Below are 55,507 nucleotides of genomic sequence, written 5' to 3'. Positions count from 1 at the left end.
GGGTGGTGGCGCTGGAGAAGCCGACGGACCGCGAGAGCGGCCAGTGGTACTTCCAGCGCTACGTCCCACACCTGCCGACGGCCGGCGAGATCGTGCTGTTCGACCGCTCCTGGTACAACCGGGCAGGTGTGGAGCGGGTGATGGGCTTCTGCGGCGACGACGAGTACCGCCGCTTCATGCGTCAGGCGCCGCTGTTCGAGCGGATGTTGGTCGATGACGGCGTGGACCTGGTGAAGTTCTGGTTCTCGGTCTCCCAGAGCGAACAGCGCACCCGCTTCACGATCCGCCAGGTGGACCCGGTCCGTCAGTGGAAGCTCAGCCCGATGGACCTCGCGTCCCTCGACCGCTGGGACGACTACACCGCCGCGAAGGTCGCCATGTTCCGTGAGACGGACACCGACCACGCCCCCTGGACGGTGGTGAAGTCCAACGACAAGAAACGCGCCCGGGTCGAGGCCATGCGCAGCGTGCTGGCCCGCTTCGACTACTCCGACAAGGACGAGGAGGTCGTCGGCCGCCCGGACCCGCGGATCGTGGGGGCGGCGGCGGGATTGTTGGAGGCGGGGGAGGACTGAGACCGCGTCCTGCGACTGACTGAGCCCTACGACCATGTCCTACGGCTTCTTCCACAGGGCGGCGACCGTCTGAGGGAGGCCTCGTCGGGGACGTCGGTGATCGCCGGGCAACACCGAAGGGGCCCGGCCGGAGAACCGGCCGGGCCCCTTCGGGGAGCCCGTGGACCCGCGATGGTGCACCGATCGCCGGTCACGGAGGGCTCGTGGAACTGGCGGGCCGTCAGGCCTTCTTGGTCTCCCAGAAGATCTTGTCGATCTGGGCGATGTAGTCGAGTGCCTTCTGGCCGGTGGCCGGGTCGGTCGAGGCCTTGGCGGCCGAGAGGGCCTTCAGGGCGTCGTTGACCAGCTGGTGCAGCTCCGGGTACTTCTCGAAGTGCGGGGGCTTGAAGTAGTCGCTCCAGAGCACCGAGACATGGTGCTTCGCGAGCTCGGCGCGCTGCTCCTTGATGACGGTGGCGCGAGCCTGGAAGTGCGGGTCGTCGTTGGCGGCCATCTTCTCCTGCACGGCCTTCACCGACTCCGCCTCGATGCGGGCCTGGGCCGGGTCGTACACACCGCAGGGCAGGTCGCAGTGTGCGCTGACCTTGACCTTGGGGGCAAACAGGCGGGAAAGCATGGAGCATTCCTTCCTCGTGATCGTCTTCTCAGGTGCGACATTACTCCCTGGGGGAGGCGTTTTCGCGAGTGCCCCCATGGGCTTAGGACAAAAGTCCGGGGTCAGACTGAGACTGGTGGAGGAACGGACCGGGGAGGTGCCGGGGATGCCGGAGCTGTCGCAGGACGTCGAGCGCGGACGGGCGCTGCTGCCCTTCGGGGTGGCGGAGGTGACCGGGCCGTCGATGGTGCCCACGCTGCATCACGGGGACCGGCTCGTGGTGCAGTACGGTGCCCGGATCCGGCCGGGGGACGTCGTCGTACTGCGCCATCCCTTCCAGCAGGACCTGCTCGTCGTCAAGCGGGCCGCCGAGCGGCGCGAGGGCGGCTGGTGGGTGCTCGGGGACAACGCCTACGCCGGTGGCGACAGCACGGACTACGGGACCGTCCCCGAGGACCTGGTCCTGGGCAAGGTGCGGTTCCGGTACCGGCCGCTGCGGGCGGATCAGCGCTGGCCGTTCGCCGCCGTCCGCTGGGCGCTGTCGGCCGCCAGGCCCGTGCTGTCCGACCGGTCGGCCTCCAGGCGCTTGCGGGCACGGTAGGCGGCCACGTTGGCCCGGGTGGCGCAGCGGTCGGAGCAGTAGCGGCGGGAGCGGTTCGTGGACGTGTCGAGGTAGGCGTTGCGGCACGGCTGTGCCTCGCACAGGCCCAGGCGGTCCACGCCGTACTCGGTGAGATGGAACGCCAGGCCCATCGCCGCGATGGCCGCGTAGCCGGCCGTGGCGTTCGACGGGTGGTCCGCCAGGTGCATGTGCCACAGCGGGCGGCCGTCCTCGTCCCGGTGGTCGTGGCCGGAGATCTGCGGGCTCACCGGGAATTCGAGGAGGAGCGAGTTCAGCAGGTCCACCGCCAGCGTCTCGTCGCCCTTGTCCGCGGCCTCGAACACCGCCCGCAGCCGGGCCCGGACCGAGCGGAAACGGGTGACGTCGGCGTCCGTGGCGCGCCGGGCCGCCGAGGCGTTGGCGCCGAACAGCTCGCGGACCGCCTCCACCGAGGTCAGGGAGTCCTTGCCCCGCGCCGGCTCCTCGGTGTTGACGAGACGCACGGCATAGTCCGAGTAATAGGCCAGTTCCACTTGTAGTCCTTACCGGGGCGCTCTATGGTCGTGAGTGCGGTCGGGTAACAGCTGATCGCGCTTCCAGGGTATTACGTATGCGATCGAAGAGGGGGCTTCCATGACCACGAGTACCGGAACCGACTGGCAGGCCTGGCAGGAGAGCTGGGACCGGCAGCAGGAGTGGTACATGCCGGACCGCGAGGACCGCTTCCGGATCATGCTCGACATGGTCGAGGCACTCGTCGGCACCGCACCCCGGGTGCTCGACCTCGCCTGCGGCACCGGCACCATCACCGCCCGCCTGCTCGCCCGCTTCCCCGACGCCACCAGCACCGGCGTCGACCTCGACCCGGCCCTCCTCACCATCGCGCGGGGCACCTTCGAGGGCGACGGCCGGGTGACCTTCGTCGCGGCCGACCTCAAGGACCCGGAGTGGCCCGCGCGGCTGCCGTACGACTCGTACGACGCCGTCCTGACCGCCACGGCCCTGCACTGGCTGCACAGCGAACCCCTCGCGGCCCTCTACGGTCAGGTCGCGGAACTCGTCCGCGACGGCGGTGTCTTCATGAACGCGGACCACATGATCGACGAGACGACACCCCGGATCAACGCGGCCGAGCGCGCGCAGCGCCACGCGGGCATGGAACAGGCCAAGCGGGACGGCGCCGTCGACTGGGCCGAGTGGTGGCAGCTCGCCGCCCAGGACCCGGTACTCGCCGAACCCACCGCCCGCCGCTACGAGATCTACGGCGAGCACGCGGACGGCGACATGCCCTCGCCGGGCTGGCATGCGCGGACGTTGCGGTCGGCGGGGTTCGGCGAGGCCCGGCCGGTGTGGTGCTCGCCGTCGGACACGCTGCTGCTGGCGTTGAAGTGACCGTGGCTGAATGGAAGGGGCGGTACGGAAGTTCCGTACCGCCCCTTTCCTCGTCGTACAGCTACAGCACCTTGCTCAGGAACGACTGCGTCCGCTCGTGCTGCGGGTTCGTCAGGACCTCGCGTGGGTGGCCGGATTCGACCACCACGCCGCCGTCCATGAAGACCAGGCTGTCGCCGACCTCGCGGGCGAAGCCCATCTCGTGGGTGACGACGATCATCGTCATGCCGGACTCGGCGAGGTCGCGCATGACGTCGAGCACGTCGCCGACCAGCTCGGGGTCGAGGGCCGAGGTCGGCTCGTCGAAGAGCATCAGCTTCGGGTCCATGGCGAGCGCCCGGGCGATGGCGACGCGCTGCTGCTGGCCGCCGGAGAGCTGCGAGGGGTAGCTGCCGGCCTTGTCGGCCAGGCCCACGCGGTCGAGCAGCTGCTCGCCCCGCTCCCTCGCCTCCCCCTTGTTCTGGCCCTTGACCTGGACCGGCGCCTCGATGACGTTCTCCAGCGCGGTCATGTGCGGGAACAGGTTGAAGCGCTGGAAGACCATGCCGATGTCCCGGCGCTTCAGAGCGACCTCGCTGTCCTTGAGCTCGTACAGCTTGTCGCCCTTCTGGCGGTAGCCGACGAGTTCGCCATCGACGTAGAGGCGCCCGGCGTTGATCTTCTCCAGGTGGTTGATGCAGCGCAGGAAGGTCGACTTGCCGGAGCCGGAGGGGCCGATGAGGCAGAACACCTCGCCCGACTTCACCTCCAGGTCGATGCCCTGGAGGACCTGGAGCGCACCGAAGCTCTTGTGGACGCCCTCGGACTTGACCATGGGGACGGTCGTGTCGGTCATGCCGTGACCTTCCTGCTCGAGAAGGTCGTCAGGTGCGCCCTGACCTTCTGCCACGGGGTGGGCGGCAGGGCACGGCTCGACCCGCGCGCGTAGTACCGCTCGATGTAGTACTGGCCGACGCTCAGCACCGACGTCATGATCAGGTACCAGGCCGCGGCGAGGAAGTACATCTCCACCGGGGCGCCGGAGTTCTGGCCGATGTCCTGGGCGTATCTGAAGAGCTCCGGATACTGGACGGCCGCCACGAGCGAGGTCGTCTTGAGCATGTTGATGACTTCGTTGCCGGTCGGCGGGACGATGACGCGCATCGCCTGCGGGATGACGATCCGGCGCAGCGTCTTGCCGTGGCTCATGCCCAGCGCGTGCGAGGCCTCGGTCTGGCCCTCGTCGACGGCGAGCAGGCCGGCGCGGCAGATCTCGGCCATGTACGCCGCCTCGTTGAGACCGAGGCCGAGCAGCGCCGTCAGCAGCGGCGTCATGAAGTCGGACCAGTAGTTCTTGTAGATCGGCCCCAGGTTGACGTACTCGAAGACCAGGCCCAGGTTGAACCAGAGGAACAGCTGGACCAGGACCGGGGTGCCGCGGAAGAACCAGATGTAGAACCAGGCGATCGACGAGGTCACCGGGTTCGTCGACAGCCGCATCACCGCGAGGACGATGCCGCCGACGATGCCGATCAGCATCGACAGGACCGTCAGCAGGAGGGTCTTGTAGACACCGGTCAGGATCCGGTGGTCGAAGAAGTAGGCGGGGACCGCATGCCAGTTGATCTTGCCCTGGCCGAACGCGTAGATGATCGCGACCAGGATGGCGATCGCGACGACGGCGGTGACATAGCGCCCGTAGTGCCGGACCGGAATGGCCTTGATCGCCTCCGGACCGGCCGGGGGCGTGTTCTTCGCCCCCGCCGTCCTGTCGATGTCAGAAGTCACGGGTGTTGCCTCTCAGTGCCCGCTCGGAATACGGCGGATCACTTGCCGCCGTTGATCGCGGACGTCTTGACGGCGCCGTCCTGAGCGCCCCACTTCTCCAGGATCTTCTCGTACTCGCCGCTCTTGATGATCGCGTTCATGGCGGCCTGCAGCGCGTCGCGCAGCTGGGTGTCCTCCTTGGAGACCGCGATGCCGTACGGCGCCGCCTCGACCTGGTCGCCGACGATCTGGAAGTCCTTGCCGCCACCGGAGGTCTTCACCGCGTACGCCGCCACCGGGAAGTCGGAGGAGGCCGCGTCCGCGCCGCCGGAGCGCAGGCGGGTCTGGGACTGCTGGTCGTCGTCGAAGGCCTCGATGGTGAGCTTCTTGCCGCTCGGACACTTCTTCGCCTCGGACTTCGCGAGGTCCTCGGAGACGGTGCCGCGCTCGACCGCGATCTTCTTGCCGCACAGGTCCGACCAGCCCGTGATGCCCTTGGTGTCACCCTTGCGGGTGTAGATCGAGACACCAGCGGTCAGGTAGTCGACGAAGTCGACGCCCTCGCCGACCTTCTTGCCGGTGTCGGGGTCGACGCCCTCCTGCCGGTTCTTGTTGTCCGTCATCGCGGACATGGCGATGTCGTAGCGGTTGGAGCGCAGACCGGTGAGCAGGGCGTCGAAGGTGCCGTTCTCGAACTGGAACTTCACGCCGAGCTGCTTGCCCATCGCGGCGGCGAGGTCCGGGTCGAGGCCGACGACGTTGCCCGAGTTGTCCTTGAACTCGACCGGCGCGTACGCGATGTCCGAGCCGACCTTGATGGCGCCCGCGTCACGGATCGCCTTGGGCAGCTTGTCGGCCAGCGGTGCCGAACTGGTCGAGGCGCTGCTGCTGCCGTTGTCCTTGTTCTTGGTCTGATCACCGCAGCCGGTGAGAATCAGGGCGCCTGCGACCGCGATCGCACCGACCGCGGCCAGACGGGTGTGCGCGGCGGTCGTACGACGGGTGGAGCCTGCGGTCATTTTGGGTTCCTCCGGCGGATGGGTGGAGTTGCCGATGGGTCGACGAGAACACACACCTTCGGGTGTCGCGACCTCGCGGGTTTACGGCATCTTGCCATTTGGACGGAGCCGTTCAGGGGCCCGGTGATGTCAAAATCGGATAACGGGCGATCCCCGAACCGCACCAGGTCCGGACATCACGACACGACTATCGGCGGACCATCTACGGGAATCGGCCATTCCGGCCGAAAGATCTTCGGTGGATCTCAGGATGCGGACCTGCGCCAACGAGGTGTTGATCACTGTTCGATCGCCGGTCGAGCGGGCGTCGAGGACGTGTCCGCATATTTCATGACGATCGTCGTCGCCGAGGCGTGACCTTCCGGCCCCGTGATGTGACCTTGCACCTAATGGACTCGTACTCGGCGCGGTCCGTCCGGTAAGAAGGTTCTTTACACCCCTCATCCGGGGCTCGGGGCGCGTGTGCGGCGCGCCCGTCGCGTATGACCCGTACGCATCAAAGATCGGGCATGCGCGGTCCCGCCCACTTCTCACCAGGAGTGGCCACCCTCAACCAATGAAGACTTAAGGGGTAAAACAAAGTGGCAGCGGAGATCGTCAATCCTCGCAGCGACAGCAATACGGACCAGGACGGCGGGGCCGAGCCCCTCGATTCCTTCGATCCGGCGTTCGCGCTGCACCGCGGCGGCAAGATGGCCGTGCAGGCCACCGTGCCCGTCCGTGACAAGGACGACCTGTCCCTCGCATACACACCCGGCGTGGCGCGCGTGTGCACCGCGATCGCCGAGCAGCCGGAGCTGGTCCACGACTACACGTGGAAGTCGTCCGTGGTCGCCGTCGTCACCGACGGCACCGCCGTGCTCGGCCTCGGGGACATCGGCCCCGAGGCCTCCCTCCCGGTGATGGAGGGCAAGGCGATCCTCTTCAAGCAGTTCGGTGGTGTCGACGCGGTGCCGATCGCGCTCGACTGCACCGACGTCGACGAGATCGTCGAGACCGTGGTCCGGCTCGCGCCGTCCTTCGGCGGCGTCAACCTGGAGGACATCTCGGCACCGCGGTGCTTCGAGATCGAGCGGAAGCTCCAGGAGCGGGTCGACATCCCGGTCTTCCACGACGACCAGCACGGCACGGCGGTCGTGACGCTCGCGGCCCTGCGGAACGCCGCGCGGCTGAGCGGGCGGTCCATCGCGGACCTGCGGGCCGTCATCTCGGGTGCGGGCGCGGCCGGTGTCGCCATCGCCAAGATGCTCGTCGAGGCCGGCATCGGTGACGTCGCCGTCGCCGACCGCAAGGGCATCGTCTCGACCGACCGGGACGACCTGACGGACGTCAAGCGGGAGCTCGCCTCCTTCACCAACAAGGCGGGCATCACCGGGTCGCTGGAGGACGCGCTGTCGGGCGCGGACGTCTTCATCGGCGTCTCCGGCGGTACGGTCGCGGAGGAGGCCGTCGCCTCGATGGCGGAAGGCGCCTTCGTCTTCGCGATGGCCAACCCGAACCCCGAGGTGCACCCCGACGTCGCGCACAAGTACGCGGCGGTCGTGGCGACCGGGCGGTCCGACTTCCCGAACCAGATCAACAACGTGCTGGCGTTCCCGGGAATCTTCGCCGGGGCGCTGCAGGTGCGGGCTTCTCGGATCACCGAGGGGATGAAGATCGCTGCGGCGGAGGCGTTGGCGGGGGTGGTGGGGGACGACCTCGCCGCGGACTACGTCATTCCCTCGCCGTTCGACGAGCGGGTGGCTCCGGCGGTGACTGCTGCGGTCGCGGCGGCGGCGCGGGCCGAGGGTGTGGCCAGGCGCTGACGTTGCGCTTCGCCTGAATGGCCCCGTCCGTTCGGGCGGGGTCATTTCTTTGCCCACCGGCCCACCCGTATGGGTGACGGTGGCTCCGGCGGTGGAGCCGTTGTGAGGGCGCGTGGGGGGGGTGCGCGGCCCTGGGGGCTGTGCCCCCCCAGACCCCCCTTCGGCCCGAAGGGCCTCTTCGTCGGGCGCCGGACGGGCTGGTGGGTGCCGACCCCGGCGTCCATGGCAAGAGGGCGTGTGTCACATGGCCCTCCGGTACCGCCGACTGCAATCGCCACCTATCGTCAGCGTCATGTTCGCCGTCTACGCCGCCCGAATCGACCGCGACCAGCCGCTCAACGGCCTTGAGCTCGGGGACCGTCCCGCCCCCGAGGCCCGGCCCGGCTGGAGTACCGTCAACGTCAAGGCCGCCTCCCTCAACCACCATGACCTCTGGTCGCTGCGGGGCGTGGGGCTCCCGGAGGACCGACTGCCGATGATCCTCGGGTGCGATGCCGCCGGCGTCGACGAGGACGGCAACGAGGTCGTCCTGCACTCCGTGATCGGCCAGAGCGGTCATGGGGTCGGGCCCAGGGAACCCCGTTCCATCCTGACCGAGCGTTACCCGGGCACGTTCGCCGAGCAGGTCGCCGTGCCGACCTGGAACATCCTGCCCAAGCCCAAGGAACTCTCCTTCGCGGAGGCGGCCTGTCTGCCGACGGCCTGGCTGACGGCGTACCGCATGCTCTTCACCAACGCCGGTGTGCGCCCCGGCGATTCGGTGCTCGTACAGGGCGCCGGCGGCGGTGTCGCCACGGCCGCGATCGTGCTCGGCAAGGCGGCGGGGCTGCGGGTCTTCGCGACGAGCCGGGACGAGGCCAAGCGGAAGCGGGCCCTGGAGCTGGGCGCCGTGGAGGCGGTGGAGTCGGGGGCGCGGCTGCCGCAGCGCGTGGACGCCGTCATCGAGACCGTGGGCGCGGCGACCTGGTCGCACTCCGTGAAGTCGCTGAAGCCCGGCGGCACGCTCGTGATCTCCGGTGCCACGAGCGGCGACCGGCCCTCGCACGCCGAGCTGACCCGCATCTTCTTCCTCGAACTCAAGGTCGTCGGCTCCACGATGGGCACCAAGGACGAACTGGAGGACCTGCTCTCCTTCTGCGCCGCCACCGGCGTACGTCCCGTCATCGACGAGGTGCTGCCGATGGACCGGGCGCGGGAGGGCTTCGAGCGGATGGAGTCCGGCGAACTGTTCGGGAAGGTCGTGCTCACCAACGACTGACCGTTCTGAGGGTTCTGACGGTTCTACGACTGCTGACGGCGGGTTCGGTTCTCCGAGCCCGCCGTTTCGCGTGCCGTGCGGGTGTTCGTGTCAACTTTGGTTGACAGGAGTGGAGTGTCAACGTAAGTTGACATCATGACCGAAGCAACGGATCTCGCCGAGCGCGCCGGCGACCGCGATCCACGGGTCGGACTGCGTGCCGTCGCCGCACTGCGCAGGCTGCTGGAGCAGTTGGAGGCCGTGCAGGTGCGCAGTGCGCGCAATCAGGGCTGGTCGTGGCAGGAGATCGCCGCGGAACTCGGAGTCAGCAGGCAGGCCGTGCACAAGAAGTACGGGAGGCATTGATGTTCGAGAGGTTCACCAAGGACGCCCGTGAGGTGGTGCAGGGCGCGGTCGAGGAGGCGGAGCGGGGCGGGGCGCGAACGGTGGAGGCCGAGCACATGCTGCTCGCGCTCCTCGAACGGGAGGGCAGCCGCGCCTCCTTCGCCCTGGCCTCCCTCGGAGTCACCGGTGCGGGCAAGGAGTCCGTACGGGAGGCAGTCGCCGAGGTGCGGCGGCGGGCCGGACTCTCCCGGGCCGAGGCCGACGCTCTCGCCGGGCTCGGTATCGACGTCTCGGAGATCGTCGCCCGGGTCGAGGAGGTGCACGGCGTCGGTGCGATGTCCGGCGACCGCAAGGACAAGGGCCGGTGGTCGGGGCGCCGCAGCTTCGGCCGGGACGCCAAGGACGTCCTGGAGAAGGCCCTGCGCACCGCCGCCTCCCACGGCGACCGACACATCGGCGACGAGCACATGCTGCTGGCCCTGACGGTCCGGCGGGGGGTGGCGGCCGAGGTGCTCGCGGATCACGGGGTGACGTATGAGTCGGTGAGGCGGGTGCTGTATGGCGGGGGTGGGGAGGCGAAGGCGGGGTGAGGGGAGGAGCGGTGAAGGCGGAGTGAGGGGGCGGGGCGGGCGGCGAGGCGCCCGCCCCCGCTCAGACCCTCGGCCCCCGCAGTGCCGCCCCGATATGCGCCGCCGCCGTCGACAAGTGGCGGCGGACGTCTCGGAGTTGGTCGTCCGTGACGCCGTGGTCGCGGGCGGCGTCGCGGATGTCGTCGCGGAAGCGGTCCAGGAGGCGGTCCAGGTCGCGGGCCGGGTCGCCGGTGGCGTCCTCGTGTGCCCAGGACGGTTCGTATTCGGCCGGGAAGTCCTCCGGAGTGTGGGAGTACTCCGGCTTCGGGGTCGAGGTGTCGGTGCCGCCCCGACCGAAACCGAGGTCCTTCGCGAACTCCTTGCCGTAGTCCTTCCCGAAGTCGCCGAACTCCTTGGCCAGTTCGGTCAGACTCTCACGCACCCCCGTCGGCCAGTCGCCCCGCGCGAAGTGGTCCTGCACCTGCTCCTGCACCCGGCGGGCGATGCGCTGCAACTCCTCCTGCGCCTGGGCCCGGGCCCGCTCCTGCGCCTCCTTGGCCTGGCGCCTGGCCCGCTGGGCCTCCTCGCGGGCCCGGCGGCTCTCGTCCTTGGCGCGCCGGGCCTGCTCCTTCCATTCCTGCTTGACCCGCCGCATCTCCTCCTTGGCGGCGCGCCAGGACTCCTTGTCGCCGTACTCCCCGAAGTCACCGTAGGCGCCGTCCTGTTTGCCCGGCCCCTTGGTGCGCGCCTCGGAGGCCGCAGCCCGCATCTCGCGCCGCAGATCGCCCGCCGCGCCGCGCACATCGGCCCGGATCTCGGCGGCGAGCTCGGCGACCGACTCGCGGATCTCCAGCTCCAGATCGGCCAACTCGCCACTGCGGTCGGCCAGTTCCTCGCGGCCGGCGTCCGTGATGGCGTACACCTTGCGGCCGCCCTCGGTGGTGTGGGTGACCAGGCCCTCGGCCTCCAGCTTGGCCAGCCGGGGGTAGACGGTGCCCGCCGACGGTGCGTACAGCCCCTGGAACCGCTCCTCCAGGAGACGGATCACCTCGTAGCCGTGGCGCGGGGCCTCGTCCAGGAGCTTCAGCAGGTAGAGGCGGAGGCGGCCATGGGCGAAGACGGGGGGCATGTCAGAGCACCTTCTTGTCGGTCGTGCCGTCGGCCGGGGCGTCGCTCGCGCGGTCCCCCTGGCCGGAAACGGAATTGTCCCCCGAGTCGCTGGGTGGGTCGGACGCCGGGGTGTCCGCCGGGCCCGCGTCTGCCGTACCCGCTTCCGTGGGTGCTCCCGCTTCCGCTTCCGCCCCCGTTTCCGCGTCCTCGACCAAGGGTCCGATGTCCTCGGGGTCGACGTCCCAGGGCTCCTCCTCCGCCTGAGGCCGCCGCAGCAGGGCGATCGAGCCCGAGACCGTGGTCGCCTTGAGGCTGCCGTTGCCCGCGCCGAGCCGGCCGGTGATCCGCTTGGCGCCCCACTGGCCGCTGACCCGCAGGTCCTCGAAGGCGTTGGAGACCGAGCCGCTCGCGGTGTTCGCCTCCACCTGTGCGTCCGCCGGGTGGGGGAGGCGGATGGCGATCTCGCCCGAGACGTTCGCCAGGACGATGTCGGTGGGGCGGCTCGCCGAGTCGATGTCGACGATCATCGAACCGCTCACCGAGTCCGCCTTGACCGAGGAGCCCGCCTCCACCACGGTCAGGTCCCCGGAGACGGAGTTGAAGCGGAGGTCGCCGCGCAGGGCCTGCGCCTCCAGGTTCCCCGAGACGGTGTCGGCGCGGACCGGGCCGGTCAGCCGCACCAGGGTCGTGTCCCCGGTGACGCCCTTCACCTCCGTGCGCCCCTCGATCCCGGAGACCACGGCCGCGGCGCCGACCACGCCCACCTCGACCCGGGTCTCGGCCGGCACCGCCAGGGAGACCACGGCACTGCGCCGCCAGCCCTTGCGGTCGAGCCACTTGAGGAAGCCCTTCCAGGGCAGGTCCTCGTAGGCCACGGTGAGCACACCGCCCTGCTGGGTGACCGCCAGGGGCGGTCCCTCGATCTCGGAGACCTCCAGGCGGGCGGAACCTTCGTCCGTGCCCACCACGTTCACCGTTCCGTTGACGATGCGTACGTGGAGCTCGCGCACGGGCTCGTCGAACGTGAGCTTCCGCGGCTCTGAGACGGACCACTCGGACATGGTGCAGACCTCCCGTAGCAACGCGCCATATCGCGTCTTCCTCATTTCACGATATATCGCGGCCACGGAAAGTCAAGACACTCTTTCTGGGGATGTTCACGGCCCCGAACGTGACCCACGAGGCGAATCACCCTAGTTTGTGACCATGTCGACGGATGCATCGCGTACCGGCCCCGCCTCGGGTGCCCTACTGCTCTGCCGGGCCGAGCCCGACTCCGTCGCCCCCGCCGCCCACCTGTTGCGCGAACCCATGCTGCTCACCCCCGCCGGCGACACCTGGAGCGCCCTCGTCCCCGAGGGCCAACCCTGGCGGCAGGCCGGCGAACCCGTCGACCGCGTCCTGACCGGCTGGGCCACCGCCCTCGCCGTCGGCGCCCCCTGGCCCGCACTCGCCCTGTGGTGGGACGCCGACCGCGCCGGCTACACCCTCGCCTCCGGCTTCCGCCGCCCCGTCGGCTACGTGTGGCTCACCAACGGCACCCCGGCCGGCGAGGACGAGGCCATGCGCACCTTCGCGGCCCGCCTCGGCCTTGATCCCGTCCTGGACGTCCAGGCCCTCGACCACCTGACGAAGCCGGACCCCGAAGTCGACGGTCCAGCGCGCCTACGGGGCCTGCTCGCCGTACTCACCCACGCGGGCGTCACCCTCCCCACGGGCCTCACCCCCGGCGAGCCCGCCGATCACCTGCGCGAGGCCGCCCACGCCCAGCCGGACGCGCGCCCGGTGGAGCGGCCGGGCCGGCGGCAGGCCGTACGGGCGGAGCTGGACATGGTCGACAGCAGCCCTCTGAGCCCCTGGCTCCCGTGGTCGGGCACACCCCGCTCGCGCGCCCTGGCCCTGGCCCAGGTGGCGGCGGGGCTGCCGCTCACCGTCTGGGGCCTACGACGGCGCAGTGGCGGCTGGACCGCCGCGGGGGCGCTGCTGCTGGCGCACGGGGCGCTGGGGCTGACGTACGAACTGATCCGCCCACGCGACTGAGGGGCACGAGCCCCCGCGAGACCGACGCGCACGAAAAAGGGGCGCCGCGCGGGCACCCCTCGTCTTCCCCGTCCGCCTACTCGTCGTCCTCGTCGTCCAGCCGCGCCAGCCATGTCGCGAGCCGCTCCACCGGCACCTCGAAGTCCGGGTTGAGGTCGACGAACGTACGCAGCTGCTCGGCAAGCCACTCGAAGGTGACCTCCTCCTCGCCGCGCCGCTTCTCCAGCTCTTCGATGCCTCGGTCGGTGAAGTACACGGGATGCTCTCCTGGGACTGGGCCTGGGGCCTGGGGGTCGTACTCCTCCAGGTTATGCGGCCCCGCGCACTGCCCGTACTGCTCGGTTTGCGCTCCGCACAAGCGCCGGGCGGTCATGCATGGGCGCGGGACGCGATCGGCCCCACCACCTCACCCGAGGCGATGGGGCCGACCTGTCGATCCGGTCGATCAACCGATGTTCACAGGCTCACGCCTCGAACACCTCACGCACCAGCTGCTCCTGCTCGGCCTGGTGACGCTTGGCCGAGCCGACCGCCGGCGAGGAGCCGTGCGGGCGGGAGATGCGGCGCAGGCGCTCGCCGTGCGGGATGTCCGCGCCGACCGCCAGGTCCAGGTGGTCGATGAGGTTGAGGGCGATGAAGGGCCAGGCGCCCTGGTTCGCCGGCTCCTCCTGGGCCCACAGGTACTTCTCGGCGTTCGGGTACTTGGCGATCTCGGCCTGGAGCTCGGCACCCGGGAGGGGGTACAGGCGCTCGAGGCGGATGATCGCCGTGTCCGTGACACCGCGCTTCTGACGCTCGGCCTCGAGGTCGTAGTAGACCTTGCCGGCGCAGAAGACGACCTTCTTGACCGCGGCCGCGTCGACCGACGTGTCGCCGATGACCGGGCGGAACTGACCCGACGTGAACTCCTCCGTCTTCGACGCGGCGGCCTTCAGGCGCAGCATCGACTTCGGGGTGAAGACCACCAGCGGCTTGTGGTGCGGGTTGTGCACCTGCCACCGCAGGAGGTGGAAGTAGTTCGACGGGAGGGTCGGCATCGCGACCGTCATGTTGTTCTGGGCGCAGAGCTGGAGGAAGCGCTCCACGCGCGCGGACGAGTGGTCCGGACCCTGGCCCTCGTAGCCGTGCGGGAGGAGGAGGGTGACGCCGGACGTCTGGCCCCACTTCTGCTCCGCCGCCGAGATGTACTCGTCGACCACCGTCTGCGCGCCGTTGACGAAGTCGCCGAACTGCGCCTCCCACATCACGAGCGCGTCGGGGCGGGCCAGCGAGTAGCCGTACTCGAAGCCCATGACCGCGTACTCGGAGAGCAGGGAGTTGTAGACGTTGTAGCGGGCCTGCTCCTCGGCGAGGTACTGGAGCGGGGTGTGCTCCTCCCCCGTCTCGCGGTCGATCAGGACCGCGTGACGCTGGCCGAAGGTGCCGCGCTGGGAGTCCTGCCCGGAGAGGCGGACCGGGGTGCCCTCCAGCAGGAGGGAGCCGACGGCCAGGGTCTCGCCCATGCCCCAGTCGATCGTGCCGTCCTCGACCATCGCCGCCCGGCGCTGCAGCTGAGGCAGCAGACGCGGGTGTACGTGGAAGTAGTCCGGGATGTTGACCTGGGACTCGGCGATCCGCTTGACGACCTCCGTGGAGATCGCGGTGTTCACGGCGACCGGGAACTCGGCCTGCGGGTCCGAGACCGGGCCGGTGCCCTGCTGGGCCGTGATGGCCTCGCGGACCTCCGTGAAGACCTTCTCCAGCTGCCCCTGGTAGTCCTGCAGGGCCTGCTCGGCTTCCTCCAGGGTGATGTCGCCGCGACCGATCAGGGACTCGGTGTACAGCTTGCGCACCGAGCGCTTCTTGTCGATCAGGTCGTACATCAGCGGCTGGGTGAAGGCCGGGTTGTCCGACTCGTTGTGACCGCGGCGGCGGTAGCAGATGAGGTCGATCACCACGTCCTTGTTGAACGCCTGGCGGAACTCGAAGGCGAGCCGCGCGACGCGGACCACGGCCTCCGGGTCGTCGCCGTTCACGTGGAAGATCGGGGCCTCGATCATACGGGCCACGTCGGTGGCGTACATCGACGAGCGGGAGGACTCCGGGGCCGCCGTGAAGCCGACCTGGTTGTTGATGACGATGTGGACCGTGCCGCCGGTGCGGTAGCCGCGCAGCTGCGACATGTTCAGGGTCTCGGCCACCACGCCCTGGCCCGCGAAGGCCGCGTCACCGTGCAGGGCGACCGGCAGGACGGTGAAGTCCGTGCCGCCCTTGTTGATGATGTCCTGCTTGGCGCGGGCGATGCCCTCGATGACCGGGTCGACCGTCTCCAGGTGGGACGGGTTCGCGGCCAGCGAGACGGTGATCTGCTCGCCGTCCAGGCCGGTGAAGGTGCCCTGGGCGCCCAGGTGGTACTTCACGTCGCCGGAGCCGTGCATCGACTTCGGGTCGAGGTTGCCCTCGAACTCGCGGAAGATCTGGGCGTACGACTTGCCGACGATGTTGGCCAGCACGTTCAGCCGGCCGCGGTGGGCCATGCCGATGACGACCTCGTCCAGGCGGGACTCGGCCGCGCTGTCGATGACCGCGTCGAGCAGCGGGATGACCGACTCGCCGCCCTCCAGGGAGAAGCGCTTCTGGCCGACGTACTTCGTCTGCAGGAAGGTCTCGAAGGCCTCCGCGGCGTTCAGCCGGCGCAGGATGCGCAGCTGCTCCTCGCGCTCCGGCTTGGTGTGCGGGCGCTCGATGCGGTCCTGGATCCACTTGCGCTGCTTCGGGTCCTGGATGTGCATGAACTCGATGCCGGTGGTGCGGCAGTACGAGTCGCGCAGCACGCCGAGGATGTCGCGCAGCTTCATCAGGGACTTGCCGGCGAAGCCGCCGACCGCGAACTCGCGCTCCAGGTCCCACAGGGTGAGGCCGTGCTCGGTGATGTCCAGGTCGGGGTGCTTGCGCTGGCGGTACTCCAGCGGGTCGGTGTCGGCCATGACGTGGCCGCGGACCCGGTAGGAGTGGATCAGCTCGAAGACACGCGCGGCCTTGGTGACGTCGTCGTCGTGCGAGGCGTCGATGTCCTTGAGCCAGCGGACCGGCTCGTACGGGATGCGCAGGGCCTCGAAGATCTCGTCGTAGAAGCCGCTCTCGCCGAGCAGGAGGTTCGCGACGATGCGCAGGAACTCGCCGGAGGCTGCGCCCTGGATGACCCGGTGGTCGTAGGTCGACGTGAGCGTCATGACCTTGGAGATGCCGAGCTTGTTCAGGGTGTCCTGGCTGGTGCCCTGGAACTCCGCCGGGTAGTCCATGGAGCCGACGCCCATGATGACCGACTGGCCGGGCATCAGACGCGGCACGGAGTGCACGGTGCCGAGGCCGCCCGGGTTGGTCAGGGAGACCGTGACACCCGAGAAGTCGTCCATCGTCAGCTTGCCGTCGCGGGCGCGGCGGACGATGTCCTCGTAGGCCTGCCAGAACTCGAAGAAGTTCAGCGTCTCGGCCTTCTTGATGCCGGCGACGACGAGCTGGCGGTCGCCGTTCGGCTTCACCAGGTCGATGGCGAGGCCGAAGTTGACGTGCGGCGGCTTGACGAGGGTGGGCTTCCCGTCCTTCTCCGCGTAGTGCCAGTTCATCGACGGCATCGTCTTGATGGCCTGCACCATCGCGTAGCCGATCAGGTGCGTGAAGGAGATCTTCCCGCCCCGGGCGCGCTTGAGGTGGTTGTTGATGACGATGCGGTTGTCGAACAGCAGCTTCACCGGGACCGCGCGGACCGAGGTGGCGGTCGGCAGCTCCAGCGAGGCGTTCATGTTCTTCGCGACGGCGGCGGCGGGACCGCGCAGGGTCACCAGCTCCGGGCCGTCGGTGGCCTGGGCCGCGGGCGCGGCCTTGGCGGCGGCGGGCTGCGCGGCGGGGACGGGCGCGGCGGGCTTGGCGGCAGCCGGAGCGGCGGCGGGCGCCGGAGCGGCGGCCGCGGGCTTCGGCGCCGCGGGGGCGACCGGGGCCGGCGCGGGGGCGGCGGGGGCCGCGGCGGGCGCCGTAGGAGCTGCCGCGGTGGTCCCTGCGGCCCCCGCGGCCGCAGTACCCGCCGGAGCCGAGGCGGTGGCCGCTCCCGGCTTGTAGTCGGCGAAGAAGTCCCACCAGGCTCGGTCTACCGAATTCGGGTCCTGGAGGTACTGCTGATAGATCTCGTCGACGAGCCACTCGTTGGGACCGAACGCAGCTGCGGGGTTCTTCCCGGCTTGGTCGTCGGTCGAGATGCTCGAGTTACTGGGGGACTGTGGCGACACGGCGGCAACCGCCCTCTTCCGCTTCTCACAAGGTGATGGACAGCGGGAATAAAGGCTACGCCTCCATGGCCGGGTAGGTCAGGCCGAGCAAGGTCATCGTCGCGTAAGTCACATCGGAAAGCGTGTTTCGGGCGTGGTTTTGGCGGGAAACAAGCGTGGTTCCGTTACGACTTGGCCCTGCCCGGGGTGCACGGACGTAAGCCCTGCAGGCACGGCCTGCGGGCGTGTTCCTGATCACACGTGTCCGCCGACGCGGAGGCAGGTGGATCTTGAGGCTCCGGTTCGGACTTTACGTCAACTTTGAATGGATGTCTCTCCCGGAAGGGTGACGAGGATCCGGCAGCCACGCTCGGATTCGGCCACTCCGATCCGGCCTCCGTGCAGATCGACGGCCCAGCGGGCGATCGCGAGCCCCAGGCCCGTACCGCCGTCGCCGCCGTGTCCGCCGTGTCCGTTCGACGCACCCGCGCCGCCCCGGTTGAAGCGTTCGAAGACGCGGTGCCACTCCGAGCGGGGGATGCCGGGGCCCTCGTCGAGCACCTCCAGCTCCAGCGACTCGGGCAGCGTGCCGCGCCGGGCCTTCACGATCACGCGGCCGTGCGCGGGGCTGTGCTTGACCGCGTTGTCGATGAGATTCGCCACTACCTGGTGGATGCGCTCGGGGTCCGCGTGCGCGGTCAGCTCCGGCGGCGAGACGTCGAGGTGCAGATGGACGTCCGTACGTGTGCTGCTGCCGGAACCCGAGGCGATGCCCGCGCGCGCGGGCACGGCCATGTTGGCCTCCTTGAGGACACCCGAGAGGTACGGCCACACCTCGAAGCGCCGCTGCCGCAGCGGTATGACGCCGTTGTCCAGCCGCGACAGGTCGAGGAGCGTCTCCACCAGCCGGCCCAGCCGCTCGGTCTGCTTCAGGGCCGTGCGCATGGTCTCGGGGTCGGCGGTGGTGACGCCGTCCACGATGTTCTCCAGGACGGCACGCAGCCCCGCGATGGGCGTCCGGAGCTCGTGCGACACATTGGCCACCAGCTCCTTGCGCTGACGGTCCTGGGCCTCCAGGTCGTCGGCCATGCGGTTGATCGTCTGGGCCAGGTCGCCCAGCTCGTCCCGCCGGTTCTCGCGCACCCTGCGGGTGTAGTCGCCGTGCGAGATGGCGCTCGCGACCGCGTTCATGTCGTCCAGCGGCGCGGTGAGCGAATGGGCCACGAACTGCGTTATCAGCAGTGTGGCGATCATCGAGAAGACCGTGATGAAGCGCAGCTCCGTCGCCGTGCGCATCGCGATCATCATCAGCCCGGTGGTGATGAGGACCGCGATGACGACCAGTGCGCCCAGCTTGGTCTTGATCGAGAACGGGCGCAGACCGCCCCAGGGCTCCTGCTCCCCGGGGCCCCTGCGTGCGGCCGGACCGCCGCTCATGGCGTCGGGGTCTCCAGCGCGTAGCCCACGCCGTGCACCGTGCGGATCCGCTCGGCGCCGATCTTCCGGCGCAGCGCCTTGATGTGGCTGTCGACGGTCCGCGTGCCCGACGCGTCCGCCCAGTCCCACACCTCGGCGAGCAGCTGCTCCCGGGAGAGCACCGCGCGGGGAGTGTTGGCGAGGCACACGAGCAGGTCGAACTCGGTCGGCGTGAGGTGGACATCCTCACTCCTGACCCGCACCCGCCGCTGCGCGTGGTCGATCTCCAGCTCGCCGAGGCGCAGGATGCCGCTTCTCGGCGTCGCGGCGGCCAGTGCCGCCCGCTCCACCCTGCGCAGCAGGACATGCACCCGCGCGGCCAGCTCCCGCATGGAGAACGGCTTGGTCATGTAGTCGTCGGCGCCGACACCGAGCCCGACCAGCATGTCGGTCTCGTCGTCGCGCGCGGTGAGCATCAGCACCGGTACCGGACGGGCGGCCTGCACACGGCGGCAGACCTCCAGACCGTCGAAGCCGGGCAGCATGATGTCGAGGATCAGCAGATCGGGCTGCCAGGCCTCGGCGGTGTCGACGGCGGCCGGGCCGTCACCCGCGGTCTGCACGAGGAAACCCTCGGCGCGCAGGCGGGCCGCGATGGCGTCCACGATGGTCGGGTCGTCCTCGACCACCAGGACCCGGCGCTGTGCGCCCGGGGTCGCCGTCGTGCCGTTGTGGGATGTGTGGGTCTGCTCCATCGCCCGCCCCTGAGTTGCTTTCCGGAATGTGTGGGGGTCATTCCGCTGACTGGCAGTGCCTGCGCATGCTTGCGATTGACGCTTGAATGATCCGCGTCAGGGAAGCAGAGTACGGGGAGTAACCGCGCTTCGGCTATCCAGGTCGGACGGCGAGGTGCACGACGTCGGGAACGCCCCGGGCAACCGGGATCTCTTCGGTACGCACCCGTTGGAACCCGGCATTCCAGAGTGTTCCTTCAAATTCCGGAGAGGGCTGCGCCGACCACACGGCCAGTACCCCGCCGGGTTTCAACACCCTTGCGCAGCTTGCGAGTCCGGCCGGTGAGTACAGTCCTTCGTTGCCGTCCGTGACAGTCCAGTCGGGACCGTTGTCGATGTCCAGGCAGAGGGCGTCGTAAGTGGTGGATGTCTCACGGAGGTGGGCGACGAGATCCGCTTCCGCGATGTCGGTGCGCGGATCGGAGAGGGCATCGGCCGACATTTCCGAAAGCGGCCCGCGCTCGTGCCAGTCGATGACGGCGGCTTCCCTCTCTACGACGGTGATGGCGCCCCATCGCGGATTCTCGGCCGCGTGTGCGAGCGAGAAGCCGACGCCGAGGCCTCCGATCAGCAGGTTCGGCTTCGGTCTGTCCTCCAGTGCGTCGAGCGCGACATCGACGAGCAGCCGCTCCGAGCGCCCGTCCGAGGTGTCCATCAGGAAGCACCCGTTGGCGATGATCTGGAGCAACTCACCGTGCCGGCGCAGCACCACCTCGCCGTAGGGGCCCTCGCGACGGTCCAGGACGACGGGGGCGTCGCAGATGTCGTAGGCGTCGCGGCTGGCGGTCATGGGTCCATCCTGCACGAATCGGGGCCGGCGGCCGGGGGAATTACGGGTGACGGCGAGGGATCGCGAGCGGCTCTCCACCTGCTTCTCGCGTTCCTCCCGCGCGCCTCGCGCGGGCCGCCGCCGGTGCCTACGCTCGAAGCAGCGAGAGTTCGGCGAGTTCGGCGAGTTCGGCGAGAAGTGCGTGATCCCAACCCCGCCTCCCCCACCACCCCAGCCACCCCCCTGGCCCTGCGCGCCGCCGTCACAGCGCGTCTCTCTCTGGCCGCCGGGCTTCTCGAACCGGAGGCGCGGCGGCTGGCGCTCGCCGAGGAGGCCGTGGGTGTCGCTCGTGCGGTCGGGGACCCGGCGACCCTGGCCACGGCGCTCGCCGCCCTGTGCGACGCCCGCCCCGGTCCCGACCACTGTCGTGACCGGCTCATCTGGTCCGGAGAGATCGTCGGTCGCGCCGGCGAGCCGCGGTGCCATCCACGCCGGCGACGCCTACTACGGCGCCCCCGGCCACCTCCCGCTCGTCTTCGCCGGCACCGAGATCGTCGAGTTCAGCCCCACGGCGGAACTGAACCGCACGATGGAGGTCGTCGGCCGCAACCTCGCCGGAGCCCAGTCATGACCACGACCACGACCACGCCCACAACCACAGGCACGACCGACACCCGCGTCCGGGAACTCGCCGAGCTCTTCGTACGGTTCCTGGAGACCAACACCGCCCCCGACGGGCTGTTCACGGACGATGTGTTCCTCGACCTGACCGTGCCCCAGTGGCGCCTCCAGTCGCGGGGCCGCGACGAGCTCGTCGCGGTACGCCGACGCAGTCATCCCTTCCTCGGCGCCGTCCCGCGCCACCGGGTGGACGCCACTCCGACCGGCCTTGTGCTGGAGTTCGAGAAGAGCTGGGAGGACGAGCGAGGCACCTGGTACTGCCGGGAGTTGATGCGCGCCGAGATCCGGGACGGCGCGATCAGCGAGGCGTCCGTCTACTGCACGGGTGACTGGGATCCCGCCACCCAGGCGGCGCATGCGAAGCAGGTGTCCCTCTTGAGGCCGTGAGCTCCCTTCCCCGGCCCGGTCGGGATCGACGTACTCACCGATGAACCGTCGGCTCCTGAGTCTTCGCTTAGAGGTTGCTGAGAATCGCCCGATGCGTGGCGTCGGTCATAGACAGTGGCCCGTGTGGCCCCGAAAGGTGGGGTTGCGAACGGAAGGAGACCCCCCACTGTGGAACACGCCGCGACGGCCGACGCCAAGCCCTTGGCCGGGCCCCTTCCCGAGGTCTCCGACCTGCTGGACGGCCTGCCTCGCCAGCGCGTCCCGGCGGCGCCGGCACCGTCGTCGGCCGCACCGGCGCGGCCCTCCGGCCCCCGCACCCGCCTCCGCCCCTGGCACATCCTGCCCACCCCCACCGGCACGCCCTTCACCTTCGGCTACGCGGCCGCCCTCGCCGTCACCTCCCTGATCACCACCTATGCCTCGCCCTCTCTCGTCTACGCCCTCCACCAGGGCTCCAGCACGGACGTGGCCCACCTGATCCGCACCCCCGTGCTGGTCCTGCTCGCCAGCGCCCTGTGGGTCGCGGGCGGCCTGGCATCGCCGTACGTCCTCTGCTTCCTGCTGGTCCTGACCGCCCTGGAACGCCGTATAGGCGGCGCCCGAGCGGCCGTCGTCTTCCTCCTCGGCCATGTCCTGGCCACCCTCGCGACCGAGGGCGCGGTCGGCCTCGGCGTGCTGGTCGGCGACCTCCCCCACACCTCCCTGCACCGCCTCGACTACGGCATCAGCTTCGGCGTCGCCGCCAGCGTGGGCGCCCTGGCCGGCCTGCTCACCCCATGGCTGCGCTGGCCGATGCTGCTCCTCTTCGGCGGCATGCTGGTCGAGGATCTGATCGCCTTCACCGACCCCATGACCAACTGGGGTCATCTGATCTCGCTGGCGATAGGCGTGGCGTGCTGGCCGATGGTGCGACGCTGGCGCCGGGCCGGCCAGGGCTCCCCGGACGCGCAGACGGCCTCGCTCGTCCCCGCTTCCTAGGACTTCCGCGCCGCGGCCAACTCCCGTGCCAGCCCCGGGATGCCGAGCCGCCGCTCCTGCTCCTCGTTCGCCCCGTGCAGCCGGTTGCTCAGCTGATAAGGGTCGGCCACGAGGTCGTAGTACTCCCGGAACAGCACCTCGCCCGTGCCCTTCGGGCGGCCGGTCCTGTCCAGGCGGGTGCGGTAGTACTCGGTGTACTGCTCCGTCCTGCCGATGTACGTCGCCCAGGTGTGGATCGGCTCCTTGTCCTGCCGGTTCCACCACCACTCCGCGAGCAGGTGGGTGCGGTCGCTCCGGCGGTCGAGGAGGGAGTGGCCGTCGTACGGGGTGTCCGGGGTGATGCCGGCCGCGTCCAGGAAGGTGGGGGCGATGTCGACGTGGGCGGTGAGGCGGTCGTCGGTCCGCGCGCCGCCGTGGCCGCCCTCCGGCCAGGAGACGTAGAAGGGGACCTCCAGGCTCGGACGGTACGGCACCGACTTGCGCAGCCAGCCGTGGTCCGCCCAGCACAGGCCGTGGTCGCTGGTGAAGACCACCAGGGTGTTCTCCAGCTGGCCGAGCTCGCGCAGCTTGTCCCGGAAGTCGCGCATCGCGTCGTCCACGGAGAGCAGGGTGCGCAACTGGCGGGTGCGCAGGGCCCTTCCCTGGGCGAGGGAGTGGTGGGCCTTGCGGAGGAAGAGGGGCTTGTCTCTTCTGTCGGACTCGAAGACCGACGGGCGGCCGTCCCACTCCGGCACGCGCGTGTGGGCGTACTTCCGCTCCGGGATGTTCAGTTCGTGCGCGCTGCGGGTGGCCACGTACGCGAACCAGGGGCGTCGGTCGGTGCGGGACTGCTCGATGAACGAGAGGGCGCGGTCCTTGATGACGGTGGTGTTGTACCCGGGGATGTTCCGGACCGTGCCGTTGTCGTTGTAGTGGCCGTTGTAGTACGCCACCGGCTCCTGGAGCAGCCACTCGTCGAAGTGCGGCGGGTCGTCGCCGGTGTGCCAGTAGTTGAGGTATTTGCCGAACAGGCCCGTGCGGTAGCCCGCCTCGTGCAACTGGCGCTGGACCGTGGTGCGTTGATCGAGGTGGTACGGGTGCCGGGTGTCCAGGACGCCGTGGTTGTGGGCGTACCGGCCCGACATGATCGAGGCACGGGAGGGCGCGCAGAGCGGGGTGTTGGCGTGGGCGCGGGTGAAGGTGACGCCGTTGCCGCCGAGCCAGTCGAGGGTCTGGGGGATGGCCCAGTCCGTGTCCTTCGGCTGGTCGTCGGTGAGGACGAAGAGGATGTTGGGGCGGTGGTCGGAGCGGGCGCGGCGGTGCGGGGTCGGGGAGACGGCCCGACTGGCGGCCGGTGCGGCCGCTCGGGGCACGTTGCCGGCCGGGGTGCTTCCAGCGCTCCCGGAACCGGCGCCGCCCATCGCCCTCGCCACGAAGGGCACGGCCGCCCCCGCGGCCACCACGCCCGCACCGGCGATCACGGCACGCCGGGCCGGCCCCCGCCGCTGTCCCTCGGCCATCCGCTTCCCCAACCCCCGTGCATCCCCGCATGAACCTGTGAACGAGCTTGCAGTCTGCGGCCGCTTCCTGTGAATGGCGTTGCGGTTTCATGGCGGTGCCCCTGCCTTCTGATGCCGGTCGGCACTTCCGGACGCCGGTCCGCACAGGTCAGCCCGTCCGGCGTTCGATGACGGGGCCGTTCAGGCCGAAGCGGGGGTCTGGGGGTGGCAGCCCCCAGCGAACGCCCAGCTCAACGCCCGATCGCTGACAGCGAACGCCACCGGGGGAACATTGGCGAAGCGCTGTGCATTGAGTCGGCATAGCTCAACTTGACTGCCGAAGGGGAGATCATGGCTTCGACGTCCACACCGCTCACTCTGCCTGTGCTGCCGCTCGACGACGAGGTCGTGCTGCCCGGAATGGTGGTTCCGCTGGACCTGAACGACGCCGACGTACGCGCCGCGGTGGAGGCCGCCCAGGCCGCCGCCCGGTCCGAACCGGGAAAGCCGAAGGTCCTGCTGGTCCCACGCATCGACGGCACGTACCCGAGCACCGGCGTGCTCGGCACCGTCGAGCAGGTCGGCCGGCTGGCCGACGGTGATCCGGGCGCCCTCATCCGCGGCCGCGGCCGGGTGAAGATCGGCGCCGGCACCACCGGACCGGGCGCGGCACTGTGGGTCGAGGGGACGAGGATCGACGAGACGGTTCCCGAGCCGCTGCCCGGCCAGGTCGCCGAACTCGTCAAGGAATACAAGGCGCTTGCCACCGCCTGGCTGCGCAAGCGCGGCGCCTGGCAGGTCGTGGACCGCGTCCAGGCCATCGATGACGTGTCCCAGCTCGCCGACAACTCCGGCTACTCGCCGTTCCTGACCACCGAGCAGAAGATCGAACTGCTCGAGACCGCCGACCCGGTGGCCCGCCTCAAGCTCGCCACCCAGCTCCTGCGCGACCACCTCGCCGAGCAGGACGTCGCCGAGACCATCGCCAAGGACGTCCAGGAGGGCGTCGACAAGCAGCAGCGCGAGTTCCTGCTCCGCCGCCAGCTGGAGGCCGTCCGCAAGGAGCTGCGCGAGCTCAACGGCGAACAGGACGGCGAGGAGTCCGACGACTACCGCGCCCGCGTGGAGGCCGCCGACCTGCCGGAGAAGGTCCGCGAGGCCGCCCTCAAGGAGGTCGACAAGCTGGAGCGGTCCTCCGACCAGTCGCCCGAGGGCTCCTGGATCCGCACCTGGCTGGACACCGTCCTCGAACTCCCGTGGAACGACCGGACCGAGGACGCGTACGACATCCAGGGCGCCAAGGCGATCCTGGACGCCGAGCACGCCGGTCTGGAGGACGTGAAGGAGCGGATCACCGAGTACCTGGCGGTGCGCAAGCGCCGTACGGACCGTGGCCTGGGCGTCATCGGCGGCCGGCGTGGCGGTGCCGTACTGGCCCTGGTCGGCCCGCCCGGCGTCGGCAAGACCTCGCTCGGCGAGTCGGTCGCGCACGCCATGGGCCGCAAGTTCGTCCGCGTCGCCCTCGGCGGCGTCCGCGACGAGGCGGAGATCCGCGGCCACCGCCGTACGTACGTCGGCGCACTGCCCGGCCGTATCGTGCGGGCGATCAAGGAGGCCGGCTCCATGAACCCGGTCGTCCTGCTCGACGAGATCGACAAGGTGGGATCGGACTTCCGCGGCGACCCGGCCGCAGCACTCCTCGAAGTCCTCGACCCGGCGCAGAACCACACCTTCCGGGACCACTACCTGGAGGTCGAACTCGACCTGAGCGACGTGGTGTTCCTGGCGACGGCGAACGTGCTCGAAGCCATCCCGGAGGCCCTGCTCGACCGTATGGAGCTGGTCCGCCTGGACGGCTACACCGAGGACGAGAAGGTCGTCATCGCCCGTGACCACCTGCTTCCGCGCCAGCTGGAGCGGGCGGGCCTGGACAAGGACGAGGTGACCCTGGACGAGAGCGCCCTGCGCAAGCTCGCCGGCGAGTACACGCGCGAGGCGGGCGTCCGCACCCTGGAGCGCTCGATCGCCCGGCTGCTCCGCAAGGTCGCGGCCCAGCACGAACTGGGCGACCGGGAGCTGCCGTTCACCATCAAGGACGAGGACCTGCGCGCCCTGATCGGCCGTCCGCACCACGTGCCCGAGTCCGCCCAGGACCCGGCCGAGCGCCGTACGGCGGTCCCGGGTGTGGCGACGGGTCTCGCGGTGACGGGTGCCGGCGGTGATGTGTTGTTCGTCGAGGCGTCCCTGGCCGATCCGGAGACGGGCGCGGCGGGTCTGACGCTGACCGGGCAACTGGGCGACGTGATGAAGGAGTCGGCGCAGATCGCGCTCTCCTTCCTGCGCTCGCACGGTGCCGAACTGGAGCTGCCGGTGGGTGACCTGAAGGACCGGGGCGTCCACATCCACTTCCCGGCGGGCGCGGTGCCGAAGGACGGCCCGAGCGCGGGCGTCACGATGACGACGGCGCTGGCGTCCCTCCTGTCCGGCCGGCTGGTCCGCACGGACGTGGCGATGACGGGCGAGGTCTCCCTGACCGGCCGCGTCCTGCCCATCGGTGGCGTCAAGCAGAAGCTGCTGGCCGCGCACCGGGCGGGCGTCACGACCGTCATCATCCCGAAGCGCAACGAACCCGACCTGGACGACGTCCCCGCGGAGGTCCTGGACAAGCTCGACGTCCACGCCGTGACGGATGTCCGTCAGGTCCTGGAACTGGCCCTCGCGCCCGCCACGAACGACGCGAGGCCGGAGGTTCCGGTGGCGGCGTGACGGACGCAACCGGATAGGAGAAGGCCCGGGTCCCGTGAGGGAGGCCCGGGCCTTCGCCGTACGTGCGTGCGTCAGCCGTTGGCGAGGGCGACGACCCGGTCCAGCGCGCCGTTGAACTTGTCGTGGTCGCCTACGGTCGGGCCGGACGAGGTGTACTGCCACATCGTGTAGTACGACCACCCGGCCGGCAGCGTCCCCACCTCCGACGCGTACCGCGCGATCCACAGCGGGTTGGACGAGGCGAAGCCGGAGTAGTTCCCGGTGCAGTCGGTCCACCAGCTGGTGGCCGTGTAGATCACCGCGTCCCGGCCCGTCCGCGCCTTGTACGTGTCCAGGAAGTCGGTGATCCAGCCGACCATCGCGCTCTGGGACTTGCCGTAGCACTCGGCCCCGTACGGGTTCCATTCGATGTCGAGGGTGCCGGGGAGGGTCTTGCCGTCCTGGGACCAGCCGCCGCCGTGGTCGACGAAGTAGTCGGCCTGGGTGGCGCCGCTGGTGGTGTCGGGGGTGGCGAAGTGGTACGCGCCGCGGATCATGCCGACGTTGTAGGAGCCGTTGTACTGCTGGGCGAAGTAGGGGTTGGTGTAGTACGTCCCCTCGGTCGCCTTGGTGTAGGCCCATTTGACCCCGCTGCTCCACAGGGTCGACCAGGCGACGTTGCCCTGATAGCCGGAGACGTCGACGCCCTCGGTCTGGGTGGCGGCACCGGCGGCGGGGGTGCCGCCCTGGCCGTCGTGGGCGAGGACGCCCATGCCCATGTGGGCGGAGCCGCGGGACGGGGTGGTCGCCGCGTCGGCCGGGGCGGCGAGGGTGAGCGAGAGAGCGGCGAGCAGGAGTCCGGCGAGGAAGAGGCGCCGGGGGCGGAGCGGGTTCGGTCTGTGCACGGGCATGGCGTGCCTCCGAAGGCTCGGTGATGCTCGGTGGGGGGAAACGACGAAGAAGCTACGCACGTAGAGGAACGGGTGTGAAGAGGGGGCGGAGGCTGCCGTTGGTCTAGCCCTGCGAAATACTTGAGGAGCTGCGGCGATGACCGCGTCGGGCGGAAACTTTCAGGACCGGGAAATCCGAGGCAGGGGTTGACGTGCACGAAGGCGGAAACGGGGACGAGACCCGACTCTCCTCCCCAGCGTCACCAAGTGGTGCGGACCAGGAGTACCTGTCCCTGGAGCGCGAACTGACGGTCCTGCTGCGGCGCGCCCGCGCCAACCAGGGCGAGATGGCCCGCGAGGTCCACCCCGACCTGGAGCCGGCGGCGTACGGCCTGCTGATCCGCCTCGACGAGTGCGGCCGCCAGCGGGCCACGGAACTGGCCGCCTACATCGGCGTCGGCAAGGCCACCATGTCCCGCCAGCTCCGCGCCCTGGAGGACCTGGGCCTCGTCGCCCGCGAGCCCGACCCCGCCGACGGCCGGGCGTGGCTGGTGCACCTCACGGACGAGGGCCACCACCGTGTGACGAAGGTCCGGGAGGCCCGCCGAGGGCGGTACGTCAGCCAGCTGGCCCACTGGGACCGGCGCGAGGTGTCCGAACTCGCCCGGCTGCTCGGGCAGTTGAACCGGGGGATGGAGCGGTAGACGGGGTCAGCCGCGGGCGGTGGGCAGTTCCGCGTACACCGCCGTCGCGTCGTCGTGGGTCTTGCTCCGGCGCAGGTGGGTGCGGGTCTCCGCGTCGGACCGTTCCAGTTCGCGGACCCGCTCCACCAGTGCCGTCGCGCCCTCCTTGCGGACGAAGCGCAGACAGTCCGGCCAGTCGCCCTCGTGGAACTTCTCCACCCAGCGTGCGGCCCCGTCGGAGAGGGCCAGCAGGGCCCGTACCTCGCGTCGTGGCACCGTCCCCGTCACCGCGCGTGCCGCCACGGTCGGGTCCGCCGCCGCGGTGAAGAAGCCGCCCTCCTTGTTGCGGACCGTCGAGTCCACGAGCGCGTCCGTGGCCAGCGAGGCGCGCGGCAGGCGCGACAACCGGTCGTCCAGTACGGCCGTCACCGTGCCCTCCGGGGACTCCAGCAGCAGGGCCGAGTCGGACAGGACCAGGTAGTCGAGTGAGTCCCGGCCCCAGCGCGCCACGACCACCGTGGCCTGTGGGGTGCGCGGGTGAGAAAGGTCACAGGTTTGTTCATGTGCCCGGGCGGTACGCGTGATGGCGCGGGAAAGCGCTTCAGTCAGCGGAACATCCGGGAGGGAAACGGTCAGTTCGGTCAGCGCACCGCCCAGGCGGGCCGTGTACCAGGGGACGGAATGCAGACAGCCCGTCTCGCCGCGCGGCGGAGTCACCCCGTCCAGGACCACCACCGCACCGCCCCGGCCGGAAGCGGGCAGGGCAACGGCGGCGAAGTCCTCGTTGGGGCGGGTGGGATCGCCCGGCTCCGAAACAAGTTCCGTACGCATTCGGCCAGTCTGCACGACGTCTTCACGGGCTTCACCAAAGGCTGGCATTGGTCGCCGAATTGGCGTACTCGCGCAGGTCAGGTGCCTGATTTGGGGTGGAATCCGATGTTCCGGGAAGGCGTGGTGGCACATAGTGCCACCGCCCGCCGCAGACGTCCAACCGGCCTGCCGGGAAAGGCCGCCGCAAGGGCCGGAGGAACTTGCCCGGCCGCTCTCCTCCGATGTTCACTCCTTCGGGTGGCGGGTCAGGTGATGCGCGGCCACCGCCCAAGGGAGTTGGGAGGGTCGGGACCCGTACGGGGTGTTTTGCGCACAGTCGGCGGAAGTTGACGGAGCGTCACCCGGGCCCACGAGTATCACGAGTCAGGAATGCGAGCACCGGTGCAGAAGAGGCGGCCTCGTCGTACAGGCAAGCAGATGGCCCCCGCAGGGGGTTCGGAGCAGACCCCCGGCCCCGTCACCGGCAAGGGCCGGCCCACTCACGTACGCAACCGGCTCATCGTCGCCGTGGCCGTCGTCGCCGCTGCCGTCGCGGGCGCCGGAGCACCGTCCGTCCTCGCGGCCTCCGGCCGGCTCAATGACTCCCAGGACCTGGTGACGCTCGCCGGGCAGACCCAGGACGCGCTGGCCCTCGCCCACTCGCTCGCCGACGAGCGGGACGACGTCACGGCGTACATCGCGGCGGGCCGCGCCAAGTCCAAGGCCCCCTCCGAGCAGCACAGCGCCCGCGTCGACCGACAGGTCGAGGAGCTGCGCGCCGACACCGACATCTCCGCCGCCCTGCGCACCGACCTCGACGGCATCGCGAGCCTGCGCCGCTCCGCGCTCACCGGCCGGAACAGCGCCCTCGAGGCCCACGACGCCTACTCCACCGCCATCACCGGCCTGCACCGGCTCGCCGAGCAACTGGCCGAGCAGATGCCGACCCGGGCCGGCGGCGGCGCCCACGCGCTCGCCGAACTCGACTCCGCCGTACAGCAGTCGGCCGCCGCCCGCGGCCTGCTCCTCGCGGCCCTCGACGTCCCCCGCACCACCCGGACCGTCACCAACCCCCTCACCGGCCTGACGAGCACGACCACCACCTCCTCGGCCGCCGACACCAAGACCCGCGACGCCCTGACCGCCGCCGCCCAGCAGGCCCGGCTGCGCTCCGACGCCGCCCTCGCCGACTTCCGCGAGACCGCGACCGACGCGGCCAAGACGTCGTACGACTCCACGGTCACCGGCCCCGAGGTCAACCAGGCCGACACGTACCTGGCCTCCCTCACCGACCAGCCGACCCTGAGCGACTCCGAACTCGGCACCAGCGCCACCAAGGTCGACGCCGCGCTCTCCGCCCGCGTCGACATGATGCGCGGCGTCGAGTCCGCCCTCTACGACCGCCGTACCAAGGACCTCGCGAAGCTCCGTGACGACGACGTCACCGCGCTGGAGATCCGTATCGCGGTCCTGGGCGCGTTGATGCTGGTGGCGATCGGCATCGCGACCGCGATGGCCCGCTCGCTGACCCGGCCGCTGTCCGTCCTACGCCGAGGCTCGGCCCGCCTCGCGGAGTCGTCGGACCCGGCCGCCGAGGAGCCGATCACCTTCACCGGCCGCAACGACGAGTTCGCCCAGGTCGTCCGCTCCGTCAACGCCCTGCACACGCACGCCGCCGCCCTGCACGAGCGCATCGCCACCCTGGAGGCCGACCGCAAGCACCTGGTCGGCCAGCGCCAGAAGATGGCCGACGCCCGCGAGGAGCTGCGCACCGAACTCGCCGACGCCGCAGCCCAGTTGGGCCGCCTGCGGGACAGCATCGGCGGCACCTTCGTGAACCTGTCCCTGCGCACCCTCGGCCTGATCGAGCGCCAACTGACGGTCATCGAGGGCCTGGAGGAGCGCGAGCACGACCCCGACCGGCTCGCCACCCTCTTCAAGCTCGACCACTTCGCCACGGTCATGCGCCGCCACAGCGAGAACCTCCTGGTCCTCGCCGGCACCGAACACGTGCAGCAGCACGCGGGCCCGGTCCCGCTGGTGGACGTGGTCCGGGCGGCGGTGAGCGAGATCGAACGCTACGAGCGGGTCCGCATCGCCGCCCTGCCCCCGCACGCGCATGTGGCCGGCTTCGCCGCGGACGACCTGAGCCATCTGTTGGCCGAACTGATGGAGAACGCCTCCTCCTTCTCCCCGCCGGACATGCCCGTCGAGGTCTCCGGCTGGCTGCTGGAGAACGGCGAGGTCATGCTCTCCGTCCAGGACGAGGGCATCGGCATGACCGCCGACCGCATGACCCGCCTCAACACCCGCCTGTCCGAGTTCGACCCCGAGTCCCCCTACGACCAGGAGGGCGAGGAGGGTCTGGGCCTCGGCCTCTACGTCGTCGCCCGCCTCGCCCACCGCCACGGCGTCCGCGTCCAGCTGCGCGCGCAGAAGCAGGGCGGAGTGGCCGCGGTGGTGGTCCTCCCACAGGCGCTCCTGGCCCCGGCCCCGTCGTCCGCGATCCCGTCCGCCTCAGCCTCCCCGCCACCTGGCACCAACCCCACCTTCTCCCTCCCGGGAGCCGACGCCGAGGCCAACTCCAACGTCCTGCACGGCCGTTCGGCCTCAACGGACCCGTTGGTGGCACTGGCGGAGAGGGCGGTACGGGGGAGGGGCGCCGACGAGGCGCTCCTGGCGGAGACCGACGCCGCACGTGAGAGGCCGGAGCACGGAGAGCCGACGGCCGCCGAGGCGACCGCGCGGGACGAGGACGCCGTGGCGCTGGGCCAGGACCCGCACGGTGACGCCGCGGAGCCGCCGAGGACAGGCGTCCCCCTTCCGGCCGAGACGACGATGGAACTCCTCATCCCACCTCAGCTGAACAAGTCCGACACACACCCCGAGCCGGAGCCGACCGAGTCCCACGCCCGTCCCGCGCCGGGGGCGGCTGGGGTCTTCTCGGGTTCCGAGCCGGGAGAGGCTGGGGCCTTCGCCGGTTCTGAGCCGGGGGCGGCTGGGGCCTTCTCGGGTTCTGAGTCGGGGGCGGCCGGGGCCTTCGCCCGTCCCGCGCCGGGGGCGGCTGGGGTCTTCTCGGGTTCTGAGCCGGGGGCGGCTGGGGTCTTCGCCGGTTCTGAGCCGGGGGCGGCTGAGGCCTTCGCCCGTCCCGAGCCGGGGGCGGCTGGGGTCTTCTCGGGTTCTGAGCCGGGGGCGGCTGGGGCCTTCGCCGGTTCTGAGCCGGGGGCGGCTGAGGGTTCCTCGCGTTCCGAGCCGGGCACGGCCGAGGTCTACTCGCGCCCCGCGCCGGAGGCGGCTGAGGCCTTCGCCCGTTCCGAGAAGGTACCGTCCCAGCCATATGCCCGTTCCGAGCCGGAGACGGCTGAGCTCTACTCGCGTCCCGAGCCCGAGCCGGTCCCCTTCCACCTCCACCCCGCGGCCGCCGACGGCGAGTCCGCCCCACAGGGGCCACCCGCACCCGACGACGAAAGCAGTACGGGTGGTGCGGGTGGGAACCAACACGCCGAAGGCGAAGCCGAGGCGGAACACACCCGCACCCCGGACGAGGAACCCGTCACCGCGAAGGGCCTCCCCAAGCGCACCCCGAAGATCACGGCACCCCCATCGGCTCAACCCAAGCGGAGCGGTTCCGTGGACGCCGAAGCCCTCCGCCGCAGACTCGGCGGCTTCCGCCGCGGCGCCACCGCCGGCTACCGCGACGTACAGGCAGAGATCGCCGAACAAACAGGCCAGACCAAGGCATCGGCCACAGAATCATCTCCATCCGAAGAAGCCACGGGGGGCACAGTCGAGGAGGCAAGCAGTTGACCGCGCCCAGTACCTTCGGACTGAGCAGTGAAGCCCGTAACCTGCACTGGCTGCTGACCAACCTGGTCGAGGAGGTGCCGGGCATCGAATCAGTGGCGGTCGTCTCATCCGACGGACTCCTGCTGCTCTCCTCCGACCCGGGCCGAAACGACGAGGCCCGTCAGGCACAGTCCCGCACCACCAAGAGCCCCCGAGGCTCCTCCGCCGATCTCGCCACCATCGTCTCCGGTATCGGCAGCCTCACCATCGGCGCCGCCCGGCTCATGGACTCCGGCCCGGTGAAGCACACGATGGTCGCGATGGACGAGGGCAGCCTGTTCGTGATGTCGATCAGCGACGGCTCACTGCTCGGCGTGCACGGCTCCCCGGACTGCGACATGAGCGTGGTGGCGTACCACATGGCCCTGTTCGTCGGCCGCGCCGGCCACGTCCTCACCCCCGAACTCCGCAGCGAGCTACGACAATCCCTGGAGCAGCAGTCCGCCGGGAGCGCCCCGTGAGCAACACCCCCAAGAACCCCAGGACTTCCGGGAAACAGACGCTCCCGGTCCGCGGCGGCGACCGCAAACCCGCCCGCGTCCGCCCCTACTCGCTCACGGGCGGCCGTACCCGCTTCGGCCATGTCCTCCTCGTGGAGACGTTCGTGGCCAGCACGGCCGCGCTCGACGCCCCCGAGGAGCGCAAGGAGCTGACTGGGGGCACCGCCCGTGCTATTGGCAGCGGGGGAGGTTCCCTCACCACCCGGGTCATGCCGGAGATGCGGGCCATCGTCGAACTGTGCCGCCGTATGCGCACGGTGGCCGAGATCGCCGCGCTGCTGAGGATGCCGCTCGGTGTGGTCCGCGTGCTGCTCAGCGACCTCGCGGACCAGGGACAGATCCGTGTGTACGGCACCGGGACCGGTCACGGTACGGGCCGTCCCGACCGCGCTCTGCTGGAAAGGGTGCTGAGTGGACTCCGTCGTCTTTAGAGACACCGCATTCGAGGACACCGACGAGGATCTGAAGTCCTGGCAGACGGACCGCACCCGTGCCCCCATAGCCACGAAGATAGTGGTGGCGGGCGGTTTCGGCGTCGGCAAGACCACGCTGGTGACCGCCGTCTCGGAGATCACGCCGCTGCAGACCGAGGCGCTGATGACCGAGGCCAGCGAGGAGACCGACGATCTCACCGCCACGCCCGGCAAGCTCACCACCACCGTGGCCATGGACTTCGGCCGCCTCACGCTCGACGACGACCTGGTGCTCTACCTGTTCGGCACGCCGGGCCAGCAGCGGTTCTGGTTCATGTGGGACGACCTGGTGCGCGGTGCGATCGGCGCCGTCGTCATGGCCGACACCCGGCGCCTCAAGGACTGCTTCCCCGCGCTCGACTACTTCGAGAGCTGCGGGCTGCCGTACGTCGTCGCGGTCAACCACTTCGACGGCAGCGAGCGCTTCGAACCCGAGGACGTGCGGGAGGCGTTGACGATCCCCGCGCACATACCTGTAATGATCATGGATGCGCGGCGGAGGATCTCGGTGATCGAGACGCTTCTGTCTCTGGTCGCCCACGCGCTGGACGAAACCCCCGAGTAGTCCCCGAGCAGTCCTGAGCAGCCTCGAACAGGAGAACAGCAGCCGTATGCGGAAGATACTCGTCGTCGGAGCCGGTCAGTCCGGGCTCCAGCTCGCCCTCGGACTCCAGTCGCACGGGTACGAGGTCACCCTGATGTCGAACCGGACGGCGGACGAGATCCGCTCCGGCCGGGTCATGTCGACGCAGTGCATGTTCCACACCGCACTGCAGCACGAGCGCGATCTCCAGCTGAACTTCTGGGAGTCCCAGGCCCCGAAGATCGAAGGACTCGGCGTCTCGGTCGCGGCCCCCGGATCGTGGGGCGAGGGTCCGGCCGCCCGGGCCATCGACTGGGTGGGCACACTCGACGGGTACGCGCAGTCGGTCGACCAGCGGGTGAAGATGGCCGGCTGGATGGAGACCTTCGCCCAGCGCGGCGGGCAGCTGGTCATCCACGGCGCGGCGGTCTCCGACCTCGACTACTTCTCCCGTACGTACGACCTGGTGCTGGTCTCGGCGGGCAAGGGCGAGCTGGTGTCCATGTTCGGCCGGGACGCGTCGCGTTCCCCGTACACCGAGCCGCAGCGGGCGCTGGCCGTCTCGTACGTCCACGGTCTCGGCCCGCGTGCGGAGCACCCGGAGTTCGAGGCGGTGCGGTGCAACCTGGTGCCGGGCGTCGGCGAGCTGTTCGTCATGCCGACGCTCACCACCTCCGGCCGCGCGGACATCCTCTTCTGGGAGGGCATACCCGGCGGCCCGCTCGACGTCTTCAACGGCGTCAAGGACCCGGCGGAGCACCTCTCCCTGACCCTGGAACTCATGGAGAAGTTCACGCCCTGGGAGTACGCGCGGGCCACGAAGGTCGAACTGACCGATGCGGGCGGGGTGTTGGCCGGGCGCTACGCGCCGACCGTGCGCAATCCGATCGGGCGGCTGCCCGGCGGGGGGCTGGTGCTGGGCGTCGCGGATGTGGTGGTCGCCAACGACCCGATCACCGGGCAGGGCTCCAACTCCGCCTCCAAGTGCGCCGCTTCGTATCTCGCCTCGATTCTCGAGAACGGCGAGAAGGAGTTCGACGAGGTCTGGATGCGGGCCACGTTCGAGCGGTACTGGGAGACGGCTCAGCACGTCACCAAGTGGACCAACGCGATGCTGTCCCCGCCGCCGGAGCACATCCTGAACCTGATCGGTGCGGCCGGCCAGCTGCAGCCGGTGGCGGATCGGTTCGCCAACGGCTTCGACAATCCGGCCGACTTCGAGAACTTCTTCTATGAGCCGGAGAAGACAGACGCCTATCTGGCCTCGGTGGCGGCGGGGGCCTGAGCACCGTCTGGACGTACCGCTCCGAGGATCGGGTAGGAGGCAATCGCCGACACTCCGACCTTCTCGCCCGTCCTCGGGGCCTGGATCACCTTTCCGTCACCCAGGTACATCGCCACATGCGTCGCCTCGGGGAAGTAGACCACCAGGTCGCCGGGGCGCAGTTGCTTCAGGGGGATTCTGGGGAGTCGCGCCCACTGTTCCTGGCTGGTGCGGGGGATCGGGGTACCGGCCTGCCCCCAGGCCCGGGACGTCAGCCCCGAGCAGTCGTACGACGTCGGGCCCTCGGCTCCCCATTCGTACGGCTTTCCGAGCTGCTGCACGGCGTACCGTACGGCTCGGTCGCCCTGGCGGGACGGCTCGTGGTCGTCGCCGAGGGCGCCGGACGTGATGAGCTGCTGCTGTGCCCCGTCGGTTCTGGTCTTCTCCAACTCGGCCAGCGCGGAGAGCTGTTCGGGGGTGAGGGAGACGAGGAGCCGCTCCACGTCCTTGAGCCGCTGCTGTACGTCGTCGCGGTCCTTCTTCCGGCGTGCGGCGAGGGAGAGCTGACCGTCGAGAGCCTTGCGGGCCTCACGGGCCAGTTCGCCGGCCTTCTTCTCGGTGCCGGTGAGGCGGCCGACCGTCTCGGCGCGGTCGCGGGCGAGTTGGCCGATGACGTGGCTCTCGTCCAGGGCCTGTTGGGGGTTTCTGGCCAGGAGGATGCGGACGTACGGGGAGATGTCCGTGCTGTTCTGGTACTGCTGCCGGGCCAGTCGGCCGGCCGCGACTCGGCTGTCGTCGAGGGAGAGGCGGGTGCGGGCGAGTTCGTGGTCCAGGCGGTCGACCTGTGCGCGCTGCCGCTTCAGCTTCTCCTCGGTGGCGTTGTAGGTCTCGGTGGCCTGTTCGGCTTCGTGGTAGAGCTTCTGAAGGTCTGTCAGCAGCTGGGGAACGGTGCGGTCGCCGGGGGGCGGGGTGGGGGCGGCTGCGGCGGGGAGCGGCGCGAGGGCCGTGCCGGCCGCCAGTGCCGTCGTACACACCAGACGAAGGAGCCTTCCTGACATGTCGTCACCTCCGGTACGGGCAGTCCCTCTGCTCCGCACCGTGAGCTTCAGACGGGCGCGGCGGCTTCGCGCGCTGGGTGTGCGCGGTTCGGCGCAACCCCGTCACTCGGTCGTGTCGTCCGGCTTGCTGTCCGGCGTGGCGTGTGGCGTGGCGGGTGGAGGGGCGTCTGCGGCCGGTTTGGTGTCCCGTTTGGACCAGGGCCATGTGAGTCGGCCCGTGTCCTTGTTGTCCGGGTCGTACTCGTACTTCCAGCCCTGGGGGATGCCGAGGCGCTTGCTGTGGCCTCGGGGGGTGCGACGGTAGATCAGGACGGTGGGGGTGCCGCCGGACGGGTCCGGGACCGGGATGCGGTAGATCTTGGGCGGGTGGCCGGTGGGGCCGAGGAGGACGGGTAGCACGCGGCCGTCCATCGGGCCGCCCTCGAAGGGGGTGTTTTCGCTCTTCACGGGACCAGTGTCAGACATCCTCGGCGAGGGCCTGGACCAGTGCGGCGGTCTGGGGGTCCCTGGTCGCGGTGACCGAGAGCACGGCCGCGAACTGGTCGACGAGCCAGTCGCGGAGTTCGTCGAGGGGTGGTTGCTTGTCCTCGTCGAGCCAGATCAGGGACGCCGCTTCGACTGCGGTGATCCACATCCGTACGGTCATGCGGAGGCGTAGGCCCGGGTCCGTGACCTCGAGGTGGCTGAGGATGTGCTCGGCCGCGGCTCGGCGTACGCCGTCGACGATGGCGGTCGTGCGGGACGTCTCGACCACGCTGCCGCCCTGGAGGAGGGCGCTGAAGCCGGCGTCGTGCTGGTCGACGAAGGCGAGGTAGCGGTCGAGGGCGCGGGCGAGGCGGGGGAGGCGGGGGCCCTCGCGGGGTTCGTCGAAGCAGTGCTGGAGTTCTTCGGCGGCGGAGCGGAGGGCGGCCTCGTAGAGCTGTTGCTTGCCGCCCGGGAAGTAGCGGTAGACGAGGGGGCGGGAGACTCCGGCCGCTTCTGCCACGTCGTCGAGGGAGACGTCCTCGGGGGCGCGCTGTGCGAAGAGTTTCAGGGCGGCGTCGAGGAGTTGGATGCGGCGTTCCTCGACGCTGAGGCGGCGGTAGGCGGGGGTTGCGGCCGGGGTCATGTAGCGCAGCGTATCCGTCCCGGTGGGTGGGCCGTCATTCGTCTGCGGGCGGGTGGGGGCTGGTCGCGCAGTTCCCCGCGCCCCTGGATGCCTGCGGCGCAGCTGCGGCTTCGGTGGGGGTGTGCGTAGCGCCTACGGGTGGTGGGTGGGTCGGGGCCGGGGCGGGGGGTGTCCGTCCTCGGTCGGGCGGCGCTGTCTATCAAGAGGTCACCCGGTGACGGACGCCCGCCGCTGCGGGCGGACACCCCCCGCCCCGACCCCTTCCCGCCGCGCGCGACTAACGGCCACATGCCAACGCCGACTACCTGCACGCCCCCAAGGGGCGCGGGGAACTGCGCGACCGGCCACGACGGCGCCGCACTGTGATCCACGGGCGACGGACGGCCCATCCCGGCGCAGGCCCCCTGCACGCCCCCAAGGGGCGCGGGGAACTGCGCGACCGGCCACGACGGCGCCGCACTGTGATCCGCGGGCGACCGACGGCCCATCCCGGCGCAGGCTTCCTGCACGCCTTCAGGGGGCGCGGGGAACTGTGCGACCAGCCACGACGGTGCCGCGCTGTGATTCGAGGGCCGGACGGCTCAGCGCGACGCAGGCCCGCTGCACGCTCCCAAGGGGCGCGGGGAACTGCGCGACCAGCCGCCACGCACCCGCACCCCCTACGACCCCCCGCCGCACCCCCTACCGCGTCACGCCAGCAGTCCCGAGGACTTCCACAGCCGCCGCCCAACCCCTCGCAGCACCCCGATGTCGTCCAGGAAGTCCGTCAGCCGCTTCGCGCCCGTCTGCATCACCTCGCGGCGATGCCCACTGGCCTGCACCTGGGCCATGGCCTCCCGCTTGTCCAGGCCTACGTTCGTGTAGACCTCGGGGTTCACGAAGGCGACGGAGAACACGCGGGCGAACTCGCCGGAGGTCACGCGGGTGAACTCCTGGGACCACCTCGGGGCCGTCACCATCTGGCGCCGTAGCTCTTCACGGGCGTAGCGGACGTGGCGGGCCTCCTCGACGACGTGGATGCGGGTGACTCCGCGGATCAGGGGCTGGACCCGCTCGTCAGGGAAGGTCAGCCGCTGCATCCAGTCGAGGACCTCCTCGCCGAGCAGGGTGGCCGTGAAGGACCCCGGTGTGGTCGAGATGGTCTTGAAGAGGCGGCCGAGGTTCTGGTGGACGCGGGCCACCGGGTACCAGGGAGTGTCCCCGTGGGAGATCAGGCGGGCGAACATCTTCGAGTGGCGGCACTCGTCCTCGATCTCGGTGAGGGCGTAGCGCACATGGGCGCTCGTGGCGGCCTTGTCGTAGATGTGGCGGACCAGCAGTTGCATCAGGATGAGCTCGAACCAGATGCCGAGGGAGGCGAGGGCGGCCGCCTCGTGCTGGGAGAGCAGGATGCGCTGCTCCTCGCCCATGCGCTTCCAGAGCGGGGTGTCGTAGAGGGACACCAGCTCCGGGGGCCAGAACCACTTGCCGTCCTCGAAGGGGGCGCTCCAGTCCAGCTCCTGGTCCGGGTCGAAGGAGTGCTTGGCGGAGGAGGCGAGGAGGCGTTCGGCCACCTGTTCGCGGTCCTTGAGGAGGCCGAGCGCGTCGCGCAGGCCGTCGAGCGCGTCGGCTTCTGTCAGACTCGTCATGGTCTTATGAGACTGCCTGTCAGCAAGCTCGTCAATCCCTCGTGCGCTACTTGTTGACCCCGCGTCTACCACGTGTGAGCCTGCGGAACATGTCGACTTACGACCTGTATGCCAAGGATCCCGGGGACTCTCCCTGGCAGGTGCCGGCGACCGGCTCGGCCCGTTTCAGCTGGGAGTACGACGACGGGCGCGACCGTCTGCTCGCCCTGTACCAGAAGGGGAAGGACAAGCAGTGGGACGGGCAGCGGCGGATCGAGTGGGAGCTGGAGGTCGATCCGTGTGATCCGTTGGGGACGCCGGACGAGTCGATGTCCCTCTACGGCACCAGGCACTGGGCCAAGATGACGGAGAAGGACAAGGGGGAGCTGCGGCGGCACTACGCCTCCTGGCAGTTCAGTCAGTTCCTGCACGGCGAGCAGGGCGCGATGGTGTGTGCGGCTCGGATCGTGGAGTCGGTGCCGGATCTGGACGCCAAGTTCTACTCGGCGACCCAGACCATGGACGAGGCGCGGCACGCGGAGATCTACGGCCGTTTCCTGCACGAGAAGATCGGGATGCTCTACCCGATCAACGACAACCTCCAGTCCCTGCTGGGCGACACCCTCCGCGACAGCCGTTGGGACATGCCCTACCTCGGCATGCAGGTCCTGATCGAGGGTCTGGCGCTGGCCGCGTTCGGCATGATCCGCGACACGACGGACAAGCCCCTCCCCAAGCAGATCCTCGCCTATGTGATGCAGGACGAGGCCCGGCACGTGGCCTTCGGTCGGATGGCGCTGCGCGACTACTACAGGCAGCTCACCGACGCCGAACTGCGCGAGCGCGAGGAATTCGTCATCGAGGGCTGTTACTTGATGCGTGATCGCCTGCGGGGCGTCGAGGTGCTGGAGAACTTCGGGATCCCGAAGGGGGAGGCCGAGGAGTACAGCGAGCGTTCCGAATTCCTCGCCTTGTTCCGGCAGTTGCTGTTCTCGCGCATCGTGCCGTGTGTCAAGGACATCGGGTTGTGGGGGAAGCGGCTGCAGCAGGCGTATGTCGACATGGGTGTGTTCGAGATGGGGAACTCGAATCTGGATCTGCTGATGGCTCAGGACGAGGCCATTGCCGAGCAGTTGGACGCCGAACGGTTCGCGGTGGAGGAACGGGAGCGGGTCGCCGAGGTGGACGGGGTCATCGAGGCGGGGATGACCGAGGGGTGACGGTCACACGCATGGAGTAACGTGCTGACGTGTCCACGCCTCAGGGCCCGTACGGGCCGCAGAACCCCTACGGCCGGCAGCCCGCGCAGGGTCCCTATGCCGGTGGTCCGTACGGTCAGCAGCCCCCCGCGCCGCAGCAGCCGCCCTACCCGCAGCAACAGCAGCAGGCGTACGGGGGGTGGGGTGCGCCCCCGATGCCCCCGCCGCCGCGGAAGAGCCGGACCGGGCTGGTGATCGGCATCGTGGGTGGGGTGGCCGCCCTGGTCGTGGCGGTCGTCGCGGGGCTGGCGATGCTCGGGTCCAAGGTCGAGAGCAACTTTCCCGACGCCAAGTTCGAGCTGACCCTGCCCCAGAAGCTGCTCGACGGCCGTTACGAGCTCACCGAGGACCTCTCCGACACCGAGGGCAAGAAGGTCGAGGACGGCATGAAGGGTGCCTGGGCCGCCAAGGTCACCGAGGCCAAGGTCGCCCAGTACGGCCTGGGCGGCGACGACACCAAGGGCGTTCTGATCATCTCGGGTGTCTACGGTCGCTTCCAGAACCTCCGGGACGGCCGCGAGAGCATGCTGAAAGGCGTCACCGAGACCGACGGCCTGACCGTGGCCGTCCCCGCGCAGGACTTCCGCCCGAGCGGTTCGGACACCACGATCACCTGCGAGGTGGTCACCCAGAAGGCGTCCGCCGTCACCGTGACCTACCCGGTCTGCGCCTGGGCCGACGGCAACACGGCGGCCGTGGTCGCGAAGATGTCCGCGAGTGATGTCTCCAAGGACGCGTCGGACGTCGACATGGAGGCGGCGGCGAAGGTGACGCTCCAGGTGCGCTCGGAGACGCGGAAGGCGATCGGATAGCCAACCGGGGGTGGGGCCCCGTCAAGGGCGCGGTCGTTGATCACTCCGGGGAAGGGTGGGCCGGCGGTTCGCCCCGCTAGACCGAGCAGCCCAGATCATCCGGAACCTTCAGCGAGACAGGTTCCGCCGCTCCTGGTGCGAAGGACGTCCGCAGCGTGAAGGCGTACGGGGTCGGGCCGTTCGTGCGCAGGTGGAGGAGGCGGGACTCCGCCTCCGCGACCGTGGGGCGGTGGCCGGCCGGGACCCACCACAGGGTTGTCATGGCCTCCTGGACGCGTTCGAACCACTCGCGGCGGCGGGCGAGCATCTCTCGGTGGCGGCCCTGGTACATGTACGCCGTGAGGGCGTTCGTGTCCCGCCACACCGACATGTTGATGATCAACCATTCGTCGCCGAAGACGGAGACCTCCGTAGCGTCGCCGGAGTCGTCCTGCAGCCGCCAGACGAAACCGTCCGCGGCGTCCGCGTCGGCGTTCACGGGGTCGAGGCCGTCGACGAAGTCCTTCAACTGCGGTGAGTCCAGCGGGGCCTTGAGGCGGGCGATGTTCACCTGGGCGAGTTCGTATGCGGCAGAAGTCATGTACCGAACGTTAGGTCGGCGGCGTTGGAGAGCGGTACCCCCGTCTCAGTAAGTGGCCGCCCCGTCTAAGAGTTGAGCACCGCCTCCATCACCGCCCGCGCGATCGGCGCCGCCACCCCGCCCCCGGTGATGTCCCCCCGGTCCGCCGACGCGTCCTCCACCACCACGGCCACCGCGACCTTCGGCTCCAGGTCCCGCTCCCCCTGCGCCCACGACACGAACCAGGCGTACGGCGTCCCGGAGTTGCCGATGCCGTGCTGGGCCGTGCCGGTCTTGCCGCCCACCACGGCGCCGGGGATGGCGGCGTTCGCGCCGGTCCCCTCCGTGACCACGTCCTCCATGAGTTCCTTCATCCGGACCGCCGTCGCCGGGGCCATCGCCTGGCGGACGGGGCGTGAGCCCGGGGTCCGTACCGGGTCGCCGTCGCTCGTTGTCGTGCGTTCGACCAGGTACGGCTCCCGGACCTGGCCGCCGTTCGCCACCGCCGCCGCGACCATCGCCATCTGGAGGGGGGTCGCCCGGGTGTTGTACTGGCCGATGGAGGAGAGGGCGAGTTGTGCCTTGTCGACCGTTGTGTCGAAGGTGCTCGGCGCCACCGAGAACGGGATGCGCAGGTGTGTGTCGTTGAAGCCGAAGCCCTCCGCCGTCGCCGCCATGTCCGTCTTTCCGACGTCCACCCCGAGCTTCGCGAACACCGTGTTGCACGACCACTCGAAGGCGGCCCGCAGCGGAGCGTCCTCGCAGCCGTCGCCCTCGTTCGTGAGGGTCGTCCGCGTGCCGGGGAGGGTGTACGGGTCCGGGGAGTTCGTCGCCTCGTCGACGTCCGTCACCACACCCGCGTCCAACGCGGCCGCCATGGTGACCACCTTGAAGGTCGAGCCCGGCGGATACGTCTGCCGTACCGCCCGGTTCAGCATCGGCTTGTCCGGGTCGGTGTTCAGGCGGGTCCAGGAGCGTTCGGTGGCCGCGGAGTTGCCCGACAGCACGGCTGGGTCGTACGAGGGTGTCGAGACGAGTGCCAGGACCTTGCCCGTCGACGGCTCCACGGCCGCCACCGCGCCCTTCCGGCCGCCCAGCCCCTCGTAAGCCGCCTGCTGTGCCTCCCCGTTGAGGGTCGTGACGACCTTGCCGCCCCGGCTCTGGGCCCTGGTGAGGTCGTTCCACAGCGGGAACGGCGTGAGCATCGGGTCGGTGCCGGAGAGGAGGTCGTCCTCGGTGTGTTCGAGGAGCGTGGTGCCGTAGACCTGAGAGGCGAAGCCGGTGACAGGGGCGTACAACCGGCCGTTGGTGTACGTCCGTTCGTAGCGGAGCTGTTCGCCGGTGTCCCGGGAGCCGGTGACGGGCAGGCCGTCGACCAGGATGTCGCCGCGCCGCTGGTCGTAACGGGCGATCGTGGTGCGGCGGTTGGCCGGGTTGTCGTCGTAGGACTGGGCGCGGAAGACCTGGACTCGGGACGCGTTGACCAGGAGGGCGAGGAGGAGCAGGGTGCAGAAGGCTGCCGCGTGGCGGATGTAGCGCGTCATGGGGCCGCCTCGCCGTCGTACTGGCTGCGGGCCGAGTCGCTCACCCGGATCAGGAGCGCCACGATCGCCCAGTTGGTGACGACCGACGAGCCGCCCTGCGCGAGGAAGGGCATCGCCATGCCGGTGAGGGGGATCAGGCCGGTCACTCCGCCCGCGATCACGAACACCTGGAGCGCCACGATCGAGGCGAGGCCGACGGCCAGGAGGCGGCCGAAGGGGTCGCGCAGGGCCAGGCCGGCGCGGTAGCCGCGCTCCACCAGGAGACCGTAGAGGAGGAAGATCGCGGAGAGGCCGGACAGGCCCAGTTCCTCGCCCGCCGTGGCCAGGATGAAGTCCGACTTCGTGGCGAAGCCGATGAGGATCGAGTGGCCGAGGCCCAGGCCCGCGCCGAGGATGCCTCCGGCCGCGAAGGCGAAGAGGGACTGGGCGAGTTGGTTGGGACCCCGGCCCGCCTCGATCGACGCGAAGGGGTGCAGCCAGTCCTCCACCCTGGTGTGGACGTGCGGTTCCAGCCCGCCGACGGCCGCGGCGCCGAGACACGCCAGGAGGAGGCCGAGCGCGATCCAGCCGGTGAGGCCCGTGGCGACGTAGAGCATCACGACGAACAGGCCGAAGAAGAGGAGCGAGGTGCCGAGGTCGCGTTCCAGGACCAGGACGCCGACGCTCAGCACCCAGATGGTGACGAGGGGGCCCAGGACCCGGCCCGTCGGCAGCTGCATGCGCCAGATGCGGCGGCCCGCGTACGCGAGCGCGCTCCGGTTGGCGGCCAGGTACGCGGCGAAGAAGACCGCCAGCAGCACCTTCGCGAACTCGCCCGGCTGGATGGAGAACCCGGCGATCCGGATCCAGATGCGGGCGCCGTTGACCGCCGGGAAGAAGATCGGGAGGAGCAGGAGTACCAGGGCGGCTGCCACGCAGACGTAGGCGTAGCGCTGGAGGACGCGGTGGTCGCGGAGCAGGAGGACGACCACGGTGAACAGGGTCACGCCCAGCGTGGACCAGACGAGTTGGGTGGGGGCAGCGCGGTCGCCGGGGGTCTCCAGGTCGAGGCGGTAGATCAGGACCAGGCCGAGGCCGTTGAGCAGGACGCCGATCGGCAGCAGCAGGGGGTCGGCGTACGGGGCCCGCAGGCGCACCGCGATGTGCGCGAGGAGCGCGAGCACGCCGAGCCCGGCGCCGTAACCGGCGGCGCCGGGCGGGACGGTGCCGTACTTGGCGAGGCCGACAGCGCAGTAGCCGTACACGGAGAGCAGGACGGCGAGGACGATGAGGGCCAGTTCGATGCCACGGCGCCGGGGGAGGCGTACCGCGGGAGCGGGGGGATCCGCCGTGGCCACGGTTGTTCCGGCGTTGGTCATGTCCGGAACTTACCCAAATAGTGTGTCTTGTGACCTCAGGGTCTCAGCACCAGCGTGGCGCAGGCCCGATGTTGTCGATGTAGCGTGCGGCGCCCCAGGCCCAGGTGCCGTCCGTGAGGAGGTACCAGAGGTTGTTGCCCTGGACGTTCTGGCCGGCGGTCTTGCAGAAGATCGAGACGTGCTCGCCCCGGTGGGCGACCCGGATGACCTGGCTGCCGCGGTTGGGTGCACTGCGCAGAAGGAGCTCCCTCGCGGTCACCACGCCTCGGTAGAGCCGGGTGTTGTTGTGCTCGCCGTGCTCCCCGTTCCCCTGCTGGTTCGAGCTGCTGCTCGGCCGGCCGGTGCTCTGGCCGCCGCTGTTGTTGGGTCGGCCGGTGCTCTGGCCGCCGCTGTTGTTGGGTCGGCCGGTGTTTTGGGTGCTGCTGTTGTTGGGTCGGCCGGTGTTTTGGGTGCTGCTGTTGTTGGGTCGGCCGGTGTTTTGGGTGCTGCTGTTGTTGGGGCGGCCGGTGTTTTGGGTGCTGCTGTTGTTGGGGCGGCCGGTGTTTTGGGTGCTGCTGTTGTTGGGGCGGCCGGTGTTTTGGGTGCTGCTGCTCGGCCGGCCGGTGCTCTGGCCGCCACCGTCGCTCGGGCGGCCGGTGCTCTGGTTGCCGCCGCCGCCACCGTCGCTCGGGCGGCCCGTGCTCTGGTTGCCGCCGCCGCCACCGTCGCTCGGGCGGCCCGTGCTCTGGTTGCCGCTGCCGTCGCCCCAGTCGTTGTCGGCGAGTGCGGGGGTGGCGACGACGGACGCGAGAAGCGCCCCGGTGGCCATGGTTATGGAGAGACGGGTGAGGGTGCGGCGAGGGGAACGCAGGGACATGGAGAAACCTCCGAAAATGGGGCGAACCTGACTATTCGCCACATTAGGAGGGGTGAGTGGGGGGCGCCCGTCACATTGCGCCATCGGGGACGGGCGGCCCCTGCTGAGGCAGTGTCAGGGTGGCCACGGCTCCGCCGTCCAGCGCGTTCGCGAACTCCAGCCGCGCCCCGAGCACCTCCGCCTGCCCCACCGCGATGGTCAGCCCAAGACCGTGCCCCTTGGCCCCGCCCTCCGTCCGGAACCGCTGCGGCCCGTGTTCGACGAGATAGTCCGGATATCCGTCCCCGTGATCCCGCACGGTCACCACGGGTCCGTCCACCGTCAGCGACACCGGCCCCCGCCCGTGCTTGTGCGCGTTGGCCACGAGATTGCCGAGCACCCGCTCCAGCCGTCGCCGGTCCGTCTCCACCCGCACATCCCGTGCGACGATCACCTCGGTGCCGGTCCCCGACCCCCGTATCACCCGTGAGGCCAGCGCCCCCAGCTCCTCGGTGTCCAGGTCGAGCTTCTCCCGCCCGGTGTCCAGCCGGGAGATCTCCAGCAGGTCCTCGGTCAGTATCCGCAGCGCCGCCACCCGGTCCCGCACCAGCTCCGTCGGCCGTCCCGCGGGCAACAGCTCGGCCGCCGCGTGCAACCCGGTGAGCGGCGTACGCAGCTCGTGCGCGACGTCCGCCGTGAACCGCTGCTCGCTCAGCAGCTTGCCCTGCAGCGAGGCCGCCATGGAGTCCAGCGCGGCGGCGACCGCGGCCACCTCGTCCTGCGGTCGCGAGCGGTCCTTCGTACGGGGGTCGTCGACCCGCGCGTCCAGGTCCCCGGCGCTGATCCGCCGCGCCACCGTCGCCGTCGCCCGCAGCCGTCGTGTCACCCGGGTCACCGCCAACGCCCCCACCAGCAGCGTCGCCCCGATCGCGAGGCCCGAGGACCACACGATCGAACGGTCGAGCGCGGCGATCGTACGGGACTGCTGCGAGTAGTCGACCTCGACGGCCAGCGCCCGGTTCCGGTCGGCGGGACCGGCCGCCCACATCGTGGGATGTCCGCGGTGCTCGGAGACCATCGTGCCCCGGTCCCCGTCCACGGCCAGCTCGCGCAGTGCCGTCGGCAGCCCCGGCGGGTCGACTCCCGCGCCCGGCAGCAGGCTGTCCCCGGCCTCGTATGCCTTCGTCGCGTCCGAGAGACGGGAGAGGGCGAGGTCGCGGGCCTGGCCGACGGTCTGGTTGGTCACCGAGACATGCACCAGCACGCCGAGCATCGCGGCCAGCGCACAGCACATCACCGTGATGAACACGGCGGCCTTCACGGCGAGCGTGCCGGCCCACTGGGGGAGCCCGGGCCGTCTCATGAGGTCGCCGAGGGGGACGGGTGGTGGGAGTGTTTCCGGGTCCGGCCGAGGCGCAGCATCTCGTCGTGGGTGAGCAGCATGACCAGCTGTTGCGGGTCCCAGGTCCACTGGAAGCGGTACTCGTAGTCCGCGAGGTCGGACGGGGCGTGGATGATCACCGAGTGGCCGGCCAGCTCGACCCCGCTCACGGCGTCGTTGTTGGACATCACCTGGACCACCCGGCCGCCCTCGACGGTGTAGACGCGGACGGCCGTCTGGTTGCCGGGCAGGAGACGGAAGCCCAGGGCCAGGTCGGGTTTTCCGTCGCCGGTGAGGTCGCGGTAGTAGGCCTTGAGGAGGGGGCAGCGGCTGTCCGCGGGCCTTTTGCCGCAGTACGTCATCCGGCGGGCCGTCTCGCGGTACTGCGCCTTCGAGCCGTCGTAGTCGTCCGGGTGCTGGGCGATCTCCCGCCGGACGATCGCCGCCGGGCTCACCTTGCGGATGTCATCGCCCGGCGCGGTGAGGTGCATGGCCTCGGACTCGCCGTTGTCGTAGTCCCAGGCCGGGCTGGAGGCCGGCTTCAGGTTCGGCCACAGCTTCGCCGGGCTGGTCGCGGTCGGCGTCGACCCCGCGCCCCGCAGATCACCGGCGTCGCCGCAGCCGACCGCGGTCGCCGCCAGAAGGACGACGGCGACCGCGGTGCGGAAGAGGTGCGGGCGGGGCACGGGACTCCAGTGGCTGAGAACGATCGATGGGCCCAGTACACCCTAAGGCGCCGGAGAAACGATTACCTGGCTACTCCGCCAGCTCCTCCAGCAGGCGGGCCGTCGGCAGGCCGGTCCGCAGATAGTCGACGAACAGGTCGTTGTGCAGCGCCCACGGCGAGCGCCGGGCCCTGATCAGCCGTATGGCCTCCTCCGTCGTGTGCCCGCGCCGCACCAGAGCGTGGGCGACCACCAGCCCCGAGCGGTTGTACCCGCTGTAACAGCGGACGAGGACCTTGCGGCCCTCGTCCAGTGCGTCGCTCGCGGCCTGCGCGAGGCGGATGACCCCCGCGAGCTGGGTCCCGTCCAGCGGCCCGTCCGGAATGGGCCACACATGGTGCTCCACACCCGGATCCGGACCGTGCCCGGGCAGTCGTAGCAGGGTCTGTACGAGATCGAACTCATCCCGCACCACGGCGAACTCCGGTTGCCCCGAACGGCCACGGAACTCGTGCCCGCCCATCCACAGACCAGGCACGATCTCGTTCCACGGGGTGTCCGGAGCCGGTACGTCGGGTTGCTTTCTGCGGGTACGCAAACACGCCTCCCCAACTCCCCTCCAACAGGGGCCCAACTCCTCTCAAAGGTAACCGGGTTCTTGCCGATGGAGCACCCCGCCTGTTCCCATGGTCGAGGGGTGATGGCGCATGAACGGACTGCGTGTCGTACCGACCTTCAGGCAGGGTCAGGAACGGTTGTACGTCAGCCGGCCCGACGGCCGGAACATCGCCTGGTACGACCGTGAGGCGGCCAGGATCAACCTGCTGAGCGAGGAGGAGCGGGAGGACGTCCTGCGGACCCTGGGGCCCTTCCTCACCGGCCCGGTGACGGTCGGCCCGCCGCCGGTGCCGACCCCGGCCGAACTGGCCCGGCTCTCCCTCCACCCGGACGACGACCTGGCGCCCAACCGGCCCGCCGAGGCCCTGATCGTCTCCCTGGACCGCGATCCCGGCCCCCCGCACCGGCTGCGCCCGGACCCTCGGCGCAGGGCGCTGGCGGCGGAGCAGGCGGTCGGCGAGGCCCTGGACCGCCTGGACGGCGCGGGCTGGCACGCCCTGCACTCGATCCCGCTGCCGGGCGGCGACCGCATCCACCACCTGGCGATCGGGCCGGGTGGCCTCTTCGCCGTGCACACGCTCTACGCCCGCAAACAGCGGGTGACGGTCGCGGACCCGATGGTCACGCTGGGCCGCCGTGACCCGCAGCGGCTGCTGCGCCGCGTACGGGCCGACGCCGACCGGGCCTCGTACGCCCTCACGGCGGAGGTCCACCCGGTGCTGGCCGTGTACGCCCCGACGGAGGTGGCGGTCACCGCCCCGCTCCGCGAGGTCCGCGTCCTGAAGGACACGGAGGTGGCGGGCCTGTCCCGCACCGGGGGCGTACTGAAGCCTGCCGATGTGGAGGCGCTGCACGCGATGGCGCGGGACAGGGGGACGTGGACCCGGGTGTGACTACCTGACCGGTTTCACCCGACCGGCCGGAAGTAGTGGTCGACCGCGAAGTCACCGAGCCGGGTGCCGACGCGGTTGCCGACGATGTCACTGGTCCGGAAGTGGATGCCCTCCCAGACCCGGGCGTTGATCACGTCCTGGTTGAAGTCGCGTGCGGTGGTGTACGTACGCGTGGTGCCCGTGACGGCCGACGAGATACGGAGATCGATGTTCCCGCCGGTCAGACGGGACAGGACCGCCGTCGCGGCGCCTCTACTCCTCCGCCCTGCCGTCGGGGATCTTGGCGAGGGAAGCGGTGTAGGCGGAGTCGATGCGGGCCTGGGAGGCGGGGAAGTACGTCAGCAGCACGCGGTGGGCGGCGGCAGCGGCGGCCGCTTCCGGCGAGGCGTGGCGCGGCCCGCGCACATGCCACTTGTACTCGGCGTACCGCCCCTCGATCCCGACCACGGCGTCATAGACCGCGGCGTCCACGAAGCCGTACCAGAGGGTCTGCTCGGCAGGGGGCCGCTTGGCGTCGGTGTTGACGACGGCGACGGCGGTCTCGCTCCAGTCGGTGATGACACCGGCGCCCGGGGTCGCGGGGTGTGCGGCGGTCGTCGAGCCGGCGGCGGCCCAGGGGAGGGCGCCGAGGGCGAGGACCGTCAGACCGACGAGGAGCGTGCGGCGGACGGTGCGGGAACGGGGTGGTGCCAAGGGGCCATACAGGTCCTTGGCGACGATTCTCATGGGGTGGCCCCCTTGGACGGATTGGTTGCGGCCAGGGTGGACCCGGAGGCTGGGCGGACTGGGGAATTCCGCGGAATGGTCAGCGGGCTGAACGAAATGCGGCCGCTTTCAGGGTTCCCGGGCCTTCAGGTCTGCGGTGCTTCGGGTCTGCGGTGCTTCGGGTCTGCGGTGCTTCGGGTCTGCGGTGCTTCGGGTCTGCGGTGCTTCAGGTCTGCGGTGCTTCGGGTCTGCGGGGCCTCAGGGCAGTGATCCGGCACCGTCGGCGTCGAGCAGCGGGGCCAGCAGATCGCCGTAGTCCTGTACGCGGGGGGCGATGTCCGGCGCCCGGAAGCCGAGCCGGCCGGGTGTCCCGCACTCCTCGACCTCGCTCCAGGTGACGGGTGCGGAGACGGTGGGCTCGGGCCGGGCGCGCAGGGTGTAGGGGGTGGCGGTGGTCTTGCGGGCGGCGTTCTGACTCCAGTCGACGAAGACCTTGCCGGGCCGCAGGCTCCGGGTCATCCGATGCAGCACGAGCCGCGGCATGGCCCGCTCGGCTTCCACGGCGAGCTGTTTGGCGTAGTCGCTGACCTGGTCGGAGGGGGTGGGTCGGATCGCGGCCAGCAGATGCAGCCCCTTGGAGCCGGAGGTCTTGGCGAAGGCGACGATCCCGTCGTCGGCGAGCCGCTCCCGCAGCCAGAGCGCGACCTCGCAGCACTCCACGATGGTGGCGGGTGCTCCCGGATCGAGATCGAAGACGATCCGATCCGCGACGCCGGGCTCCTGGACGACCCACTGATGGGTGTGGAACTCGGTGACGAGATTGGCGGCCCACATCAGGGACGCCAGATCCTGCACGAGCACCATCCGCGCGGGCCCCTCCGACCGGGGCACCTCGGCGGTGGTGACCCAGTCGGGCGTACCGGGAGGAACGTTCTTGGTGAAGAACACCTGTCCGTGCGGCCCGTCGGGATACCGCAGGAAGGAAACGGGCCGATCCCGCAGATGGGGCAGGATCACGTCGGCGTTGGTGGCGTAGTAGTGCAGCACCTCGCCCTTGGTGAAGCCGGTCTCCGGATACAGCACCTTCTCCAGGTTGCTGAGGGCGAGCCGTCTCCCCTCCACCTCTGTGATGGGCGTCATACGATGAGAATCTCACGTGAATCGGTTTGTACTGGCCGAAAATGACCGAAAGGGTGCTGCAGGTGCGATCCATATGGAACGGGGCCATCTCCTTCGGCCTGGTCAGCATCCCGATCAAGCTGGTCAACGCCACCGAGAGCCACTCGATCTCCTTCCGCCAGATCCACACGGAGGACGGCGGCCGCATCCGCTACCGCAAGTTCTGCGACCTGGAGGACAAGGAGGTCACGTCGTCCGAGATCGGCAAGGGCTACGAGGACGCCGACGGCACGATCATCCCGATCACGGACGAGGACCTGTCCCACCTCCCGCTCCCGACGGCGAAGACGATCGAGATCGTCGCCTTCGTCCCATCGGAACGGATCGACCCGCTCCAGATGGACGCGGCGTACTACTTGGCGGCGGGGGGCGCGCCGGCGGCCAAGCCGTACACGCTGTTGCGCGAGGCGTTGAAGCGCAGCAACAAAGTGGCGATAGCGAAGTTCGCCCTGCGGGGGAAGGAACGGCTCGGGATGCTGCGGGTGGTGGACGACGCCATCGCCATGCACGGCCTCCTCTGGCCGGACGAGGTACGAGCACCTGAGGGGCTGGCCCCCGACACCAAGGTCACGGTCAACGACAAGGAACTCGACCTCGCCGACGCCCTGATGGACACCCTGGGCGAGATCGACCTCGACGAACTCCACGACGAGTACCGCGAGGCCCTGGAGGAGGTCGTCGCAGCCAAGGCGGCGGGCGAGGCCCCACCCGAGACCCCGGAACCGGCCAGGGGCGGCAAGGTCCTCGACCTGATGGCGGCACTGGAGAAGAGCGTGAAGGCGGCGAAGGAGTCGCGGGGGGAGCCGGAGGAGGCGGAGGTCAGACGCCTTCCGGCCCGGAAGTCGGCACGGGCTGCGCCGAAGCGGGCGACGGGGAAGAAGTCGACGTCGACGACGAAGAAGACGGCGGCGGCCAAGAAGGCCACGACGTCCGCGAAGACGACGGCGTCCGCGAAGAAGTCGGCGGCCAAGAGCACGACGAAGAAGACGGCGGCGAAGAAGACGACGGCACGCAAGCGATCGGCTTGAGCCGAGCGACACAGCACAGGGCTCGGGGACGCCCGGTTGGTTGAAGTAGTCCCGGTGGAAGCGGCCGTTGAGCACGCGGCCCATGGCGGCGAGCGGTGCAGGGTACCGGCCCGGCGCGCCAACTCCGTTGGTTTCGCCACAAGATGTCGGGATTGGCCCGCATCGATGGGACTCTCTCCCCAACGCGTCGTGAACGGGGGTCGCGCGGATTGCTCGGTGTGAGGGGGAAGGCATGAGGGTGCGCCGAGGTGCTGTGGTCGGGAGCGGGACCGCTTCGGCGGTTGCCCTGCTGGTGGCCGTCTGTTTCGGAGCCGCCGCGTGCGGTACGTCGGGTGCTCCGCCCGGGGGCGGAATCCCGAACCGTGCTTCGGGACCGGGGGTGACAGCACCCGGGGCGACCGATCCCGATCCCGGTGACGGCGCGAGCGCCGCCGAGCAGGGTGGCGGGGGAGGCGGATCCGGTGCCGGGGGGAACCCGGAGACTGCGACCGGGGCGAGCGGCGACGGCGGTGGTGCGGAGGACGGCGACCTGGGAATTCCGTCCGAGGCGCCACCGCCGAAGGACAGCGGACCGGGGGCTACGCCCGGTGCAGGCGTCAGCGGCAGCCCGCCGGCCACATCGGCACCGCCGTCGTGCGGCCCGACACCGACGGCCGGTGACCTCTGTTCGTCCCCTCCGACCGCGCCGGACAGCATTCCGGTGCCGGGGGAGAGCTGATGCGATGGGGTACGCCGCACAACGAGGTCCGGCAGATCCCGCTGCCTCACCGGGCCCGAGTCCGAGCCGCAACGCTGCCCCGAACCCGAACCCGAGTCCGCCGCGCCCGCGGCGACGCGTCGTGCGTCAAGGGCCCGCCCCACGACGGGCCCGCCGTCTCCGGCAGCGACGCCTTCTCCGCGCGCCTGCGCCGCCACGCCCCGACGGCAGCCATCTGGATCTCCTCAACTCGGCAGTAGGAGCAACGTCGTTCGTCGGCGGGCTGATGCTCTATGCCGGCTACATCTACACCAACGCCTACTTCGGCTACTTCCACCTGGACAGCTTCGCCGTGGGCTTCAGTCCCTTCGAGCTGGTGATGCGCAGCCTGCGTCTCGCCACTCTGCCCATGCTCGAAGCCATGGCTCTGGCGCTGCTGATCCCGGCTGTTCCGCAGCTGCTGAGCGCCCTTCGCGTGCCCCGGCGCCACATCCGCCGGATGCGTGAGCTCGTGACGGCGGTCGCGCGGGGGCATCCGGGGTTCGTCGCCGCAGGGGTCGTCCTGATGTTGCTGTGGCGCTGGATCCAGCCCGTCAGCTGGGTGGCGCCCCTCCTGGTGGCTGCCGGACTGCTCCTCGGCCAGAGCCGGCTCGGTGATCCCCCGGGCCGACGGCCCGGGGCGCCTTGGCGACGTGCCGTGTCCCTCCTGGTGGCGGGGCTCTTCCTGGTCTGGATGGTGGCCCTGGTGGCCGGCCGGCTCGGCCGCGAGGACGCGCGTCACGACGCGGATCAGGTCGTGCGCCGTGTGGCCGTCGTCGTACTGAGCACCCAGCCCCTGAGCTTCGCGCCGCCGGGGCCGCATGTGGAGGACCTCGGGCGCGGTGCGCACTACCGGTACCGGTACAGCAGACTGCGACTGCTGATCGAGCGTGATCACCGCTACTACCTGCTGCGGCAGAAGTGGAGGAAGTGGACGGACCCCGTGTACGTCATCGAGGACGACGACTCCGTCCGGATCGAACTCGGACCCGGCACTCAGCCCCGCGAGGTGAGTGAGTAGCGATCGCGTTCCGGTCGAGGCCACCCGTGGTCCCGCAACCGCCCGACCTCGTACCCCCGTTCCTCGCAGGTGTCGAGGATGTGGGGGAGGGCGTCCAGGGCGGAGCGCCAGGCGCCCGGGGCGGAGGTGCAGTCGGAGTCGTGGAGCAGGATGGTGCCGCCGCCGTCCAGGCCGGACGTGACCGTGCGGTGGACCGACTCGGGGGTGGCTCGGGCGGTCCAGTCCTCGCCCCAGGACGTCCAGAGCACCGGGGTGAGTCCGAGGCGGCGGGCGGCCAGGTGGGCGGCGGTCGACATGACGCCGTACGGGGGCCGGAAGAGCGTGGGCCGGTGTCCTGTGATGTCGGCGACCGTGTCGCGGGCGCGGGCGAAGTCGTCGTACGTGGCGCGCGGTCCGCGCAGCAGCAGCGGGCGGTGCAGCCAGCCGTGGACGCCGATCTCGTGCCCCGCCGCGGCGATCTCGCGCACCAGACCCGGTGAACGGTGCGCTTCACGGCCCAGCAGGAAGAAGGTCGCCCGGACCCGACGCCCGGCCAGGAGGCGCAGGAAGTGCGGGGTCGACAGCGGGTCGGGCCCGTCGTCGAAGGTGAGCGCGACGTGGTCCGGGCGGCCCCGGCCCGAGAGACGGGGCATGGCGCGGTTGCGCAGGGGACCGAAGGTGGAGACGACGGGTGCGGCGTGGGCGGCGACGAGGGCGGGCACGGCGGCCAGGGCGGCTGTGCGGAGCAGACGGGCGGCGGTCATGACTGGTGGCCTTCGGGGTGGGGCCCGTGCCGGCGGGTGGTGGAGCAGGAGCACGGGTGGTGGGCTTCCGGGTGGAGCGTGCTGCCCGGGTGTGGAGCCTGGTCCGGGTGGGATCCGTGTCGGCGGGCGCCGGTCACGAGTGGCGGTTTTCCGGGCGGGGCGTGTGGCCCGGAAGGGGCGTGCCGTTCGGATGGGGAGAGGAGTCCCGGCCGGGTCCGTCCAGGTCGAGGCGTCGCCCAATGGCGTGGATCATGTCCGGCCCGTCGTACGCCGTCGCGATCCCCGTGCCCACCGCGCAGGCCCAGACCCCGCATGCCGCGACGGTGGTGGCGATGAGCCGGCCTGCGGTGGGCCGTCGCCGTCGCACGGCGAGTCGGCGAGAGCGCGACGGCAGCCCCTTGCGGCGGACCCACGCCGCCTCTGTGACGGGTTCGCTGTCGGGCCGGCGGTGGGGGAGTGGTGGCGGCTCTGTGTGGTGGACCCGCGTTGCGTCTGTGACGGGTTCGCTGTCGGGTCGGGGGTGGGGGAGTGGTGGCGGCTCTGTGTGGTGGACCCGCGTTGCGTCTGTGACGGGTTCGCTGTCGGGTCGGCGGTGGGGGAGTGGTGGCGGCTCTGTGTGGTGGACCCGCGTTGCGTCTGTGACGGCTTCGCTGTCGGGCTGGCGGTGGGGGAGTGGTGGCGGCTCTGTGTGGTGGACCCGCGTTGCGTCTGTGACGGGTTCGCTGTCGGGTCGGGGCGCCGGAGGGGTTGATGTTCCCGCTCGCGGCGACGCCGATGCCGCCGGAGACGGCCGCGGCGAGGTCGGTGATGATGTCGCCGAACAGGT

The 55,507-nt window shown here is 70.4% G+C and carries 51 protein-coding genes and 1 pseudogene (1 of these 52 cut by a window edge); 23 read left to right on the top strand and 29 right to left on the bottom strand.

Annotated features, from left to right (window positions below; genetic code table 11):
- Positions 1 to 575 carry the 3' portion of a polyphosphate kinase 2 gene (ppk2, locus tag ACWC09_RS30590; protein ID WP_450854140.1) on the top strand. The gene continues 316 nt to the left of window position 1, outside the view, so the window shows 575 of its 891 coding nt (coding positions 317-891); the start codon falls outside the window, past its left edge; its stop codon occupies positions 573 to 575.
- Between the two features lie 220 nt (positions 576 to 795).
- Here ppk2 and sodN read toward each other — a convergent pair whose 3' ends face one another.
- Entirely contained in the window at positions 796 to 1,191 is a 396-nt protein-coding gene (gene sodN, locus ACWC09_RS30585; RefSeq protein WP_020123534.1) for a superoxide dismutase, Ni, read from the bottom strand.
- Between the two features lie 145 nt (positions 1,192 to 1,336).
- On the opposite strand from sodN, the gene sodX reads away from it, so the two are divergent.
- Entirely contained in the window at positions 1,337 to 1,771 is a 435-nt protein-coding gene (sodX, locus tag ACWC09_RS30580) for a nickel-type superoxide dismutase maturation protease (RefSeq protein ID WP_450854169.1), read from the top strand.
- Here sodX and ACWC09_RS30575 read toward each other — a convergent pair.
- The gene (locus ACWC09_RS30575; protein WP_450854139.1) at positions 1,675 to 2,304 is read right to left on the bottom strand and encodes a CGNR zinc finger domain-containing protein; all 630 of its coding nucleotides are present in this window, start codon (positions 2,302 to 2,304) and stop codon (positions 1,675 to 1,677) included. The genes sodX and ACWC09_RS30575 overlap by 97 nt on opposite strands.
- Before the next feature lie 100 nt (positions 2,305 to 2,404).
- Here ACWC09_RS30575 and ACWC09_RS30570 point away from each other — a divergent pair, with 100 nt between their 5' ends.
- Positions 2,405 to 3,163, top strand: coding sequence for a class I SAM-dependent methyltransferase (locus tag ACWC09_RS30570; RefSeq protein ID WP_450854138.1), 759 nt, complete (start codon positions 2,405 to 2,407; stop codon positions 3,161 to 3,163).
- A gap of 61 nt (positions 3,164 to 3,224) precedes the next feature.
- Here ACWC09_RS30570 and ACWC09_RS30565 read toward each other — a convergent pair whose 3' ends face one another.
- The 3 genes from ACWC09_RS30565 to ACWC09_RS30555 are packed head-to-tail and all read right to left on the bottom strand — an operon-like array spanning position 3,225 to position 5,928.
- The gene (locus ACWC09_RS30565; protein WP_450854137.1) at positions 3,225 to 3,998 is read right to left on the bottom strand and encodes an amino acid ABC transporter ATP-binding protein; all 774 of its coding nucleotides are present in this window, start codon (positions 3,996 to 3,998) and stop codon (positions 3,225 to 3,227) included.
- On the bottom strand, positions 3,995 to 4,930 hold the full coding sequence (locus ACWC09_RS30560; RefSeq protein ID WP_450854136.1) for an amino acid ABC transporter permease: 936 nt from the start codon (positions 4,928 to 4,930) through the stop codon (positions 3,995 to 3,997). Before ACWC09_RS30560 ends, ACWC09_RS30565 begins: the two co-directional genes overlap by 4 nt.
- Positions 4,931 to 4,968: 38 nt before the next feature.
- Positions 4,969 to 5,928 (bottom strand): ABC transporter substrate-binding protein, encoded by a 960-nt coding sequence (locus ACWC09_RS30555; protein WP_450854135.1) that lies wholly within the window; start codon positions 5,926 to 5,928, stop codon positions 4,969 to 4,971.
- A gap of 581 nt (positions 5,929 to 6,509) precedes the next feature.
- Between ACWC09_RS30555 and ACWC09_RS30550 the strand changes: the two genes are divergently transcribed.
- From ACWC09_RS30550 to ACWC09_RS30535, 4 genes are all read left to right on the top strand, one after another.
- Complete coding sequence (locus tag ACWC09_RS30550; protein ID WP_450854134.1) at positions 6,510 to 7,733, top strand: NAD(P)-dependent malic enzyme; 1,224 nt, start codon at positions 6,510 to 6,512, stop codon at positions 7,731 to 7,733.
- Between the two features lie 292 nt (positions 7,734 to 8,025).
- Complete coding sequence (locus ACWC09_RS30545) at positions 8,026 to 8,991, top strand: zinc-binding dehydrogenase (RefSeq protein WP_450854133.1); 966 nt, start codon at positions 8,026 to 8,028, stop codon at positions 8,989 to 8,991.
- 135 nt (positions 8,992 to 9,126) lie between these two features.
- Positions 9,127 to 9,336: a helix-turn-helix domain-containing protein gene (locus ACWC09_RS30540; protein ID WP_016437953.1), complete on the top strand. Its 210-nt coding sequence runs from the start codon at positions 9,127 to 9,129 to the stop codon at positions 9,334 to 9,336.
- Positions 9,336 to 9,905, top strand: a complete 570-nt coding sequence (locus tag ACWC09_RS30535; protein WP_450854132.1) for a Clp protease N-terminal domain-containing protein — start codon at positions 9,336 to 9,338, stop codon at positions 9,903 to 9,905. The genes ACWC09_RS30540 and ACWC09_RS30535 overlap by 1 nt, the downstream gene beginning before the upstream one ends.
- Positions 9,906 to 9,966: 61 nt before the next feature.
- On the opposite strand, the gene ACWC09_RS30530 is transcribed toward ACWC09_RS30535, so the two are convergent.
- A complete protein-coding gene (locus tag ACWC09_RS30530; RefSeq protein WP_450854131.1) occupies positions 9,967 to 11,013 on the bottom strand; it encodes a helix-turn-helix transcriptional regulator in 1,047 nt (348 codons plus the stop codon).
- 1 nt (position 11,014) lies between these two features.
- Positions 11,015 to 12,055, bottom strand: coding sequence for a DUF4097 family beta strand repeat-containing protein (locus ACWC09_RS30525; protein WP_450854130.1), 1,041 nt, complete (start codon positions 12,053 to 12,055; stop codon positions 11,015 to 11,017).
- 145 nt (positions 12,056 to 12,200) lie between these two features.
- Here ACWC09_RS30525 and ACWC09_RS30520 point away from each other — a divergent pair, with 145 nt between their 5' ends.
- Positions 12,201 to 13,034 carry a hypothetical protein gene (locus tag ACWC09_RS30520; RefSeq protein ID WP_450854129.1) on the top strand — a complete coding sequence of 278 codons (834 nt, stop codon included), beginning with the start codon at positions 12,201 to 12,203 and terminating at the stop codon, positions 13,032 to 13,034.
- A gap of 76 nt (positions 13,035 to 13,110) precedes the next feature.
- Here the strand turns inward: ACWC09_RS30520 and ACWC09_RS30515 are convergent, their stop codons facing one another.
- From ACWC09_RS30515 to ACWC09_RS30495, 5 genes are all read right to left on the bottom strand, one after another.
- On the bottom strand, positions 13,111 to 13,290 hold the full coding sequence (locus tag ACWC09_RS30515; RefSeq protein ID WP_003992906.1) for a DUF6104 family protein: 180 nt from the start codon (positions 13,288 to 13,290) through the stop codon (positions 13,111 to 13,113).
- Positions 13,291 to 13,498: 208 nt separating this feature from the next.
- On the bottom strand, positions 13,499 to 17,296 hold the full coding sequence (locus ACWC09_RS30510; RefSeq protein ID WP_450854128.1) for a multifunctional oxoglutarate decarboxylase/oxoglutarate dehydrogenase thiamine pyrophosphate-binding subunit/dihydrolipoyllysine-residue succinyltransferase subunit: 3,798 nt from the start codon (positions 17,294 to 17,296) through the stop codon (positions 13,499 to 13,501).
- Positions 17,297 to 17,590: 294 nt separating this feature from the next.
- Positions 17,591 to 18,712 carry a HAMP domain-containing sensor histidine kinase gene (locus ACWC09_RS30505; protein ID WP_450854127.1) on the bottom strand — a complete coding sequence of 374 codons (1,122 nt, stop codon included), beginning with the start codon at positions 18,710 to 18,712 and terminating at the stop codon, positions 17,591 to 17,593.
- Positions 18,709 to 19,446: a response regulator transcription factor gene (locus ACWC09_RS30500; RefSeq protein WP_058923261.1), complete on the bottom strand. Its 738-nt coding sequence runs from the start codon at positions 19,444 to 19,446 to the stop codon at positions 18,709 to 18,711. Before ACWC09_RS30500 ends, ACWC09_RS30505 begins: the two co-directional genes overlap by 4 nt.
- A 133-nt stretch (positions 19,447 to 19,579) precedes the next feature.
- Entirely contained in the window at positions 19,580 to 20,275 is a 696-nt protein-coding gene (locus ACWC09_RS30495; protein WP_450854126.1) for a spermine/spermidine synthase domain-containing protein, read from the bottom strand.
- Positions 20,276 to 20,681: 406 nt separating this feature from the next.
- Here ACWC09_RS30495 and ACWC09_RS30490 point away from each other — a divergent pair, with 406 nt between their 5' ends.
- The 3 genes from ACWC09_RS30490 (at position 20,682) to ACWC09_RS30480 (ending at position 22,300) form a co-directional block, all read left to right on the top strand.
- Positions 20,682 to 20,885 (top strand): hypothetical protein, encoded by a 204-nt coding sequence (locus ACWC09_RS30490; RefSeq protein ID WP_450854125.1) that lies wholly within the window; start codon positions 20,682 to 20,684, stop codon positions 20,883 to 20,885.
- Positions 20,882 to 21,322, top strand: a complete 441-nt coding sequence (locus ACWC09_RS30485; protein WP_450854124.1) for a hypothetical protein — start codon at positions 20,882 to 20,884, stop codon at positions 21,320 to 21,322. Before ACWC09_RS30490 ends, ACWC09_RS30485 begins: the two co-directional genes overlap by 4 nt.
- Before the next feature lie 168 nt (positions 21,323 to 21,490).
- Positions 21,491 to 22,300 (top strand): rhomboid-like protein, encoded by an 810-nt coding sequence (locus ACWC09_RS30480; protein WP_450854123.1) that lies wholly within the window; start codon positions 21,491 to 21,493, stop codon positions 22,298 to 22,300.
- Here the strand turns inward: ACWC09_RS30480 and ACWC09_RS30475 are convergent.
- Positions 22,297 to 23,799 (bottom strand): sulfatase family protein, encoded by a 1,503-nt coding sequence (locus ACWC09_RS30475; protein WP_450854122.1) that lies wholly within the window; start codon positions 23,797 to 23,799, stop codon positions 22,297 to 22,299. The two genes, ACWC09_RS30480 and ACWC09_RS30475, sit on opposite strands and share 4 nt — an antisense overlap.
- A 330-nt stretch (positions 23,800 to 24,129) precedes the next feature.
- On the opposite strand from ACWC09_RS30475, the gene lon reads away from it, so the two are divergent.
- Positions 24,130 to 26,544, top strand: a complete 2,415-nt coding sequence (lon, locus tag ACWC09_RS30470; protein WP_450854121.1) for an endopeptidase La — start codon at positions 24,130 to 24,132, stop codon at positions 26,542 to 26,544.
- Between the two features lie 71 nt (positions 26,545 to 26,615).
- Here the strand turns inward: lon and ACWC09_RS30465 are convergent, their stop codons facing one another.
- Positions 26,616 to 27,434 (bottom strand): lysozyme, encoded by an 819-nt coding sequence (locus ACWC09_RS30465; RefSeq protein WP_450854120.1) that lies wholly within the window; start codon positions 27,432 to 27,434, stop codon positions 26,616 to 26,618.
- Positions 27,435 to 27,625: 191 nt separating this feature from the next.
- On the opposite strand from ACWC09_RS30465, the gene ACWC09_RS30460 reads away from it, so the two are divergent.
- Entirely contained in the window at positions 27,626 to 28,117 is a 492-nt protein-coding gene (locus ACWC09_RS30460; protein ID WP_450854119.1) for a MarR family winged helix-turn-helix transcriptional regulator, read from the top strand.
- Positions 28,118 to 28,123: 6 nt separating this feature from the next.
- On the opposite strand, the gene ACWC09_RS30455 is transcribed toward ACWC09_RS30460, so the two are convergent.
- Positions 28,124 to 28,927 carry a protein phosphatase 2C domain-containing protein gene (locus tag ACWC09_RS30455; RefSeq protein WP_450854118.1) on the bottom strand — a complete coding sequence of 268 codons (804 nt, stop codon included), beginning with the start codon at positions 28,925 to 28,927 and terminating at the stop codon, positions 28,124 to 28,126.
- 381 nt (positions 28,928 to 29,308) lie between these two features.
- On the opposite strand from ACWC09_RS30455, the gene ACWC09_RS30450 reads away from it, so the two are divergent.
- The 5 genes from ACWC09_RS30450 to ACWC09_RS30430 are packed head-to-tail and all read left to right on the top strand — an operon-like array spanning position 29,309 to position 35,593.
- Positions 29,309 to 32,713, top strand: a complete 3,405-nt coding sequence (locus ACWC09_RS30450; RefSeq protein ID WP_450854117.1) for a nitrate- and nitrite sensing domain-containing protein — start codon at positions 29,309 to 29,311, stop codon at positions 32,711 to 32,713.
- Positions 32,710 to 33,213, top strand: coding sequence for a roadblock/LC7 domain-containing protein (locus ACWC09_RS30445; protein ID WP_450854116.1), 504 nt, complete (start codon positions 32,710 to 32,712; stop codon positions 33,211 to 33,213). The genes ACWC09_RS30450 and ACWC09_RS30445 overlap by 4 nt, the downstream gene beginning before the upstream one ends.
- Positions 33,210 to 33,683, top strand: coding sequence for a DUF742 domain-containing protein (locus ACWC09_RS30440; protein ID WP_450854115.1), 474 nt, complete (start codon positions 33,210 to 33,212; stop codon positions 33,681 to 33,683). Before ACWC09_RS30445 ends, ACWC09_RS30440 begins: the two co-directional genes overlap by 4 nt.
- Complete coding sequence (locus tag ACWC09_RS30435; protein WP_450854114.1) at positions 33,664 to 34,290, top strand: GTP-binding protein; 627 nt, start codon at positions 33,664 to 33,666, stop codon at positions 34,288 to 34,290. Before ACWC09_RS30440 ends, ACWC09_RS30435 begins: the two co-directional genes overlap by 20 nt.
- A 46-nt stretch (positions 34,291 to 34,336) precedes the next feature.
- On the top strand, positions 34,337 to 35,593 hold the full coding sequence (locus tag ACWC09_RS30430; RefSeq protein ID WP_450854113.1) for a styrene monooxygenase/indole monooxygenase family protein: 1,257 nt from the start codon (positions 34,337 to 34,339) through the stop codon (positions 35,591 to 35,593).
- Here the strand turns inward: ACWC09_RS30430 and ACWC09_RS30425 are convergent.
- The 4 genes from ACWC09_RS30425 to ACWC09_RS30410 all read right to left on the bottom strand — a co-directional run bounded on the left by ACWC09_RS30425 (position 35,563) and on the right by ACWC09_RS30410 (position 39,366).
- On the bottom strand, positions 35,563 to 36,630 hold the full coding sequence (locus ACWC09_RS30425; protein WP_450854112.1) for an NlpC/P60 family protein: 1,068 nt from the start codon (positions 36,628 to 36,630) through the stop codon (positions 35,563 to 35,565). The genes ACWC09_RS30430 and ACWC09_RS30425 overlap by 31 nt on opposite strands.
- 102 nt (positions 36,631 to 36,732) lie before the next feature.
- Positions 36,733 to 37,077 carry a hypothetical protein gene (locus ACWC09_RS30420; RefSeq protein WP_450854111.1) on the bottom strand — a complete coding sequence of 115 codons (345 nt, stop codon included), beginning with the start codon at positions 37,075 to 37,077 and terminating at the stop codon, positions 36,733 to 36,735.
- A gap of 10 nt (positions 37,078 to 37,087) precedes the next feature.
- Entirely contained in the window at positions 37,088 to 37,738 is a 651-nt protein-coding gene (locus tag ACWC09_RS30415) for a TetR/AcrR family transcriptional regulator (RefSeq protein ID WP_450854110.1), read from the bottom strand.
- Positions 37,739 to 38,427: 689 nt separating this feature from the next.
- Positions 38,428 to 39,366: an AurF N-oxygenase family protein gene (locus ACWC09_RS30410; protein ID WP_450854109.1), complete on the bottom strand. Its 939-nt coding sequence runs from the start codon at positions 39,364 to 39,366 to the stop codon at positions 38,428 to 38,430.
- A gap of 89 nt (positions 39,367 to 39,455) precedes the next feature.
- Here ACWC09_RS30410 and ACWC09_RS30405 point away from each other — a divergent pair, with 89 nt between their 5' ends.
- Both ACWC09_RS30405 and ACWC09_RS30400 read left to right on the top strand, forming a co-directional pair.
- Complete coding sequence (locus tag ACWC09_RS30405; protein ID WP_450854108.1) at positions 39,456 to 40,565, top strand: ferritin-like domain-containing protein; 1,110 nt, start codon at positions 39,456 to 39,458, stop codon at positions 40,563 to 40,565.
- A 29-nt stretch (positions 40,566 to 40,594) separates the two neighbouring features.
- On the top strand, positions 40,595 to 41,416 hold the full coding sequence (locus ACWC09_RS30400; protein ID WP_450854107.1) for a hypothetical protein: 822 nt from the start codon (positions 40,595 to 40,597) through the stop codon (positions 41,414 to 41,416).
- A gap of 76 nt (positions 41,417 to 41,492) precedes the next feature.
- Here the strand turns inward: ACWC09_RS30400 and ACWC09_RS30395 are convergent, their stop codons facing one another.
- The 7 genes and pseudogenes from ACWC09_RS30395 to ACWC09_RS30365 form a co-directional block, all read right to left on the bottom strand.
- Positions 41,493 to 41,996: a DUF3291 domain-containing protein gene (locus tag ACWC09_RS30395; RefSeq protein ID WP_450854106.1), complete on the bottom strand. Its 504-nt coding sequence runs from the start codon at positions 41,994 to 41,996 to the stop codon at positions 41,493 to 41,495.
- Positions 41,997 to 42,061: 65 nt separating this feature from the next.
- A complete protein-coding gene (locus ACWC09_RS30390; RefSeq protein ID WP_450854105.1) occupies positions 42,062 to 43,519 on the bottom strand; it encodes a penicillin-binding transpeptidase domain-containing protein in 1,458 nt (485 codons plus the stop codon).
- Positions 43,516 to 44,877, bottom strand: coding sequence for an FtsW/RodA/SpoVE family cell cycle protein (locus tag ACWC09_RS30385; protein WP_450854104.1), 1,362 nt, complete (start codon positions 44,875 to 44,877; stop codon positions 43,516 to 43,518). The genes ACWC09_RS30390 and ACWC09_RS30385 overlap by 4 nt, the downstream gene beginning before the upstream one ends.
- A 43-nt stretch (positions 44,878 to 44,920) precedes the next feature.
- Positions 44,921 to 45,184 (bottom strand): annotated as a pseudogene (locus ACWC09_RS30380) (SH3 domain-containing protein); the annotation flags it as partial.
- A 619-nt stretch (positions 45,185 to 45,803) separates the two neighbouring features.
- Positions 45,804 to 47,075, bottom strand: coding sequence for an ATP-binding protein (locus tag ACWC09_RS30375; RefSeq protein ID WP_450854103.1), 1,272 nt, complete (start codon positions 47,073 to 47,075; stop codon positions 45,804 to 45,806).
- Positions 47,072 to 47,779, bottom strand: a complete 708-nt coding sequence (locus ACWC09_RS30370; protein WP_450854102.1) for a hypothetical protein — start codon at positions 47,777 to 47,779, stop codon at positions 47,072 to 47,074. The genes ACWC09_RS30375 and ACWC09_RS30370 overlap by 4 nt, the downstream gene beginning before the upstream one ends.
- Positions 47,780 to 47,849: 70 nt before the next feature.
- Positions 47,850 to 48,356, bottom strand: a complete 507-nt coding sequence (locus tag ACWC09_RS30365; RefSeq protein ID WP_450854101.1) for a protein-tyrosine phosphatase family protein — start codon at positions 48,354 to 48,356, stop codon at positions 47,850 to 47,852.
- Between the two features lie 109 nt (positions 48,357 to 48,465).
- Between ACWC09_RS30365 and ACWC09_RS30360 the strand changes: the two genes are divergently transcribed.
- Complete coding sequence (locus tag ACWC09_RS30360; protein WP_450854100.1) at positions 48,466 to 49,269, top strand: nuclease-related domain-containing protein; 804 nt, start codon at positions 48,466 to 48,468, stop codon at positions 49,267 to 49,269.
- 252 nt (positions 49,270 to 49,521) lie between these two features.
- Here the strand turns inward: ACWC09_RS30360 and ACWC09_RS30355 are convergent, their stop codons facing one another.
- Positions 49,522 to 49,995, bottom strand: coding sequence for a hypothetical protein (locus ACWC09_RS30355; protein WP_450854099.1), 474 nt, complete (start codon positions 49,993 to 49,995; stop codon positions 49,522 to 49,524).
- Between the two features lie 237 nt (positions 49,996 to 50,232).
- Positions 50,233 to 51,114, bottom strand: a complete 882-nt coding sequence (ligD, locus tag ACWC09_RS30350) for a non-homologous end-joining DNA ligase (protein ID WP_450854098.1) — start codon at positions 51,112 to 51,114, stop codon at positions 50,233 to 50,235.
- 62 nt (positions 51,115 to 51,176) lie between these two features.
- Between ligD and ku the strand changes: the two genes are divergently transcribed.
- Both ku and ACWC09_RS30340 read left to right on the top strand, forming a co-directional pair.
- Entirely contained in the window at positions 51,177 to 52,181 is a 1,005-nt protein-coding gene (ku, locus tag ACWC09_RS30345; RefSeq protein WP_450854097.1) for a non-homologous end joining protein Ku, read from the top strand.
- Between the two features lie 983 nt (positions 52,182 to 53,164).
- A complete protein-coding gene (locus ACWC09_RS30340) occupies positions 53,165 to 53,938 on the top strand; it encodes a hypothetical protein (protein WP_450854096.1) in 774 nt (257 codons plus the stop codon).
- Here ACWC09_RS30340 and ACWC09_RS30335 read toward each other — a convergent pair.
- Positions 53,914 to 54,681: a polysaccharide deacetylase family protein gene (locus tag ACWC09_RS30335; RefSeq protein WP_450854095.1), complete on the bottom strand. Its 768-nt coding sequence runs from the start codon at positions 54,679 to 54,681 to the stop codon at positions 53,914 to 53,916. The genes ACWC09_RS30340 and ACWC09_RS30335 overlap by 25 nt on opposite strands.
- Positions 54,682 to 55,507: the final 826 nt, after the last annotated feature.

The organism is Streptomyces sp. NPDC001617 (genome assembly GCF_053596855.1).
The sequence above is the reverse complement of the archived record's forward strand: the minus strand, read 5'-3'. Positions and strand labels throughout refer to the sequence as shown.

Excerpts from the sequence above, each read along its gene's own strand:
- sodN (WP_020123534.1), bottom strand. The coding sequence starts at position 1,191 with ATGCTTTCCCGCCTGTTTGCCCCCAAGGTCAAGGTCAGCGCACACTGC.
- sodX (WP_450854169.1), top strand. The coding sequence starts at position 1,337 with ATGCCGGAGCTGTCGCAGGACGTCGAGCGCGGACGGGCGCTGCTGCCC.
- ACWC09_RS30570 (WP_450854138.1), top strand. The coding sequence starts at position 2,405 with ATGACCACGAGTACCGGAACCGACTGGCAGGCCTGGCAGGAGAGCTGG.
- ACWC09_RS30565 (WP_450854137.1), bottom strand. The coding sequence starts at position 3,998 with ATGACCGACACGACCGTCCCCATGGTCAAGTCCGAGGGCGTCCACAAG.
- ACWC09_RS30555 (WP_450854135.1), bottom strand. The coding sequence starts at position 5,928 with ATGACCGCAGGCTCCACCCGTCGTACGACCGCCGCGCACACCCGTCTG.
- ACWC09_RS30545 (WP_450854133.1), top strand. The coding sequence starts at position 8,026 with ATGTTCGCCGTCTACGCCGCCCGAATCGACCGCGACCAGCCGCTCAAC.
- ACWC09_RS30540 (WP_016437953.1), top strand. The coding sequence starts at position 9,127 with ATGACCGAAGCAACGGATCTCGCCGAGCGCGCCGGCGACCGCGATCCA.
- ACWC09_RS30535 (WP_450854132.1), top strand. The coding sequence starts at position 9,336 with ATGTTCGAGAGGTTCACCAAGGACGCCCGTGAGGTGGTGCAGGGCGCG.
- ACWC09_RS30530 (WP_450854131.1), bottom strand. The coding sequence starts at position 11,013 with ATGCCCCCCGTCTTCGCCCATGGCCGCCTCCGCCTCTACCTGCTGAAG.
- ACWC09_RS30525 (WP_450854130.1), bottom strand. The coding sequence starts at position 12,055 with ATGTCCGAGTGGTCCGTCTCAGAGCCGCGGAAGCTCACGTTCGACGAG.
- ACWC09_RS30520 (WP_450854129.1), top strand. The coding sequence starts at position 12,201 with ATGTCGACGGATGCATCGCGTACCGGCCCCGCCTCGGGTGCCCTACTG.
- ACWC09_RS30505 (WP_450854127.1), bottom strand. The coding sequence starts at position 18,712 with ATGAGCGGCGGTCCGGCCGCACGCAGGGGCCCCGGGGAGCAGGAGCCC.
- ACWC09_RS30500 (WP_058923261.1), bottom strand. The coding sequence starts at position 19,446 with ATGGAGCAGACCCACACATCCCACAACGGCACGACGGCGACCCCGGGC.
- ACWC09_RS30495 (WP_450854126.1), bottom strand. The coding sequence starts at position 20,275 with ATGACCGCCAGCCGCGACGCCTACGACATCTGCGACGCCCCCGTCGTC.
- ACWC09_RS30485 (WP_450854124.1), top strand. The coding sequence starts at position 20,882 with ATGACCACGACCACGACCACGCCCACAACCACAGGCACGACCGACACC.
- ACWC09_RS30475 (WP_450854122.1), bottom strand. The coding sequence starts at position 23,799 with ATGGCCGAGGGACAGCGGCGGGGGCCGGCCCGGCGTGCCGTGATCGCC.
- lon (WP_450854121.1), top strand. The coding sequence starts at position 24,130 with ATGGCTTCGACGTCCACACCGCTCACTCTGCCTGTGCTGCCGCTCGAC.
- ACWC09_RS30465 (WP_450854120.1), bottom strand. The coding sequence starts at position 27,434 with ATGCCCGTGCACAGACCGAACCCGCTCCGCCCCCGGCGCCTCTTCCTC.
- ACWC09_RS30455 (WP_450854118.1), bottom strand. The coding sequence starts at position 28,927 with ATGCGTACGGAACTTGTTTCGGAGCCGGGCGATCCCACCCGCCCCAAC.
- ACWC09_RS30430 (WP_450854113.1), top strand. The coding sequence starts at position 34,337 with ATGCGGAAGATACTCGTCGTCGGAGCCGGTCAGTCCGGGCTCCAGCTC.
- ACWC09_RS30425 (WP_450854112.1), bottom strand. The coding sequence starts at position 36,630 with ATGTCAGGAAGGCTCCTTCGTCTGGTGTGTACGACGGCACTGGCGGCC.
- ACWC09_RS30415 (WP_450854110.1), bottom strand. The coding sequence starts at position 37,738 with ATGACCCCGGCCGCAACCCCCGCCTACCGCCGCCTCAGCGTCGAGGAA.
- ACWC09_RS30410 (WP_450854109.1), bottom strand. The coding sequence starts at position 39,366 with ATGACGAGTCTGACAGAAGCCGACGCGCTCGACGGCCTGCGCGACGCG.
- ACWC09_RS30405 (WP_450854108.1), top strand. The coding sequence starts at position 39,456 with ATGTCGACTTACGACCTGTATGCCAAGGATCCCGGGGACTCTCCCTGG.
- ACWC09_RS30395 (WP_450854106.1), bottom strand. The coding sequence starts at position 41,996 with ATGACTTCTGCCGCATACGAACTCGCCCAGGTGAACATCGCCCGCCTC.
- ACWC09_RS30390 (WP_450854105.1), bottom strand. The coding sequence starts at position 43,519 with ATGACGCGCTACATCCGCCACGCGGCAGCCTTCTGCACCCTGCTCCTC.
- ACWC09_RS30385 (WP_450854104.1), bottom strand. The coding sequence starts at position 44,877 with ATGACCAACGCCGGAACAACCGTGGCCACGGCGGATCCCCCCGCTCCC.
- ACWC09_RS30375 (WP_450854103.1), bottom strand. The coding sequence starts at position 47,075 with ATGAGACGGCCCGGGCTCCCCCAGTGGGCCGGCACGCTCGCCGTGAAG.
- ACWC09_RS30360 (WP_450854100.1), top strand. The coding sequence starts at position 48,466 with ATGAACGGACTGCGTGTCGTACCGACCTTCAGGCAGGGTCAGGAACGG.
- ACWC09_RS30355 (WP_450854099.1), bottom strand. The coding sequence starts at position 49,995 with ATGAGAATCGTCGCCAAGGACCTGTATGGCCCCTTGGCACCACCCCGT.
- ligD (WP_450854098.1), bottom strand. The coding sequence starts at position 51,114 with ATGACGCCCATCACAGAGGTGGAGGGGAGACGGCTCGCCCTCAGCAAC.
- ACWC09_RS30340 (WP_450854096.1), top strand. The coding sequence starts at position 53,165 with ATGCTCTATGCCGGCTACATCTACACCAACGCCTACTTCGGCTACTTC.
- ACWC09_RS30335 (WP_450854095.1), bottom strand. The coding sequence starts at position 54,681 with ATGACCGCCGCCCGTCTGCTCCGCACAGCCGCCCTGGCCGCCGTGCCC.